General features: G+C 55.0%; 55 protein-coding genes and 1 pseudogene (1 of these 56 running past the window's edge). 22 read left to right on the top strand and 34 right to left on the bottom strand.

Annotation, left to right across the window (positions count from 1 at the left end):
• The first annotated feature begins 314 nt into the window (after positions 1 to 314).
• Entirely contained in the window at positions 315 to 1,091 is a 777-nt protein-coding gene (locus tag AAFM46_RS16890) for a hypothetical protein (RefSeq protein WP_283532111.1), read from the top strand.
• 323 nt (positions 1,092 to 1,414) lie between these two features.
• On the opposite strand, the gene AAFM46_RS16885 is transcribed toward AAFM46_RS16890, so the two are convergent.
• The 5 genes from AAFM46_RS16885 to AAFM46_RS16865 form a co-directional block, all read right to left on the bottom strand.
• Positions 1,415 to 3,241, bottom strand: coding sequence for a helix-turn-helix domain-containing protein (locus AAFM46_RS16885; RefSeq protein WP_343320570.1), 1,827 nt, complete (start codon positions 3,239 to 3,241; stop codon positions 1,415 to 1,417).
• 194 nt (positions 3,242 to 3,435) lie between these two features.
• Positions 3,436 to 3,606, bottom strand: a complete 171-nt coding sequence (locus tag AAFM46_RS16880) for a hypothetical protein (RefSeq protein ID WP_343320568.1) — start codon at positions 3,604 to 3,606, stop codon at positions 3,436 to 3,438.
• Positions 3,607 to 3,714: 108 nt separating this feature from the next.
• Complete coding sequence (locus tag AAFM46_RS16875) at positions 3,715 to 4,443, bottom strand: hypothetical protein (RefSeq protein ID WP_343320567.1); 729 nt, start codon at positions 4,441 to 4,443, stop codon at positions 3,715 to 3,717.
• On the bottom strand, positions 4,443 to 5,174 hold the full coding sequence (locus AAFM46_RS16870; protein WP_343320565.1) for a hypothetical protein: 732 nt from the start codon (positions 5,172 to 5,174) through the stop codon (positions 4,443 to 4,445). The genes AAFM46_RS16875 and AAFM46_RS16870 overlap by 1 nt, the downstream gene beginning before the upstream one ends.
• Before the next feature lie 167 nt (positions 5,175 to 5,341).
• The gene (locus AAFM46_RS16865; protein WP_343320564.1) at positions 5,342 to 5,665 is read right to left on the bottom strand and encodes a helix-turn-helix domain-containing protein; all 324 of its coding nucleotides are present in this window, start codon (positions 5,663 to 5,665) and stop codon (positions 5,342 to 5,344) included.
• Between the two features lie 199 nt (positions 5,666 to 5,864).
• Here AAFM46_RS16865 and AAFM46_RS16860 point away from each other — a divergent pair, with 199 nt between their 5' ends.
• The 12 genes from AAFM46_RS16860 to AAFM46_RS16805 all read left to right on the top strand — a co-directional run bounded on the left by AAFM46_RS16860 (position 5,865) and on the right by AAFM46_RS16805 (position 18,434).
• On the top strand, positions 5,865 to 6,929 hold the full coding sequence (locus AAFM46_RS16860) for a CHAP domain-containing protein (RefSeq protein ID WP_343320562.1): 1,065 nt from the start codon (positions 5,865 to 5,867) through the stop codon (positions 6,927 to 6,929).
• 19 nt (positions 6,930 to 6,948) lie between these two features.
• Positions 6,949 to 7,479: a hypothetical protein gene (locus AAFM46_RS16855; RefSeq protein WP_343320561.1), complete on the top strand. Its 531-nt coding sequence runs from the start codon at positions 6,949 to 6,951 to the stop codon at positions 7,477 to 7,479.
• Between the two features lie 28 nt (positions 7,480 to 7,507).
• Complete coding sequence (locus AAFM46_RS16850) at positions 7,508 to 8,842, top strand: AAA family ATPase (protein WP_343320559.1); 1,335 nt, start codon at positions 7,508 to 7,510, stop codon at positions 8,840 to 8,842.
• A 2-nt stretch (positions 8,843 to 8,844) separates the two neighbouring features.
• Positions 8,845 to 9,375, top strand: coding sequence for a hypothetical protein (locus AAFM46_RS16845; RefSeq protein ID WP_343320558.1), 531 nt, complete (start codon positions 8,845 to 8,847; stop codon positions 9,373 to 9,375).
• Positions 9,372 to 9,656, top strand: coding sequence for a TrbC/VirB2 family protein (locus tag AAFM46_RS16840; RefSeq protein ID WP_343320557.1), 285 nt, complete (start codon positions 9,372 to 9,374; stop codon positions 9,654 to 9,656). Before AAFM46_RS16845 ends, AAFM46_RS16840 begins: the two co-directional genes overlap by 4 nt.
• 30 nt (positions 9,657 to 9,686) lie before the next feature.
• On the top strand, positions 9,687 to 10,373 hold the full coding sequence (locus AAFM46_RS16835) for a hypothetical protein (protein WP_343320556.1): 687 nt from the start codon (positions 9,687 to 9,689) through the stop codon (positions 10,371 to 10,373).
• Entirely contained in the window at positions 10,366 to 11,688 is a 1,323-nt protein-coding gene (locus tag AAFM46_RS16830; protein ID WP_343320555.1) for a hypothetical protein, read from the top strand. The genes AAFM46_RS16835 and AAFM46_RS16830 overlap by 8 nt, the downstream gene beginning before the upstream one ends.
• Complete coding sequence (locus AAFM46_RS16825; RefSeq protein WP_343320554.1) at positions 11,685 to 13,190, top strand: SCO6880 family protein; 1,506 nt, start codon at positions 11,685 to 11,687, stop codon at positions 13,188 to 13,190. Before AAFM46_RS16830 ends, AAFM46_RS16825 begins: the two co-directional genes overlap by 4 nt.
• Positions 13,190 to 14,728: an ATP-binding protein gene (locus tag AAFM46_RS16820; protein WP_343320553.1), complete on the top strand. Its 1,539-nt coding sequence runs from the start codon at positions 13,190 to 13,192 to the stop codon at positions 14,726 to 14,728. Before AAFM46_RS16825 ends, AAFM46_RS16820 begins: the two co-directional genes overlap by 1 nt.
• On the top strand, positions 14,729 to 16,573 hold the full coding sequence (locus AAFM46_RS16815; RefSeq protein ID WP_343320552.1) for a TraM recognition domain-containing protein: 1,845 nt from the start codon (positions 14,729 to 14,731) through the stop codon (positions 16,571 to 16,573).
• Positions 16,570 to 17,115 (top strand): DUF4913 domain-containing protein, encoded by a 546-nt coding sequence (locus AAFM46_RS16810; RefSeq protein WP_343320550.1) that lies wholly within the window; start codon positions 16,570 to 16,572, stop codon positions 17,113 to 17,115. The genes AAFM46_RS16815 and AAFM46_RS16810 overlap by 4 nt, the downstream gene beginning before the upstream one ends.
• Positions 17,116 to 17,177: 62 nt before the next feature.
• Positions 17,178 to 18,434 (top strand): hypothetical protein, encoded by a 1,257-nt coding sequence (locus AAFM46_RS16805; protein ID WP_343320549.1) that lies wholly within the window; start codon positions 17,178 to 17,180, stop codon positions 18,432 to 18,434.
• Between the two features lie 42 nt (positions 18,435 to 18,476).
• On the opposite strand, the gene AAFM46_RS16800 is transcribed toward AAFM46_RS16805, so the two are convergent.
• Positions 18,477 to 18,668: a hypothetical protein gene (locus AAFM46_RS16800; RefSeq protein WP_343320547.1), complete on the bottom strand. Its 192-nt coding sequence runs from the start codon at positions 18,666 to 18,668 to the stop codon at positions 18,477 to 18,479.
• Positions 18,669 to 18,855: 187 nt separating this feature from the next.
• Here AAFM46_RS16800 and AAFM46_RS16795 point away from each other — a divergent pair, with 187 nt between their 5' ends.
• On the top strand, positions 18,856 to 19,002 hold the full coding sequence (locus tag AAFM46_RS16795) for a hypothetical protein (protein WP_343320546.1): 147 nt from the start codon (positions 18,856 to 18,858) through the stop codon (positions 19,000 to 19,002).
• 78 nt (positions 19,003 to 19,080) lie between these two features.
• On the opposite strand, the gene AAFM46_RS16790 is transcribed toward AAFM46_RS16795, so the two are convergent.
• The 8 genes from AAFM46_RS16790 to mobC form a co-directional block, all read right to left on the bottom strand.
• Positions 19,081 to 24,171 carry an SNF2-related protein gene (locus tag AAFM46_RS16790; RefSeq protein ID WP_343320545.1) on the bottom strand — a complete coding sequence of 1,697 codons (5,091 nt, stop codon included), beginning with the start codon at positions 24,169 to 24,171 and terminating at the stop codon, positions 19,081 to 19,083.
• Positions 24,172 to 24,260: 89 nt separating this feature from the next.
• Positions 24,261 to 24,572 carry a TnpV protein gene (locus tag AAFM46_RS16785; protein WP_343320543.1) on the bottom strand — a complete coding sequence of 104 codons (312 nt, stop codon included), beginning with the start codon at positions 24,570 to 24,572 and terminating at the stop codon, positions 24,261 to 24,263.
• Between the two features lie 143 nt (positions 24,573 to 24,715).
• On the bottom strand, positions 24,716 to 25,309 hold the full coding sequence (locus AAFM46_RS16780) for a recombinase family protein (protein WP_343320541.1): 594 nt from the start codon (positions 25,307 to 25,309) through the stop codon (positions 24,716 to 24,718).
• Between the two features lie 246 nt (positions 25,310 to 25,555).
• The gene (locus AAFM46_RS16775) at positions 25,556 to 25,846 is read right to left on the bottom strand and encodes a hypothetical protein (RefSeq protein ID WP_343320540.1); all 291 of its coding nucleotides are present in this window, start codon (positions 25,844 to 25,846) and stop codon (positions 25,556 to 25,558) included.
• Positions 25,847 to 26,010: 164 nt separating this feature from the next.
• Positions 26,011 to 26,442, bottom strand: a complete 432-nt coding sequence (locus tag AAFM46_RS16770) for a hypothetical protein (RefSeq protein ID WP_343320538.1) — start codon at positions 26,440 to 26,442, stop codon at positions 26,011 to 26,013.
• A 71-nt stretch (positions 26,443 to 26,513) separates the two neighbouring features.
• The gene (locus tag AAFM46_RS16765; protein ID WP_343320536.1) at positions 26,514 to 27,545 is read right to left on the bottom strand and encodes a hypothetical protein; all 1,032 of its coding nucleotides are present in this window, start codon (positions 27,543 to 27,545) and stop codon (positions 26,514 to 26,516) included.
• Between the two features lie 2 nt (positions 27,546 to 27,547).
• The gene (locus AAFM46_RS16760; protein WP_343320535.1) at positions 27,548 to 29,314 is read right to left on the bottom strand and encodes a hypothetical protein; all 1,767 of its coding nucleotides are present in this window, start codon (positions 29,312 to 29,314) and stop codon (positions 27,548 to 27,550) included.
• Entirely contained in the window at positions 29,311 to 29,688 is a 378-nt protein-coding gene (gene mobC, locus AAFM46_RS16755; RefSeq protein WP_343320631.1) for a plasmid mobilization relaxosome protein MobC, read from the bottom strand. Before mobC ends, AAFM46_RS16760 begins: the two co-directional genes overlap by 4 nt.
• Before the next feature lie 203 nt (positions 29,689 to 29,891).
• Here mobC and AAFM46_RS16750 point away from each other — a divergent pair, with 203 nt between their 5' ends.
• Entirely contained in the window at positions 29,892 to 30,170 is a 279-nt protein-coding gene (locus tag AAFM46_RS16750; protein ID WP_343320534.1) for a hypothetical protein, read from the top strand.
• A 1,075-nt stretch (positions 30,171 to 31,245) separates the two neighbouring features.
• Here AAFM46_RS16750 and AAFM46_RS16745 read toward each other — a convergent pair.
• Positions 31,246 to 31,419, bottom strand: coding sequence for a hypothetical protein (locus AAFM46_RS16745; RefSeq protein ID WP_343320533.1), 174 nt, complete (start codon positions 31,417 to 31,419; stop codon positions 31,246 to 31,248).
• A gap of 262 nt (positions 31,420 to 31,681) precedes the next feature.
• On the opposite strand from AAFM46_RS16745, the gene AAFM46_RS16740 reads away from it, so the two are divergent.
• A complete protein-coding gene (locus tag AAFM46_RS16740) occupies positions 31,682 to 32,731 on the top strand; it encodes a PDDEXK nuclease domain-containing protein (protein ID WP_343320531.1) in 1,050 nt (349 codons plus the stop codon).
• Between the two features lie 184 nt (positions 32,732 to 32,915).
• On the opposite strand, the gene AAFM46_RS16735 is transcribed toward AAFM46_RS16740, so the two are convergent.
• The 8 genes from AAFM46_RS16735 to umuD form a co-directional block, all read right to left on the bottom strand.
• Entirely contained in the window at positions 32,916 to 33,245 is a 330-nt protein-coding gene (locus AAFM46_RS16735; RefSeq protein WP_343320529.1) for a hypothetical protein, read from the bottom strand.
• Between the two features lie 12 nt (positions 33,246 to 33,257).
• Entirely contained in the window at positions 33,258 to 33,638 is a 381-nt protein-coding gene (locus AAFM46_RS16730; RefSeq protein ID WP_343320527.1) for a hypothetical protein, read from the bottom strand.
• Between the two features lie 55 nt (positions 33,639 to 33,693).
• The gene (locus tag AAFM46_RS16725; protein WP_343320526.1) at positions 33,694 to 33,894 is read right to left on the bottom strand and encodes a type II toxin-antitoxin system HicA family toxin; all 201 of its coding nucleotides are present in this window, start codon (positions 33,892 to 33,894) and stop codon (positions 33,694 to 33,696) included.
• 32 nt (positions 33,895 to 33,926) lie between these two features.
• Positions 33,927 to 34,184 carry a glutaredoxin-like protein NrdH gene (nrdH, locus tag AAFM46_RS16720; protein ID WP_343320524.1) on the bottom strand — a complete coding sequence of 86 codons (258 nt, stop codon included), beginning with the start codon at positions 34,182 to 34,184 and terminating at the stop codon, positions 33,927 to 33,929.
• 7 nt (positions 34,185 to 34,191) lie between these two features.
• The gene (locus tag AAFM46_RS16715; RefSeq protein ID WP_343320522.1) at positions 34,192 to 34,359 is read right to left on the bottom strand and encodes a hypothetical protein; all 168 of its coding nucleotides are present in this window, start codon (positions 34,357 to 34,359) and stop codon (positions 34,192 to 34,194) included.
• 49 nt (positions 34,360 to 34,408) lie between these two features.
• Positions 34,409 to 34,813, bottom strand: a complete 405-nt coding sequence (locus tag AAFM46_RS16710; protein WP_343320520.1) for a hypothetical protein — start codon at positions 34,811 to 34,813, stop codon at positions 34,409 to 34,411.
• Between the two features lie 1,193 nt (positions 34,814 to 36,006).
• Positions 36,007 to 37,278 carry a Y-family DNA polymerase gene (locus tag AAFM46_RS16705; RefSeq protein ID WP_343320629.1) on the bottom strand — a complete coding sequence of 424 codons (1,272 nt, stop codon included), beginning with the start codon at positions 37,276 to 37,278 and terminating at the stop codon, positions 36,007 to 36,009.
• An 18-nt stretch (positions 37,279 to 37,296) separates the two neighbouring features.
• Positions 37,297 to 37,731: a translesion error-prone DNA polymerase V autoproteolytic subunit gene (umuD, locus tag AAFM46_RS16700; RefSeq protein WP_283527015.1), complete on the bottom strand. Its 435-nt coding sequence runs from the start codon at positions 37,729 to 37,731 to the stop codon at positions 37,297 to 37,299.
• A 292-nt stretch (positions 37,732 to 38,023) separates the two neighbouring features.
• On the opposite strand from umuD, the gene AAFM46_RS16695 reads away from it, so the two are divergent.
• Both AAFM46_RS16695 and AAFM46_RS16690 read left to right on the top strand, forming a co-directional pair.
• Positions 38,024 to 38,635, top strand: a complete 612-nt coding sequence (locus AAFM46_RS16695; protein ID WP_343320519.1) for a helicase associated domain-containing protein — start codon at positions 38,024 to 38,026, stop codon at positions 38,633 to 38,635.
• 270 nt (positions 38,636 to 38,905) lie between these two features.
• A complete protein-coding gene (locus AAFM46_RS16690; RefSeq protein WP_343320517.1) occupies positions 38,906 to 40,204 on the top strand; it encodes an FAD/NAD(P)-binding oxidoreductase in 1,299 nt (432 codons plus the stop codon).
• 137 nt (positions 40,205 to 40,341) lie between these two features.
• Here the strand turns inward: AAFM46_RS16690 and AAFM46_RS16685 are convergent, their stop codons facing one another.
• The 3 genes from AAFM46_RS16685 to AAFM46_RS16675 all read right to left on the bottom strand — a co-directional run bounded on the left by AAFM46_RS16685 (position 40,342) and on the right by AAFM46_RS16675 (position 43,657).
• The gene (locus tag AAFM46_RS16685) at positions 40,342 to 40,557 is read right to left on the bottom strand and encodes a hypothetical protein (protein WP_343320515.1); all 216 of its coding nucleotides are present in this window, start codon (positions 40,555 to 40,557) and stop codon (positions 40,342 to 40,344) included.
• Between the two features lie 123 nt (positions 40,558 to 40,680).
• Positions 40,681 to 41,184, bottom strand: a complete 504-nt coding sequence (locus tag AAFM46_RS16680) for a DUF3253 domain-containing protein (protein ID WP_343320513.1) — start codon at positions 41,182 to 41,184, stop codon at positions 40,681 to 40,683.
• Between the two features lie 262 nt (positions 41,185 to 41,446).
• A complete protein-coding gene (locus tag AAFM46_RS16675; protein ID WP_343320512.1) occupies positions 41,447 to 43,657 on the bottom strand; it encodes a catalase in 2,211 nt (736 codons plus the stop codon).
• A 180-nt stretch (positions 43,658 to 43,837) separates the two neighbouring features.
• Between AAFM46_RS16675 and AAFM46_RS16670 the strand changes: the two genes are divergently transcribed.
• Positions 43,838 to 44,299 (top strand): hypothetical protein, encoded by a 462-nt coding sequence (locus AAFM46_RS16670; protein ID WP_343320510.1) that lies wholly within the window; start codon positions 43,838 to 43,840, stop codon positions 44,297 to 44,299.
• Positions 44,300 to 44,429: 130 nt separating this feature from the next.
• Positions 44,430 to 44,747 carry a hypothetical protein gene (locus AAFM46_RS16665; protein ID WP_343320509.1) on the top strand — a complete coding sequence of 106 codons (318 nt, stop codon included), beginning with the start codon at positions 44,430 to 44,432 and terminating at the stop codon, positions 44,745 to 44,747.
• Positions 44,748 to 45,198: 451 nt separating this feature from the next.
• On the opposite strand, the gene AAFM46_RS16660 is transcribed toward AAFM46_RS16665, so the two are convergent.
• The gene (locus AAFM46_RS16660; RefSeq protein ID WP_343320508.1) at positions 45,199 to 45,468 is read right to left on the bottom strand and encodes a GlsB/YeaQ/YmgE family stress response membrane protein; all 270 of its coding nucleotides are present in this window, start codon (positions 45,466 to 45,468) and stop codon (positions 45,199 to 45,201) included.
• 364 nt (positions 45,469 to 45,832) lie between these two features.
• Between AAFM46_RS16660 and AAFM46_RS16655 the strand changes: the two genes are divergently transcribed.
• Positions 45,833 to 46,066 (top strand): DUF2283 domain-containing protein, encoded by a 234-nt coding sequence (locus AAFM46_RS16655; RefSeq protein ID WP_343320506.1) that lies wholly within the window; start codon positions 45,833 to 45,835, stop codon positions 46,064 to 46,066.
• A gap of 16 nt (positions 46,067 to 46,082) precedes the next feature.
• Here the strand turns inward: AAFM46_RS16655 and AAFM46_RS16650 are convergent.
• Positions 46,083 to 46,605, bottom strand: a pseudogene (locus tag AAFM46_RS16650) (ATP-binding protein); the annotation flags it as partial.
• A 458-nt stretch (positions 46,606 to 47,063) separates the two neighbouring features.
• Between AAFM46_RS16650 and AAFM46_RS16645 the strand changes: the two are divergent.
• Entirely contained in the window at positions 47,064 to 47,246 is a 183-nt protein-coding gene (locus tag AAFM46_RS16645) for a hypothetical protein (RefSeq protein WP_343320504.1), read from the top strand.
• A 444-nt stretch (positions 47,247 to 47,690) separates the two neighbouring features.
• Here AAFM46_RS16645 and AAFM46_RS16640 read toward each other — a convergent pair whose 3' ends face one another.
• The 6 genes from AAFM46_RS16640 to AAFM46_RS16615 form a co-directional block, all read right to left on the bottom strand.
• Positions 47,691 to 49,028 carry an APC family permease gene (locus AAFM46_RS16640; protein ID WP_343320503.1) on the bottom strand — a complete coding sequence of 446 codons (1,338 nt, stop codon included), beginning with the start codon at positions 49,026 to 49,028 and terminating at the stop codon, positions 47,691 to 47,693.
• A gap of 33 nt (positions 49,029 to 49,061) precedes the next feature.
• Entirely contained in the window at positions 49,062 to 50,735 is a 1,674-nt protein-coding gene (locus AAFM46_RS16635) for an FAD-dependent oxidoreductase (protein ID WP_343320502.1), read from the bottom strand.
• 73 nt (positions 50,736 to 50,808) lie between these two features.
• Positions 50,809 to 51,093, bottom strand: a complete 285-nt coding sequence (locus AAFM46_RS16630) for a hypothetical protein (RefSeq protein ID WP_343320501.1) — start codon at positions 51,091 to 51,093, stop codon at positions 50,809 to 50,811.
• A gap of 874 nt (positions 51,094 to 51,967) precedes the next feature.
• Positions 51,968 to 52,222 carry a DUF6480 family protein gene (locus tag AAFM46_RS16625; RefSeq protein WP_343320500.1) on the bottom strand — a complete coding sequence of 85 codons (255 nt, stop codon included), beginning with the start codon at positions 52,220 to 52,222 and terminating at the stop codon, positions 51,968 to 51,970.
• A gap of 218 nt (positions 52,223 to 52,440) precedes the next feature.
• Positions 52,441 to 53,613: an alcohol dehydrogenase catalytic domain-containing protein gene (locus tag AAFM46_RS16620; RefSeq protein ID WP_343320499.1), complete on the bottom strand. Its 1,173-nt coding sequence runs from the start codon at positions 53,611 to 53,613 to the stop codon at positions 52,441 to 52,443.
• A 341-nt stretch (positions 53,614 to 53,954) separates the two neighbouring features.
• Positions 53,955 to 54,640: the 3' portion of a Ku protein gene (locus AAFM46_RS16615; RefSeq protein ID WP_343320627.1), read on the bottom strand. 274 nt of this gene lie beyond the right edge of the window; only the last 686 of its 960 coding nucleotides appear in the window; the start codon falls outside the window, past its right edge; it ends in the stop codon at positions 53,955 to 53,957.

The raw sequence follows: 54,640 nt of genomic DNA, 5'->3' as shown, positions 1-54,640 counted from the left end.
CCCGCCAGAATTGTGTAGCCGTTGACCGGCAATTTCTCCGGTTTGTAGCCCTGGGGATGTTCTTCGCGGGCCTTGTGTATCGCAAAGCCCGGAAGTCATTACATTGGCGCGTACACGGCAAGCGTTACACTGCGAACCTCTACAATCCAAGGCCGTGGCTGAGCCTCGTGAGTGTCTCGCGAACGATCGTTACCGAGCAGCGCGCCAGGCTTGGCGTCCAATATTTCGCTACCAGTACCCCAGCCCAAAAACTCCATGCTGCCAACATGCACACCAGAACGTGCGTTCTCGGGATGCCCACATAGGCTGTAACCATGAACAAGCTGCGGTCCATATCTGGGGAGACCGAGGAAATCACCCAAGCGCTTCAACTCAGTGTCTATGTTGAGGAACTGGGGCGGCAGGCAGAAATTGCCAGCCGCTTCCTAACACGGGCGTGGCTAAGGGCGATGCGACCGGAGACTGACACTCACGACACGATGGTCTGGGGCGACCTGCAAGCTTCCCTCTTCGCCTGTATTGTCATTCAGCGGATGGTCCAGCCAAATGACGCGTCACACCATCCGAAGTCGACCAGAACACAGAGGCAGCAAAGGCTCACCGAGCGTTCGCATCAGCTCAACGACATCCTCCAGCTAGACGAGGACTTCCCGGTGCTCAACGTCAGGAAGATTAGAAACGCCTTCGAGCACTTTGACGGGGAGCTGGACGCACTGGTCCTTGCAGGCAGGCCTTCTATCGTCGACTGGCACATCTCCAAAGACGGTCTAAGTCTACGGACACCCCCCGGTCAGGACGGTCCAGTCACACAGGCATTGCGTGTCTTCTACCCTTCCGGTGGAACTCTTCACTTCGGAGACCTATTTCTCGATCTTTTCAGCATGGACTGCGCATTACTGCAATTGAGGGATGAACGTGTACCAAAAGCACTCAAGGAACTAAAGGCTAAGTCCGCAACCGGACCGAAGCTCTTTGGGGCGCCACAGCTCATCCACCTGATTCCTCCGGAAAAGACCGAGCCGCGCCTTGCCGAGTGGCTAAAAGTCCGAGAGGAGATAGGACATGCCGTTCCCTACCAGGTGCCCAGATGATGACGCCCGCACTTTCATGTCGGAATCGCTGATGGTTCTCGCCCTGTCCGCACGGTGACAACAGGGTCAGCTCACGGCAGCCCTGAAAACACTCTGGATTCTGAAGAGCCACAAATCAGACTAACGTCGGATATTCCACTTTTTCACAAGCCACCCCTTTACCTCCTGGAGCGGCGCTTTCTCGCAGAGCCTCGTGGGGCTTGTTCATGTGAAGGCATCTAGATCCTGATTTTTTGTGTCGTTGGTGACGGCTGAAGCCCGGAGAGGGTGTGACGGCGGCGAGGAGGAAGTGAGAACTCTAACTCTTTATATACACCAACCGTCTAAACAGCTACGAGGTGTCGTTCAAGGGCACTGAGCTCTCCGTAGTCATTGGGTATCCAGGGGTCCCATTCTGATTGTTCTTGGTCGTAGAGATCTTCTTCGTAAATCACGGGGACAAGATGCCGTTCGAGATGGGCGTGCCAAACTCGGCGTTGTGCTTTGACGATGCTGCGATGTTCTTCGTAGTCTCCTTGGACACCCAACCATTCGGCAATTGTGGTGAGGTTGGTGCTGTGTATGAGCTGCCAGTAGCCATGGTGGCGCTCAATCATGGACAGTTCCGCCAAAGTAGTGAGTTCTCTGGCCACCGTAGGTCGGCTCATTCCTGTAGCCCTGACAATGTCAGCGGTGGTGGGGGAGTGCCGCCCTCGTTCAATGGCCTCGTATACCAGGGCTGATGGTGCGCCGAGAGCTCTAAATACAGGACGAATGCCGTAGATTTTACCTTTTCTCCACGCAGTAGCGTTAGCCAGGTCTTGCCAGTGTTCAGGGAGACCTAGCAGGTAGATATCAGCCTGCTTGCCATGAGCGTTCTCAATTTTAGAGAGAAGACCGCCGCTGTACTTCACTAGATGCGGTAGCAACCTGGCTATCGTCCCGTGATGGTGCCCCATAGCGAGAGCGAACGCCCTACAGCCCACATTGATCGCTAAAGATCCTTTCGCGCGCGCGAAACCTAGAACAGCCCGAAGAAGGAAGCGGAGAGTGATTCCTTCACGTCCAGTGCGAGCGAGGCGTTGGTCAATAACGGAATAAAGAACATTTTCGATGTCATTGATCTCGCTCATCGTCGAGAGCCGGGATCGAGGTTGAACGGCACCCCCGCTGTGGGTTAAGGGAGGCTCTGTGTCGTATTTATTGCTAGACCTTTTCCCCACTGGTTGATGGCGTTGTTTCTCGGTTACCCATGCGGATGCGTTCTCCCATTCCTTGACCAGTAACCTCTCCAGGCGTGTGTCGTTACCGTAGAGCGCCCGGAGACCAGCGAAATCGGTGCTGAGTCGTGCTTGTATCTCTGGCAGGCTGACCTGCCAGGCGCATAGGTGATTTAGTACAGCTATGCGGGCTTCTGAGTCGCTTTTGTACCGTGTGGGGTCATAGCGGCCGGTGCGAGCGATGTTGCGCAACACGGAGCCGCGCAGGATCAAGTCAGTGGAGGGACCGACCGAGGGGTTGGTGTCTTTGACAGCAAGGAAGCTTTTTTTGCTGGTTTTTTTGGCGCGTACTTGAAGAATAGATGCGGCCAGCGCCTGTCTTAGCGCTTGTACAGCAGCGGCCGGGTTACGGCGAATCAAAACGTCGTATGCCTCTGAAAGGGGCGTATCTAGGACTTGGTGTCCAGTGAGCGACTTGTGCAAAGAGCCAGGTGGGCGAATGCAACCATCAGTAATGTTCTGATGTGGGCCTGGGTCCAAACTAGGGAAGCGCGTAGCAAGAGCCTCTACGAGTTCTCGAGCGTCTTCAGCAGAGAGCCGATCAATAACAGGAACATAAATATGGCGTCCACCGCTGGGGGAGTGGTCAGCCACAAACCTCAATCCACAGGATGTAAGTAAGGCGCATATCGCCTCCGCATCATCGTCAACCACTGCCTGCAGGGCTTTAGAGGTGTCAAGGTCAAGGCACAAAGTTGCTACGGAGCCATCTGCACCATGGACCATCACTGCGACAGCACGAGCCGGAAGAGCTTTGGTGATGTGGGGCGGATTGGAGCGAGAGCGAGGATATTTCCCGCCGCGGGTAGCAAACCGCATGACAGGGGCGCCGGCAATTAAAGGCGCGAGAGCAGCCCATGCTTGAGCATGGACAGAGCCACTCGCCGACACGTTAGATGTGTCAACTGAGTAGGTTTTACCCAAAAAAGCGTGTGCGTGTATGATGGAACCATTCCTTAGCAAAAGCGGGCATGACAAAGCCGCTGTTGTTGAAGTAGCTACAAACCGAGAAACTTGCCGGTTAGAGGTTTCTAGCTACAGATTGAGTTTCAGGCAAGGCCCGCAGTTTGCGGGCCTTTTGCCGTTTAAGAAGCCTTTGCTATAGGCAAAGCCTCCTGTTTTACGTCGTTAAGTTTGTTGGGTAGACCCGCATCCCGATCAATAAGGGCTCCGACGTAGTCAGCAAGAGAAAGTCCTGCCCGTTGAGCCGCGTACCAGGCCCGTTCATGTTGGACAGGCTGAACCAGGTTATTCAAGGGAACTTTGTTCCCTTTGAGCTTGGGGGGTATGTAATCAGCCATATGACAAACATATGCCACTGCCAGTGCCAGCGCTAGCGCTGGTTGCGGCGTGTCGCTGGATAATCACTCAATTCTTAGATGAGATTGAACAATTTTTTCAGTCCCGTACTCCCTTAGTGCTTTCCACGCTGTCGCAAGCCCCGCGATTATGAGCAGTGCAGAGAAACCACTGATGATCTGACCAAGCTCGTAGATGCTAGGCATTGCAAAGCCTGCGAGTAAAATCACTGCCCTCACTACGGCAAGAATGAACCCTCCAGCTAGGAGAACAGATGCTGCCCGCCGAAGTGTTTGAGATCCTGTACGAGCGTCACGAACCAGTGGTCCCGTAATTACGGCACCCAAGTAACCGATGTAAATCACGATGACAGCGTTGTAAGCGAAAACTAACGGATCATCAATATAGGCGCCGAGTCCTGGTGAAGGGGTGGGAGTGTTCGTGAAAGCAAAGAGCCCCATCGCAAGTGAGAACGTGGCAACAAGAATGACTTTCCCGGATAGTCCAGCCGTCAGCCGCAGGGATCGTTGACTATGTAAGGTTTTAGCCAATTCGCTGACCAGAATATTAACAGCTAATAGTAAACCCAACTTCGCAAATAAGTCTGTGAAGTTGGTACGAAACAAGAGTTCGTCCACGGCAGCGTAGATGACTGGAATCATGAGACCAAAAGCTAACGAGGCGCATAGCCCACTGAGAAATATAGCCTGATTCCTACTCTGGCTAAGTCCGGGTAAGCGTGTGATCGTCAGCGATGCAGCGGTGATTAGAACGGCCCAAAAAACTAGATCCATCAGCCCAATGCCTCCAAATAATTCTTGTTCTCTTCGACCACATCTACCTTTTTCTTGGTAAGACGGCGAAGAGCCGTGAGCCTATCTGAGGCTAGGTCGATTAAATCGATATCGCTTATCTCGGAGAGTGCATTATCCCGCCCATACAGGGGCCAGCCTGCTTCTTCTGGGGTGACGACCCCCGATACGACTAGGCCGTTGGCACTCGATACTCCACTAAGTCTGGAGATAAGTATCGCAAGCTCTGGTGTCAACCGATTGTCTGTAAGTTGTGCCGAGAAGTTGCTTGGAGCTATCCCCGATCGTTCAGTCACTTTTCTCCGCAAATCGCCAGGGTCAATGGCATCTATCCAGGTTCTCACAGACTCTTCGTTGGGGATCTTGCTCAACTCCACATGTGCCATCATGTGGGAGAAGTCTGCGCGGACACGTGAGAGAAGATGAACAAGGACATCGGTATGAGTAAGTTGGCTCAGTAGTTCCGCTGAGGTAACAGGTAGTCGGTTATCAATGAGATCGGTGTAGCCAGGGAACTGGCCAAGTACGTCTAAGGGATTTAAACCTGCCGCTCTAGCTGCGCTGATGACGGTGTACACCGTCATACGGCCACGAATCTTTTGGTTCTGAAGTGTAGTTCGCTTCATACCTAAGAGTGCGGCTAACTCTGCCGTGCCGTGGGGCATGCCGGCTTCTTGCAGCCATGCTGAGAAGTCGCGAAACGGTATCGACATGTTTTCTTCCCCTCCGAAGATTATGAGTAGGAGTGCCTGATCCCCTGTCTATTTGGACTAACTTGTCACTTATTTATAAGTTATTGGTAAATGTTATCGTAGTGTCTATTGCGAGGAGGGGGTAGGCTGCGCATCGAGATGGCCCATGGTGCCTTCGTACATCAAAATTATCTACCCTTTAGGTATTGCAAAAGCTCTGTTACAGCAGAATCGAATCCGTCAGCGCTAACTTTGTATATGACGCGAACACCTTGCCGGTCAATGTCTGCGTCAGATTCAACTGCTCCAAGCTCTTCCAGCCTCACCAGATGCCTAGCAACCGTTCGATAGTTGACCTTGAGATATCTGCCAATATCCCCCGAGGTTGCCCCGTCCGGGCTCTGCCAAAGATGCCGGAGAATCGCCGCCCTGAGTGGGGTCATGCCGAAAATTTCGATTACTTCTGCGGCCTCTCTTGGAGGCGGTGGTGTCGAGTATACATATTTCGGCATCCTCTGATTCTGTCAAACAGTTAACGACACAGACTTCACTGTATCTATAAATGGTACAGTGTAAATATTGTACCCCCAACGGTCTTCGGTCGTTTTTGGTAAATGAAACGTCCAAGAAAGTGAAGAAAACACATGTGTGGAAGTAAACGCTTCGGAAGAGTCGTCGAGGCAGCAATGGTTGGTCTGTCATGGTGCTGCTGTGAATGAAGAGTCCGGGTCGGGCGCTGTGGCTTTGGTGGCTGGTGCGTTTCTGTTGCCGGTTCTACTTGTGGTGCTGATCGTGTTGGGCATGAGCACGAGTTCACCAGCAGCGGCCGTGTGCTTGCCTGGTGTGTCTGTTGACACCACTAAATTGCCGACAACGCCGGTTGCTGGGTTTGAGGGTGAACAGCTCAAGAATGCGGCATTGATTATCAATGCCGGTCAGAAACTGAACCTCTCTACTCAGGGTCAAACCGTGGGAGTCATGGTGGCTATTGGTGAGTCCGGGTTGCGTGTGCTGGATCATGGCGACGGGCCGGGGCCTGATTCACGCGGTCTTTTCCAGCAGCGCGATAATGGCGCGTGGGGTAGCTACACGGATCGTATGGACCCGACGATTAGCGCAACGAACTTCTTCAAAGCTCTGTTGAAAGTGTCCGGTTGGGAGTCCATGACTCCCACAGCGGCCGCGCACGTAGTGCAAGGCAACGCTGACCCGGACCACTACTCAAAATATGCCCAACCTGCCAGCGCGGTCATCGCCTCATTGGCTGGCATCACGGTCGAGGAAGCATCTTGTGAGGGTTCACCCGGTATTCCGGGGGAGTCAGGCAAGGATGACGATTACGGGTTCAAGGATGGCCTATACAACGCCAATAACCCGGTGACTGGGTTTTCGTATAAGAACTGCACGGACTTCGCGTGGTGGCGGATGATGCAGCAAATCAACATTACTGATCCGTCCCAAATGGACGCTCGGGCGCTGGGACCTGGTCACGCACTGACGTGGGGACCGACGTGGCAGCGCGAGGGCTGGACCGTGACGATGACACCTAAGGTTGGGGCCATTATTTGGTACGGCCCGGGCAATCCTGGTGGTGATCCTCTCTATGGCCATGTGGCTGTGGTAAAGGCCATTGCCGCTGACGGCACGGTCCTTGAAGAGGGCTACAACATGGGTCCGGATCATTTAGGCGGGTACTACACACGCACTATCGCCGCTAGCTCACCCTCTGGGTACTTACTCATTCCTAGCAGCGATCAGTTCGCTCAAGCTTCCTAACTAAGAAGGAAATTTCTTGATGAAAGCAAAGCTCTTCCAACTCGTGACCGCTGCGGGAATCGCTGTGACCGTACTTACTGGATGCTCTGGGCAACCAGTCGCACCGAGCGCAGAAACCGAAGAAGTCTCTGCCACCGTGACCGCTACTGCCACGGAATGCGGTTCTTGCGATGGGTCACCTCAAGCGGACCATACCGGGATCAGTGATCCGGGATGGGATGACCAGGCTAAGACCGATGCTCTGGATGTGGCCTCTCAGGCCATGGTTCTCTACAACCGCCGCACGGTGGATAGCAAAATGTGGATTTATGAGCTGGCCCAATACATGACTAACGAAGCCGGGGCTAAATATCAGGGCGTGGACCCAGCGAACATCCCGGTCTTCAAAACCATTGGCGCGCCGAAACTACTCATAGATGAGGGAAATGGCTTCGCAGCTCATGTTGAATTTCCCACGACCATCGGTGTTTTCGACTTCGATCTGAACCGTCAAGGCGCTAATCGTGAGTGGAAGATCAAGTACATCAATATGCCTGACGGCTTCCACTAACCCTCCCTATCGAAAGAAGAAGATCACTATGGCTATTGATAAATCTCTTGTTCAACCCCTTCCGGTCATTAGCGCCATCATCAACAGTGACGACACCGGAGTGCTCACGATCGACTCAACTGAGGAAGCCCACACCGGAGAAACCGCCGATGCTTTACGCCAGTCTCTGATGGCCCGGGTCTTTGCTGAGGCCGCCACACATGGCCGCCCGGTGCGGGTTAGCACGATGGATGAAACGGGTCTTTCTACCTTGATCTGCTCGCCCAGTGGTGAGGTTGAAATTGAAGATGACTCCCCAGCACCGGCCGCACCGGCACTGAAAATTCTTCCCCTTGATGTTCAGGACATACCGAAAGCGCCGGCTACCCCACCCTCTATGACGCGGGTTCCTGTGAGCACCCCAGACGTAGTACAGGGGAGTGCTCCGGAGGCTGGCAGTAGTCGGCGTGCTTTGCGTGAAGCCGGTTCTTTTCTGGCTACACCAGCCGCTCATGAACCAGCCTCACAAGGATTTCGGGGAGCGTTGAACAATCTAGGGCTCTCCCTGGCACCCTCAGCGGGGGAGTTGAGCGAACGCGAAGACATTGCTTTAGTCTCTAAGCACTTCGCCGGGACCCGCGTGGTGGCTGTCGTGAACCAAAAAGGCGGATCAAATAAGACACCTACCGTCGCTAACTTAGCTGCCGTGTTCGGCCGTAACGGGGCAAGTGTGGTGGGTTGGGATAACAACCCCACGACCGGGACCTTGGGGTGGCGTACGGAAAAGGGTGATCACAGCAGAAGTGCCCTCGATGTGATCGCTACCGCTGATGCTTTGCTCTCACCTACGGCACAATCTGCGGATATTAACGCTTACGTGCATCACCAAAGCACGGATAAATACGACGTACTGCGCTCGGACTCGGATGTGGCCGGTACTCACGAAGTCAACGCCGAAGAAGTAGACGTTCTCCATCGAGTCCTCACGAAGTATTACCGGCTCATTCTGATGGATTCAGGGAACAACCACCGAAGTGCTGAGTGGAACCGCATGATTGATCACGCCGATCAGTTAGTGGTCCCCACGACCAACGAAGAAGACCGTGTAGAGGCGGCCCTTCTGACGTTGCAGGGCTTGGACCTTCGGTGTGAGCGCTCCGCTGCGTTGGCTGCCAACGCCGTCGTTGTCGTCTCCGAACGTCAAAGCGGGGAAGGACGCCTGTCATCCGCGACCGCTGATAAGTTCCGTCCCTATGTCCGGGCGGTCAAGATCGTGCCTTTTGATCCGGCGTTGAAGTCTGGCCAGATCCGGTACGGTGCTTTGCAGTCCCGAACTCAAAGAGCGTGGCTTGCGGCTGCTGCTGCGGTAGCGAGCGGATTGTGAACGTGACCGATCAGAGCCTCAATCCTTGGGTTCAGGCCGCACAGAACATCACACCAGAACCTGCCCACCAGGTCCTGCCCCCGGCTGTGCCGCGTGAGTTACCGGTCTTCCTTGCCGCTCACGGTGGGGCCGGTGCAACGAGCTGGGCACATATCCTCGGGGCCGTCGATGGGGGACTACTGAGCACCCCGGCGAAAGCGGCATTGCTTCCCGGAGCAGAAATTGTGTTGGTAGCCCGAGCCAGTCTCGACGGTATAGATGCGGCGAAATCTGCGATAGCCATTCATGGCTATCAACAGTTCGCTTGCGTTCTGCTGGTGCCCTCGGGACCTGGGAAGATGCCGCGATTGATCACTGATGAGGTCAAGGTTCTTTCCGGTGCGATCACCATAGTGGCCGTTCTTTGGACACCGGCGCTACTTGCCCGTCGAGCAGCCCTGTTGGGCCAGAACGATATTTCCCTCAAAGAACTTAACAAGATTACTGCCGCCCTGACAGAGGCTGGCATCACCATTCAAGGAGAAACAAAATGAACATCATCACCAGCATCACCGTCTTTGCAGGGAACTTGAGTGCCGAAGCTAAGCCACTGCCTCAAGAAGTCACTAATGGTCTGGACACCATCAAAAGCTGGGTACAGATCATCGGTGGTTCCATCGCCGTTATCGGACTCATGATGCTTTTCGTGGGCTTGTTCTTCGCTCATAAGCACGGTCATGGTCAAGAGTTCATGGGTAAGGCCGGCTGGTGGCTCGTCGGGGCCATGGGCTTCGGTCTTGCCGCCGTGATCGCCCCTATCTTCCTCTCTATGTAAAGAAGCGGTGATTCTTCAATGAGCAAAGCAATGAAAACATCCAAAACACTCGGTAAAGGGTGGTGGATATCCCTAGGAATCGTGCTGGTTGTTGCGTTCCTAGCTGTCCTGATTTTCGTCAAACCTGCCACGAAGACACCTGAACCAATCGCTCAGCCCACCACCAGCAAAACAGAGAAACCAGCTGGCGGTTGCGACGTCCCACTGGGGGATACCTCATCAAAACCCGCCATGCCAAAGGACCTCCGCTGGGAAGCAGCTAAAGGTTGGACATGGCCTGTCTCCGACACCTACGGACCCACACAGGATAAGGACGGGTACGGAGTCTGCTTCGCCCGTTCCCCCTTGGGAGCCGCATTGGCTATGACAACGATATTTGCTTCCGGTAACACGATGGACGCCAAGGAGGCCATCGAAATTTACGTAGCCGATACCGTTGGCAAAAAAGCGGCCCTAGCCGAATCCGCTCCATCCAGCTCCGCTCCAATGACGCCAGCTGGGTTCTCGATTGAAGCCTACACACCTGATCTCGTAGAGCTCACAGTCGTCTACTCATTCCCTTCAAGTTCAACTGGATACGTAGGGTTCCCTTCCTCCATGACGTGGGAGGACGGCGACTGGAAAGCAAAGGTTTCGGACAACGGAAAAGTAAGTGGCGATCGGACCACTAAACCAGTCACAGGAGGGTTCCAAAGCTGGGGTGGACCAAATGTCTGATTGTGGTTTCTTCGACGGTGGTTGCAAGGCTAAAGACGCCATTACGGGTGCGATCGACTCTGGTGCCCAAGATATGGGCAAAATGATGATGACTGCGTGGGATTCGGTGATGAAGTCTTTTCTGACTTCATGGCTTGATGTTGGTTTGATGGTGCAGTTGGATGCGGGTTCGGTGCCGTGGTTGACTCAACAACTGCATACGTTCAGCGTCTTCTTCGCTGTCATCGGGGTCATGCTCGCCTGTATCTGGACGATGGTTCATGCACGCGGGGATAAGGCTATCCAAGTCAGTAAATCCCTATTCCGTGTCTTTCTGGTCACCACGCTAGGAACGGTTCTTATCCAGGTGGTTCTGGCCGCTGGGGATTCATTCTCCACGTGGGTTCTTGAGAGCGCTGGAATTTCCTCTGACGGTTACGAAGTTATTGGTTACGCCGCAGGGCTGGCTCCTGGCATAGCTATCATCGCCGGAATATTCGGTGTGATAGCAACACTGTTTCAGTGGGGCATCATGATGGTTCGTGCCGTTGTTCTGCCCTTATTGGTGGCTGTCTGGCCGCTCTCGGCGGCTGCCTCGATGGTTCAAGGTGGGGAAGAAACCTTTTCAAAAGTCACTAAATGGCTGATTGCTTTCTTGCTCTACAAACCGGTAGCGGCCATCGTTTATGCCTTCGCGTGGAAGATGAAATCCGGGGATGACGGTGTAGGCGGGGTCATCAGTGGAATGTTGCTTTTGGTGTTAGCCGTCGCGGCGCTTCCTGCCTTGATGAAACTTGTTTCCCCCGGTACAACGGCCCTTGGTGGGGCTGCTGGTGGCGGAATGGCGATGGCTGCTGGTGCCGCTGTCGTTAGTGCCGGTGTTGCTGTAGGTGCCGCTGTTGTCACTGGCGGGTCTAGTGCTGGCGCTACGGCCGGTAGCGCGGGGACTACGGCAGCTTCTACTAGCACTACGACGGCCTCGACAGCTCAAGGCACTGGCACGGCCATGACTGAGGGCAGTGCCGCAACCACTGGTAGCAGTCCTGCCTCCAATACAGGATCTTCGGCACTAGGTTCTGATTCTCCTAGCCCCTCGGGCCCACAGGGTGATAGCGGCGCTGACGGCAGCGACGGTTCTGGGACCGCTGGCGATTCTGGTCCTTCTGGTTCCCCAGCACCAGGCAGTGGAGACGGTGGCTCTAGTCCTAGCGGTGGAAGCTCCGCTGAGGGATCTTCTGGTAGTCGGTCTGGTTTACAGGCCGGGGCTCAATCACTGGGCGGCACTGTCGCTGATGGTGGAAAAGACTCTGATGGAACGGATGTGATTGGCGAATGAGCGAGAACGTAAGCCAAGAGAAATTTGGTAACTGGCTTGAACCCTCTTCTCCGGGGATGTTTGGCCTGAGTCTGGGCGCGTTGATTGTTGCTGGCGTTGGCCTTGTTTTCACGCTGCTGTGCCTGATGAAAAGTCTCTACCTTCCCGCGCTGATCATTGTGGCTATTACTGCTGCGGTGGTGTTGTTCGGGTTGGTGAAGTGGTTCGGTGCCACCCTGCTTTCCCGGCTCACCGACAAGGCATCCTTGGCGCTGCGCCGGGTCAACGGTGAAACGTTCTACGTCACCGGGGCTTTATCCACGTTGCCTCATGAGGATTTAGAGCGTTTACCTGGTGCGTTGGTCAACGTTGATACCGTCTCGGGTAGGGATGGTTTAGGCCGTCCGTATTCATTGCTGCATCATAAATCTGTTCACCAGATCGCCGCCGTGTTTGGTTGCTCTCCGGATGGTTCAGCCATGCAGGAACAAGGGGTGGTGAATGCTCAAGTTGGTCACTTCGGTGCGTGGGTTTCTTCCCTGAGTGTTGAGGATGGTCTGAGTGGGGCAACGATTGTTGTTGACTCCGCCTCGGAATCCTCCGCTGGGACGTGCGCGGCCGTCCGTGACGCGGTATCCCCGCATGCCCCGGCCTTTGCTAAAGAGGTTCTTGACGCCGCTGTCGGTACGTTGCCAGCGCGCACCTCGGTGTTGAATGTGTACTCCACTTTGGTGTGGGACGTTGAAGCCCTCGGGGGTAAGGGTGATGATATTTCCTCACCCGTTGCTGAAATCGCTTCGCGTTTACCCAGCCATACCCAGCTCCTTGACGCTGCCGGCGCCGGTGCCCCTAAACCGCTAGTGGAAGCTGAACTATCCCATATTGCCCAGTTGGCGTATCAGCCAGGGCGGGATCAAGAACTGGCTCTCGATGCGCTGCAGGGCCGCCAAGCGGAGAGGAAATGGGCCCATGCCGGTCCTAGTTTCTTCGATGACTCACGCGGCCGTGTGGTCTTCCATGATGGGGTCGCCTCGATGACGTTGATGATGACGATTCCTCCCGGCGCCCACATCACGGCGAAGTCCTTTGATCGCTTATTCGGACCGAACGCTAAGTTCCTACGTAAACGAGTCCTGATCACCTACCGTCCGGTGGATGGGGGAGTGGCCGCTAAAACGGTGGACCGTCTAGCGAAAACCGCTGACTGGCGGATTAGTACCCGTAAGGGCCGGCCAACGACCTTTGATGCAGCCCGGAAAGCTATAGCCGTTAAAACCGAATCAGACTTGCAAAAGGGTGCACGGTTGGCGATGTTCTCCATCATGGTCACGGTCACGTTCGCCCCAGATAAAAAGTCGTACGGGGAGGCGTTGAATCAGGTGAAGTCGTTGATGAATACGTTGATTATGCCGTACCGCTTCGTGGAACATGCCGGCTCGGCCGCGTTCCACACCACACTGCCCTTTGGTGTGTTGCCGTGGAAGTACAGTTCCAAGCCGTTGTGGATGGAAGGGGTTCTCTGATGGGAATTTTCAGCAACATCATCAAGCACCATAAGACCTCTCGCGGGTTGACTGGTCTAGGTGGAGGCCGGTGGGGGAAAATTCCTCAACCGCCCCAGTGGTATTCATCCTCTACGCAGCTGTGCGGGATTTACCCTTTCTCCGCTGGTACCTCCCGCCCGAACGTGGGAACACCCTTGGGCCGGGATATGAACGTCAATACTGCTGTGTGTGGGGATATGAAGACCTGGTACGACGCCGGTCTGATTTCTTCCCCGTCGATGATGCTCTTTGGCCTCAATGGCAACGGTAAATCCAGTATGGCTTTACGGTTCATGTATTCCATGGCTGCACGCGGGATTATCCCGGCAGCTTTTGACCCGATCAAGAATGAGTACGGGGAAGCCATTGAAGCAATCGGTGGGAACCGTTTCAGTTTCGGCCCCGGTAAACCCGATCATATTAACGGCCTTGACCTAGGTTCCCTCGGTGATGCTGCCGCCGAGATTGGCGGTGAAATTGGGGACCAACTTTACGCCTTAGCTATTGATAAAGCGGTAGATACGGTGATCTTGTTTACCCAGATCAACCGTGGCTCGAACAAACCACTCTCCGATATTGAAGAAACTGTTCTAGAGGAACTGGTCAAGGTCGTCATTCACACAGTCAAAGATCCGTGGATGCCGGATCTTCTACAAGCCTTTGACCACGTTCCCCCAGACGTGCTGGAAATTTCTGGTTGTGACACTGCTACTGCGTTCCATGCAGAATTCAAGGGACTCGGCCAGTCTCTGCAAGCCCTCATCAAGGGCCGCATGGGCGCGCTACTGCTCGGGCGTAAGAGCGTGCGGATACCTTTGGGCAATCCGGGCGGGTTCTGCTTCGATACCTCATCCATCCCCGAATCAAACTCTAAAATGCTTTCAGCGGCAATGCTGGGCACATGGAATATTGGCTTCTCTGCCATGGATGCCCACTGGGAACTAGCCGAATTTGAGCGACGTAAAGCGGCCGAAGCGGCCGCGTGCGGGGACTTCTACGAACCTAAAATGCGCTGGGGTTCCTACTTCGCCATTCAGGACGAATTTTGGTACCCCATGCGTGCCTGTGAAGGCATCATTGACCGCGCTGACCGGGTAGGACGCACGAACCGTGGCCAAGGGGTCAGCGAGCTAAAAATTACTCACAGCCCCAAAGATTTCCTGTCCCTACCCAACGCTAAAGATCGAGAGACAGCGAAAGGTTTCGCCCAGCGCTGCGGGATGCTGGGCCTGATGGCCCTCACCCTTGATGACCTGGACGCTCTGAGCGCTGTTCAACCCTTAAACGCTCGTGAAGTCGCCACCGTTGCCGGTTTCAACGTTCCCCCCTCATGGGCTCAAAAACCCGCCGCTGATGGAAGCCCGACACCTCCACCAGGGGCGGGAAAGATCCTGCTGAAAGTTCCGGGACGAGTCGGCATTGCTGTGCAGATGACCTTGACTCAGATTGAGGATGAAAAACACGTCACGGACGCTCGAAGCCGTATCTCTACTACCCCGGAAAGTTTGGTGGCCTAAATGGGTGCCCCAACACGCGCACGCTACCTTCGCCGTCGTGATCGTGCCACGACGATTCTCATTTCCATCGTCGTTGCTATCGCTCTTTCGATTACTGCCGGTTTCTCCCTCGGGCAGTGGTTCCGCACGAGTGTGTGGGCCTCTCCGGCCGCCGTCATTCTCACCCTGACCAAAAAAGAGGCGACGTGGACACCGCTGTATTTGATCGGCATGGGCGTGGCCGCGTTACTCGTTCTTCTTCTTGTTTTTGCAGGCATGTTCGTGTGGCGGAAAATGGGGGGCAGGTCTGCGTGGGTAGATTCCGCGGCACCTCATATGGCTTCAGTTTCGGAAGTGAAGTCGTTGACGCAGAAGTCGGCCCAAGCCACGGCAAAGCGTTTGGGTGGTGGTACAGAGGGTTTCGTGGGTCTTCCCCTCGGGGCGGTTTTACCGGCGGGGAAGATGCTTTACACCTCTTTAGAAGATGTGGGATTGTTGTTCGCTGGCCCTCGTACGGGTAAGTCTTCCTGCTTCGGCATCCCGCACATTCTTGATGCCACCGGCCCGGTGTTGGTCACTGAGAATAAGCGTGGGCTTCACGATCACACTCGGGGCGTCAGAGAGGCTGTTGGAAAGGTCTTCGTCTTTGATCCGCAGGCGATTGTGGGGGAATCAGCGGATTGGTGGTTCAACCCCTTGGCGCCGGTCACCGATGAATCCAAGGCTTATGACTTGGCCGAGTTGTTCGCCAAGGCCGAGATGGAGGCAGTGTCATCCTCGGCTAACGGAGGGTTCTTTGAAGAACGAGCCACGACGTTGCTACGCGGACTGTTCCTAGCCGCAGCGATCAGTCAAGGACAAGCCCTACCCAACGACGCTGGAACGACGGGAGCAAAGTACTGGTTACGCGATGTTCAGGAATGGATTGCCGCTCCCGAAGCAGAAGCGCCGGTGGCGGTGGAACTGCTCGATGGCACCATGTACAAGGAAGTCTTGAATGAGCTGATCGGTATTTACAACGCGGCCCCGCAGGAACGCTCCGGTGTTTTCTCCACCGCCCAGGTCATGACGAAAAGCCTATCCAACCGCCAAATTGCCAGTTGGGTGAATCCTGCCGCCGGTGAGGAGAACGGTGCGGGCCGGATGCTCTTTGACCCGGTGAAGTTCTTGGAAGGCTCCAATACGCTCTACAGCCTTTCCAAAGATGGTTCAGGTTCAGCCAAGGCGTTGGTCACCGCACTAACGGTGGCGGTCTGTGATGCTGGGGAGTTCAAAGCCTCCACCCTTCCTGGGGGCCGGCTAAAAGCGCCTTTGGTGGTGGTTCTGGATGAAGCGGCCAACGTGTGCCGGTGGCCCAAACTTCCCAAGTTGTACTCCCATTACGGATCGCGCGGGATTCTCATCGACACGATTCTCCAGTCCTACCCGCAAGGCGAAGGTGTGTGGGGCAAGGCAGGAATGGATGCCCTTTTGGAGGCTGCGAACTGGGTGGCTTACGCGGGAGGGAACAAGCCCGGACATCTTCTGTCCTTGTTCTCTGATGCTATCGGTGACTACTACTACTCGACCCCGGGTTCCCCGGGATCCCAGGGAATGCCGCGCGGGCCTCGCCAGGAACAAAAAGATAAGGTCTTTGATCCGGCAGAACTCTCTGCGCTTCCCAAGGGACGGGCAGTGTTGCTCTCCTCGGGGAACCGGGCTGCGCTGCTGCGGACTGTGCCGTGGATGGTGACTAAGCATCAAGAAGGAATCCGGGCATCGTTGAAGAAGTACGATCCGCAGGCAGAAAACACCATCAAGGAAGCCACTGAATCTATAGAAGCTATGCGTCGTGATCCTGACGCGGTGGCCGGGGTAGCGGCATGAGTGAAGCATACGATGAGGAAACCGGGGAAGTGATCGACGATGGGGACTCACAGGACGGTGAAGAAGCTCAAGCGGCAGAACCCAAACACCAAGACGTGTACGAGTTCTTTGAACGCACTTACAGCCCCTATTACGAACTGGCTGACGCCAGGATGAGCGCTTTGAAACGCGATAGTCCACTCATGTCGTGGTGCGATCAGTGGTGGCTCCACAAGTCCGTCGTGGGGCGCATGGTCGCGGCCTGGTATGCCTGGGAAGACGCCTTCGCTGCCGGGGGAGGGGCAATGTCCTCATGGATACTCGAACACGCGGACCGGCACTACGACCGGGTCATGTCCGAAGAAGGACCCTTCAGAAAATGCAAAAGCGGTCACACCGACGACCTCGACGAGTACCGGACCATTGCTGCACCCGACTCACTCAGGTTGCATGACGAAGCTAAAGCCGACCATGACATCGGGACGCAACAATGGGGACTTGGAACAGCAAGCAGCAGTGGCGTGCGATTACTGTCACCGCCAGCGGACAAGCTTTTATCATGAAGAAGATCTCGCGGCTGAACGCCCACACACACATTCTCTAGCAACGAGTAAAGGAGTCAGCCATGTCAGAAATGAAGAATCAGGAAGCTTCAGAGGCCCGCCTCGTTCTTCCAAGAATCGCCAATGTATTCCACGTACCAGGAGCGCCCGAAGGTGCCACTCGAGCAACTCTGATCGCTCTGGAAGCGGAGGCAATTCGGTTCCGTGTCATCGCCCTTAATGAACACGACGTCCCTGATCTAGGGTGGGATCAGTTTGCTGGGCTTGACCAGAACGTTCAATGGCCAGTCGTGGAGATCAGCTCGACCCTCGACTTTGACTATGTGCCTCTCGACGTGTGGTCCGGCCATCAGCCAGAGAAAATCATCGAGTGGGGCCAGAAGATGGTGACCATCGAAGAAGAAGAAATTGAGGATGCGGCCAAATTCATCCTCCACGCGATGGGTTCCAACCTCGAGGAATCTAACCAAGTAGCAAACGTTCGTCGAGCGGTTGAGGCCGAGAAGATGGTTGAGCGGTGCCTGGACCCCAACTCAACGCTACCCACAGCTGCAACCTCTCTGCTTCCGATCCACAGACTCGTTGTTTCACACCGCGGAAACCCGCAAGAAGTCATTGCCGATCCGCAGCTAGAACAGGCGCTAGACGCGATGCTGCAGAACCAGCAGTTTGGCTTATCCGACGGCGACGGTAATCCCCTCATCACGGCAAGGGAGGTGGTTTCTTTCATGCGAGGTACCCTCGCTGGCCAGGCTGAACTTCTTGCCCAGGACAGGGTAACCGCAGTGGCCAGCGGAGCTGCTAAGGCTGCGGAGCTGGGCAAGGAGATGCACTTTGGTGTGGAGGGACACAGCAAAGAGGACAACGCGCGCAGGCTGGAGGCTGCACAAGCCGTCCAGGCTGTCTTGATGCGCGACGGACTTGATGACCCCACTGAGCCGTTCGCCCTAACCTCTGTTATCGAGCATGGCGGGAACTTGTCAGAAGTAGTCAACGACCCGGGCTTATACGAAGACCTCCGCGAGAATTTGAACCTCCCCTTCGTTCAAGCAGCGACAGTCGAGGAGAAGTCCATCGACTACTTGGACCGTGGGACCAATCAGGACTACTTCGACTCGGTCGTTTCATCGTTGAAACTGAAAGAACAGTACGGAACCGACAAAGTTCTCCAAAAGGCCATGCAAGCCGCATCCTTCGCATCCTCCCAGCATCAATTTCCGGTGGCCCACGTCGCAGCAGGTAAAGGAAAGACTGCCACCACGACCCGCGGCAGCGCTCCGGAACAGCGCCAGCGCCAACAACCCGGCCTGGCGAGATAGCCTGCCTGCCGTTCACATTCGGATAGCCGTTTAGGGAACGTCTCATATGCGGCAATGATAGACACGGTACAAATGGTGTACAAAAACCAAGGAGTTCTTCATGGCATTACCTGCTGGCCCCGCCGTCACGGCGCACGCCTGAGCTACTACTAACGATGGGCACAGCAGGGCCGCTGCTGTCGTCACCGTCACTGTCACTGCCAGCTCGGCGGCCGTTGTTAACGCCTCAGTCACTGCCAACTATGAGACATCCCCTACACCCGAACAGAGGAAGAAAGTTCGGAAGAACACGATAATTCTTATCGCTGCTTTCGTTGTCCTTTTCATCCTCGCCTCAGCTCCCATCTGGCCTTTCGGAGTAACATTCGTGGGGGCAACGTGTGTTGCAATCGGAGGGTTTGTGTCCATCAGACACCGCCTGATGGAGGAAAGTAACGTGCCGTTGAAAGACGACTATAAGAACTTTCCACTCGCGTGGGTGGGTGTCGGTGGTGTGCTGGTCGCCGCCGACGCATTTGCACCTGCGTGGTCGATGATCACGGCATGGTTTGCCTCTTACTTCGGATAGAACATTTGCTGTGGCACGCAAAGAGCGGCCTTCGGCGATAGATTCGGAGCCGCTCTTTCTTTTCTACACTGTGCAGTGTCACCGTGCACCGCGTTCTGGTGCTGGACGCTGCGGCGCTTTGGCCGGGCCGGTGGTCCTGGTGGGGGTTGGTGGTGTGCGGTCCCTTTTCGCGGCTTTGTCGGGTTGGGGCCGTGGTGAGCTGTATTGGTTTTGCGCGAAGGCTTTCGCTTCCATTGCTTTGGCCAGCATCCTTTCCTCGGCTGTTTGGGGCTGCTGAGGTTCTGCAGGCGGGGTTTGAGCGGGTGCTTTCTCAGGTTCGAGGGATGCTTTGAGTTTGGCGTCGAGGTCTTTGCTGGTTTCGCGTGCTTGTACCAGCTCGTTCTCGTATTTGAAAGGCCGCGCTAGTTGTGCCTCCGCTTCCACGACGGCCAGTTGTTCGTTGGCTATCGTAGTTTGGAGCTTTTGGGCTATGTCGGGGATGGAGGAGACCCGGTTTTCCAGTCGTGTAATGAGGCCAGCCCCGCTCTCCATGATTTCCCTACGCGCCAGAACAAGGCCGGTGTCTGGTACGCCTTTCGCTTCGATGAGCAGGTCTTGGTACTCACCGAGGCGGGATTGGTGGAAGGCGTTAGAGACGACGAGTTCGTGGCCACCAAGGGTGGCCACGGTGCCGTAGTCCTTGGGAGTACGGCCATAGTTCCCGTAGTCGGTGGTGTTGTCCTTCGTCCATTGGTACAGCGCTGCCAGGGCGTCGGTGCGTTTGTCCACTGTGCCGCTGGCAAAGCGCATTGTGAAAGCGTCGCCGTTGGTGGGGGTCACTAGCGGGATGGCTGCCAGCACGGCGGGCAGTTTCCGCTCGGCCGTCTCAATACTGGTGAGGGATCGCGATTTGGCCCAGCGGACATTGGTGTGTGTTTGTTCGTGGCTTCGCTTGAGGCGTTCGAACCTGGTCCGTGTGGCGTCGGCTTCGATCTTTTCCATCAGCAGTGGGTTCCCGCTGGTGACTGCTTTGATCTGTGCCGCGTTCAGTGCTTGGTCGCCTACGTCTTCAATCTCTCGCACGTCCAGGCTGCCACGTAAGACTTGGTTGATCATGGTGGCTTTGCGTTGGATACCGTCCCACGCGGCACTATCTTGGCTGCCGACGGTGGCGTACTGGTAGATGTTGACTTCGGCGTTGCCGTTGCCTTGGCGGATGATCCGTCCGTCGCGTTGAGTCAAGTCTGCCGGTCGCCAGGGACAGGTGACGTGGTGGAGCGCTTTGGCGCGCAGCTGCACGTTAGTCCCGGTGCCCATTTTCTTCGTGGAACCAAGCAAAACGGCAACCTCGCCGGTGCGGCACTTTTCAAACAGGGCCGCTTTTTGTTCGGGCTTGGGGAAGTCGTGGACGAACTGGACTTGCTCGGGCTGGATGCCACCAGCGATGAGCTGGTTTTTGATTTGTTGGTAGGGAGTCCAGACGGGTCTGCCGTCCGGGTCCTTCTTATCTGATGGTGTTCCTTCGTCGCAGAACACCAGTTGCAGTGCTCCGCGCCGCTCGGAGGTTACTTCTGACTCGAACTTGGTTTCGTACTGGTTCTCTCGGTTGGCTTCCCAGACTTTAAGGATCTTGTCGGTGACCAGATCGAGCTTCGTGGTCGAGGTCGGTTCGATGCCGACCATGCGCATATCCAAGGCAGCTTTGCGGCCATCCCCGTAGATGGACAGTGCGTTGTCCTCGCCCTTTTGTGACCACCCGCTGAGGCTGTCCAGTCTTTTCCCTAACGCTTCCATGTACTGGCCAAGTTCAGCTGGGCGGGGCAGGAGAACTAGCTCGGGCTGGCGCGCCCCGTCACTCTCACGCGGGGCAATGTCGGGAATGGGTAGGTTGAGGTCTTCGGAGAGTTTCACGTCTGCGAAGACGTGGAAGGTGCGCAGCATTTCCGGGACGTTTTTGAACTTGGCGAATCGTGCCTTGTTCTTTAGCCGGCCTCCGGCGTCCATTTCGATGGCTGTCACAGTTTCACCGAACGTCGCGCCCCACACGTCGAAGTTCTCTACTCCTGCGTCGCGCAGCAGATCGGGGCGCAGGAACCTCTGAACGACATGGGCCTCGGTAAGAGAGTTGGCAATGGGTGTACCCGTGGCCATGGTGGCTACTCTTTCTCCATGAGTGGCACGGAGGTATTCCATCTTCAGATGCATATCGGTGGCCCGTTCAGAACCATCGATTGCTGCACCCTTGATGTTGGTGACGGTGCGCAAGTTCTTGAAGTCGTGGGCTTCGTCCACGAACAAATAGTCCACGCCCATGTCTTCAAAGCTCAAACCAGGGTCCGGGGCCTTGCCCATGAGCCTCTTCATGCGCTCTTCTTCGGCCTGCAGTTTGGTTTCAAGCTTCTTCACAGTCGTCCGGTCTTCACCGGATTTCAAGGCATTGCTGATCGTTTCCCGCACGTCGCTGATGAGAGTGTCTTGGTACGCCTCAATCGTTTCAGGGCGCACACCGATGCTCTGAAAAGCGGTCTGGGTCATGATGATGCCGTCCCAGTCATTGGCTGCGGCCCGGGCGACAAACTTCTGCCGTCGATTAGGATCGTTTTTCTTGGCGCTCAGGTCCTCAGTAGCTGCTGAGAGAAGGACAGCTTGGGGGTACCATTCCAGCCACTCGCGAGTGAATTGTTCGAGCATGTGGCCAGGGACCACGATGAGCGGCTTGTTCACCATGCCCAGACGTTTGAGTTCCATGGCCCCCATGACCATCTCTCCCGTTTTGCCGGCTCCTACTTCGTGGAAGAGTCCGACCGCTGGTTCCGAGATGATGCGTGCCACGGCAGTTCGTTGGTGGGGGTGGGGTGGTTTGGAAGATGTTAGCCCTGGCAGGGTGAGCCGTTGGCCTTCTTGGGTGTAATCACGCAGGGCAATGGAATTGAAGCGCTTGTTGTACTCACCAATGAGCTGGTTCGCGCGCTGGGGTTCCTCCCACACCCATTCGGCAAATCGCTCCTGAAGCTGGTTCGCTGCTTCATTGGCGGCTTCGGTTTCTTCCATGTTGGCAACAAGCTTGCCGTCGTCGTCCTTGTCCTCGACTTGGATCGTTTTCTGTTCCAGAATCGTTTGCAGCAGGTCAGGGGCCGGCCTCCGGCTGGTGCCCCACTCACTGGTCGCCTTCAGCGTTCCCCGGTTGGCTTTAACCCGCCAAATACCGCTGCCCATGCCTGTTACCGTCGCTGAGGGGTCATTGAGGATTTCCCGCACGAATGCTTCGTGGTACTCGGGGCTGACCCACACAGCCCCCAGACGCGCTTCAACGTCGTCCATGCCCACTGGTGTTGGTTGTACCTTTTCCAGTGCGGCGACGTTGGTATTCCACCGCGGATCTTTGCTCGCTGCCTCGCGTGCTTCCTCCAACTTGATACGCACGTTGCCAGATAGATACTCCGGTGCTGTCAGGAGTGTGTTGCTGCTGGGATCGTCGAAGACGAGCGTACCCAGTTGTAGGCGCGCTTCGTCCGGGGTGCTGCCGACAAGATCAGCAATGACCTCCACATCAGGGGCACCGTAGGTGTCCATGCAAATGGCCAGTGCCTCATCTACGGTGTCTGCACCCAGGACGGGCTTGCGCACCAACATCTGACGGTGCTGAAGAAGTCCACCCGGGCTTGCCTCTTGCGTCTCCTCCTTAAAATCCTCCAGGGCGGCAGGGAGGCTACCAAAGGGGTCGTTGAACTGAATCTTCTGCACCGCTGTGGGAATGACCTTGGAAAAGGTTGAATCCCCAGTGTCCTTATTGATTCTTTCTCTGAGTGTGTAGCGGTTGACTGGACCGTACTTATCGACGTAGGCGGTATAAGACTCTCCCAGCGCCTGTCGCTTTTCCGCGAGGAGGGGAGTGTCTTCCTGATCGCTGGCTTCCATCTCAATCAGGGCCCGCGCACCATCGCGCATCCCCAAAAGCTGGCGCAGCTCTGCGGCGTGGGCCTTGGGGAAGTCGAACGGCACATAGCTACTGGACTCTGCGATGGTGAAGGTGCCGTCGCGTTCCGAACGAATAGTTCCATCCCACACAGCGTTGCTCGTGCTGAGCAACGCTGCAGGCTGGACAGCTTGGGCTTGTTGGATGGGTGCAAATGCCCTGTCTTGTGCCAAAGCGTCTTGGGTGATGTTTTGCAGTCGTGTCCCCAAGAGTGTGGGGACTTCAGATAGTTCGCCTTCGGCTTTGACGGTCACGGTTCTTGGGCCATACATTCCTGTGCCGACAGTGATCGTGCCGAGCACGTTCTGGGGGTGGGTGTCGTAGTAGTTGTTTATCTTGATGTTTGTTCCATTAACGATCTTTGGCCCCACGGTTTCCCACTCCGTGTTGGCCGGCTCCCGTCCTGGTTCGCGCTTGCGGAACAGCAGGACGTCAGTGAGGGCGTCCGTGCCGGCTGCTCGGCGGTGCGCTGCTGTGGGCAGGCGGACCGCTCCCACGAGGTCGGCCATGGCGCTCATTTCGCGCCGTGCGGAGGGGTTTGCCGCGTCCAGGGTGAAGCTGGAGGAAAGCACGGCCACATACCCGCCAGGTTTGACCGCTTCAAGGGATTTGATGATGAAGTGGTTGTGCATCGAGTGGTCGCCGGCATTGAAGGACGGGTCAGTAAGGGGCGTTTTGCTGAAGGGGACGTTGCCCACGGCCAAGTCGAAGCTGTTGCGCTGGATGGGGGTGTTCGCGAAGGACTCGTTGCGAATCGTTGCGTGTGGATACAGTGCCTGGGAGATGGAGGCGGTCAGCGGGTCCAGTTCAATACCGGTCATGGTCGCACCGGCAGGGGCCATGCCGATGAATGTTCCTGATCCCGACCCAGGTTCCAGCACTTGCCCGCTGGTGAAGCCCAAGTCCTCTACTGCTGTCCACATCTGCTGGACAATGGCCGCGTCCGTGTAGTGGGCATTGATGGTGGTGCGTGAGGCTGCGCTGTATTCCTTCTCCGTCAGCACCTCTTGAAGCTTGGCACGCTCATCAGCCCATTCTGCCTTGTCGAAAAGCTGGGGCACCGCTCCCCAACTCGACCACTTCGCCAAGCTGCGCTGTTCTTCAGGCGTGGCAGTTCGTTGTTCTGCCTCAAGCAAGCGAACGATGCCAATGGCCTCATAGTTCGCCGCGAAGCGGGACTTCTGGCCCGAAGGTGCCAGATCATCCTGGCTCAACGGCCGGAACTGCTGGCTAAGTTCCTGTGGTGTCTGTGCGGGCTGTTCCTGTGCTGACTGCTGCTGAGCCGCCGGGGCTGGTTCTTGGGTTAGTCCTCGTCCTCGTCCGGCAGCGGGTTGTTCTCCATGATCTCCGGTTCCGGGGGAATCGAGCTGTAAATCATCTCCTGATACACCATCTCTCGTGCCCTGGAGCGAGCCACGTTGATCCCTCCCACCACTTCCATAGTGCTCTGGCCGGGACTCCGGGGAGGAAGCAACTGGGTCATTAGTTCTTCCATCTGTTCCTGCATCTGTTCCCCCAAGGTCGAAAAGTACTCCTCGGGATTCAGAATCTGGGAGAACGTCTCCGGGTCGTGGTTCTTCATAGTTTCCATGGCGTGTTGCCCGTGCGTGTTCATTTCGCTGCTCCTCCGGCTCTGACCACAACGAGTCCAAACTCATTTGGCCATCCATTAAGTACTTAGACTTCTTCGCCACGCCAGGTTCCCCTATTCGATGGATACTCTCGTACCACCGTAATAGAGTGCCGAGGCATTGTGTTTTATTCTTTCTTCTTTAGTCCTTCCTCGCGCAGCGGCTTGCGTTCTCTGGCAAGCTCACGCACTACGGTCGACTCACTAACCCCTATAAGGGCAGCGATGTCCTTGATGGTCCTTTTCTTAGCTCTCATCTGATGCGCCGTGGCCGCTTTGTCAGGGGTCATCTTCGTCGGCCTCCCACCAACACGACCCCGTGCTTTGGCAGCCTGCAGACCTTCCAGAGTCCTCTCCCGCAGCCGGTTTCGCTCGTACTCAGCCAAAGCCGAGAAAATCTGGAAGATCATCAACCCATGAGAAGTAGACGTATCCAAGTAGGGCTCGTTCAGGGAACGCAGCCCTATCTCTCTTTCCGCCAGCAAGGTCACAATCGAGGCGAGGTCGGCCGCACTGCGGCCAAGCCTGGTCAAGTCATTAACCAGCAATACATTGCCCGGCTGCAAATACGCCAAGCAGTCCACCCACCCGGGTCGTTCCATGGTCGCTCCCGAGGCGTGGTCGCTGTAGACCTTGATCGCACCGGCCTTCTCCAAAGCGTCGGTCTGCGCATCGAGAGATTGCGCCGTGGTGCTGACCCTCGCGTAACCCACCAAATTCATGCTTTTCCTCCCCAGTCATAAACGAGTGGTCCAAGACTTTTGAATGCTTCCCACCTACTTAGTCCAACAATAGATTACGGGGTTGAGTTATGACAAGTAAAAGTTATGGAAAAACTGGCCACACCCAGACTTTTGTGACTGGGCGGACCAGTTTAATCGCCAGCCTTGCTGGCCTGTTTTAAACGGTCGTTACTGACTGCCTAAAGCTTCACCATGGACCCTTCGCTACTCTCGTCCACGGCGTCGTTACCCCCCGGCTACGTGTTTCTCGAAAGTCCATATGGACGCTGCAAGAACGAGAACGACTAGGGCAGTCCCCCCATAAGCGCCTAAACCCATAACCCACTCGGGAGTATCCGTTCCGATCACCGCGAACGTGACAGCTCCCAAGAGTCCAAGGGACCATCCGAAAAGTCCAATGGCTTTCCCGCAGCCGTCAACCGTTTTTCGCCCGTCGGAGGAACCGTGCGCTGCGGTTCGCATCAGCTGTCCCACTCCACCTAAGAGAACCCCAATGACGAGGCTAGTGGTGAGCATAGACGTTAGCCACTCGGGTGTCGTCCCTCCGCTGAGAGCTGCCGAAGCAATAAAAAAAGGGATTGAGGCTCCAATCAAGAATAATAAAGCCGCGGTTATTCCCCATCCATTAATTTTGTCTCTTAGGACGACTTTCCTACCGAATTTTTTCATGCAGTTATTCCTTATCCACGGTGTGTGCTTAGTTTTCTTCCGCGAGGAAAACCCGGTCCTGTATCTTCGAGTCCTGGCAGTTCTGCTGCGTAGAGTGCTGCTAGTTTAGCGTTTGCGGCGGTGGCGTGGATGGCTATGCGGTTGTTGCGTGCGTGCTCGGTCAGGTGCGGGAGCAGTGCAGCTCGTAGTCTTTTCCCTTGTCCTGTGCCGGGTGCTGCGCTGGCGTGGTCGCTTACGTGCCACCCTTTGCGGGTGGTGCCTATGGCTATGACGGCGTCCCGTTCGGCGCTCATGTAGTACCTAGCCCCTGGACGGTAGACCAGTGTGATCTGCAGGACGGCAAGAAGCGGGTACATGGGCCACCACATGACGGTGGAAAAAAGGGAAAGGGCCCTGTCGAAGATGTTGCCCTTTCCTAGTCCGTGCCAGAACCCTCGTTCCATCCACCAGAGCATACGTACGCAGTCGATAAATCGCGGCGCTGGCAACTCTCGGATGAGCGGGGGTGGCATTGTCACCGGCTGTGCTGCTTAGCTTGCGTCTGGTTCTTATTGGGTGAGTTGGTTTTGACCTTGTTCACGGTTTTGCCCTTGCCTGCTGCGGCGTGGCTGATGGGGTGTTTCTGTTGTGATTCAGCGAATTGGCGTGCGGTGATTCCCTTCTCGGGTGCACCAGCTGCACGCATCCTGTCTGCGAGGGCTTCTTGGCGCTCTGCTGAGTCATAAGCGACTCCCGCTGTGACGAGGACCCGTTCGCCTTGTTGTTCGTGCTGCTCGGCTGTTTCCCTCAACTCGGATGACTGGGTTCGCTCTTCCTGGGCTTCCGGTGTTTCGGTCAGGAACAGATCCCGATACCAAGCTTCTTCAGCGGCGGAGGGACCGTCATGGTCAACGTTTGCGGCGTGGTCATTGTCGTCTCTGGACTGCGCGAACTCATCTGCCGCTTCCTGGTTCTGAACGTCTCCTTGGTCCCGATCCGTGGTGGCTGCTTCCTCTAACCTTTTTGCGGCGGCTTCGTTCGCGTCGTAGTCGTTGAGGAGGTTACGCATCCGTGTTGCTTCTGGGTAGAAGCTGGGCAAGATGTCTTTGCGGCCTGTTTCCTTGGCCCACTCTTGGGCTTTGGCGAGCTTGGCCAGCTCCGAGTCGAGGATGGGTGAGTCGTTGATCGCAGTCTCGTGGGCGAGTTTTTCGGCGTCGATGCCATAGCGTGTGCTGGCTTCGGTACGGATGTGCTTTTCGGCGTTGGCGGCTTCTGGTGCGTGGTCTTTCCATGCCGTGGCTACACGGTAGGCGTCCATGAGTTCTCGCGGGTTCGCTGCATCCCACCATTGTTGTTCCTGGGTGGGTGCCAGCAGTGCAACGGCGGCGTGCTTTTCGCTGTCGAACGCCATGTCCAGCCGTGCCGCTTCACGGCTGGACATTTGGGACTTTTGTTCCATGTTCAGCTGCCACACTCTCGATACTTCTCGACCCAGTTGAGCGGAGATGGCCATGCCGTGTTGGAGGACTTGCTCAAGGGGTGCGTCTATCTCGTCTGCTTCGTTCATGGCTAGATGCCTTTCTCGGGGCCACGGTCTTTAGGTCGTGGATTATCGCCGATATCACTCGGTCGTTGCGGGGATTTGTTCCGGTCAGGTTGGCCGGGTCGTGCCTTGTTTTGACCCTCAGCAAAGATGCGGGCAGCAATGGCTTTTTCGTCCACGCCGGCCGCTCTGAGTCGTGATTCCAAGGAGCCCAGCTGAACCCCACTTTTCACTCTCACTTGCCTAGCTCCTAGGCGCACGGTGGAGACTCCGGCACCTTGGGTACCGCTGCGCGAGGGCAGAGGATTAATAACCCGGTAGGCATCATGCACGGTATCCAGTCGCTCTCTCAAATCGGTAGCGAGAGCTTCGGAGCGTTGCCCCCATCCTTTCGCTGCGAAGGCCCCTCCAAGCTTGGTGCCCATGTTTGCCCAGGCACGGACGACGGCCGCTGCTCCTGCCCGTCGAGACATACCAATGGCTTGATGAGTGCATAGGTCTGCGTACACCGCTGATGGGGGAGTGACGGCACGGACTGGTTTCTCGGCAAGTTCGGCATGGCGTGCGAAAAGTGCGGCGGCTTCCCGTAACTCTTTGGCGCTTCTATCCCCTTCCTCTCCTGCGGCTACGGCCCATGCGGAGAACAGACCGGCTCCTTCACGAGCGATCTGTGCATACTGTGCGGGGTCGTTGACGTTGGTGCCCGCCAACGTCTTCACGTAGGTGTCGAGTTCGTTGAAATACGCCCGTAGTTCGACCCCTGAAACGGCATTCCTGTCGGGGGTGGCAAAGCCGCGATTCTTCGACGCTGCACTCCATTCCGGCATCGCTTCGACAGCACTGTCCACCGGCCAGCCAGCACGCAGTGCAGGCAAGCTTAAATCTTTGGCAAGCGTTCCTCCTCCGTACCAGATGGGCCTCTCACCTTGGGTGGGTCGCATGGCGACAGAGTAGCCTGCTACTTTACCCGTTCCACCCTTGGCGAAGTATGGACGGACCAGTAAGGAGTTGCCGCGTAGACGGCGAACGTACTCGGCTTCCGAACGCGATCCTGCTCCTGCTGCCCGTACCTTCAGAGCTATCTCAAAGCGGGGTTGTTCTACCAGCGCTTGCTCGGTAATCATGTGTTCGCGAGAAGTCCTATCCAGCAACGACCAGGGCACCATCCCGGCGCTCTGGTTAGCCTCGTGGGTGTGTTTGGCCATGGCACGACGACGGGCCACAGATTGCAGTTCACCTTCTGCGTAGCCTCGGGTCTTCACTCCCTGTCCAAGGATGCGCAGGCAGTGCTTCTTCTCGATGGTCCGCAACGTTGCAGAGCTTCTCATGAAGTCTTTATCCGCGTTCCACCACGTGCCGTCTTCACGGATCATGGAGACGGCAATGTGCACGTGGTCGTTGCCGTTGGAACTCACGCCGTGGCGGATGGCAGTCCAGCGCATCGGTGGCTTCCCGTCCGTTCCGTCCATCTCCATATCGTGCAAGTATTCGCGCACCATCGTGTCCCAGAAGTCATCATCTTTAACACCCTGTGTGGGGTCTAAGGAGAGGGAGACGTGGAAGACCTGGGCACGCTTGCTGTTTTCCGGGTGGTAGACCTTTTTGGGGTGGTTCATTTCATGACCCAAGGCCATGGTGCTCTGGGCGTCCAGTTCCATGCCGTCGCTGACGGTGGCAATCAATTCTGAGGAACACACGACATGTATGTCGGTGTGTTCGTTGGCTCGTCCTGGGCCAGCCAAATACTGAACAAGCCCGATCATGCGGTGGCCCTTTTTGATCTTCCCAATCATGGCCCGGACACTCCCCGCACCGTGTCGTCAATGCGCAGCATGAGCTGGCGCATCGCTGCCACACTCGCGGTAGCATCGGCAGGGAAATCCCCGGTCGCGTTCGCGTGCCGAGCGATCTGATTAATGTTCGATGAGACACGCGACAGCAGCGTCCTCACCTGTGCCAATTCCTGAATCAGAGCTTGACGGTCGGAGTGCGATTCACCCTCCCGCGACAGCGCCGACTCAACAACAAGGCGAGCGACGGAAATGCCATATTGCTGAGCCTTTACTTTCAGGGCCGCTTCCTCAGCCACCGAGACCCGGTAAGTGTGTTGTTTCTTGCGTCCACCCTGGACGTCATCACGGTTGGTCTTGCCCCACGACACATCCACCTCTGACAAAACCCCACCCCCTCCATGGCCCAGCGCAGCGACTCCACACCGTGGAGACCGCAGACACCAGTCTGCCACAAACACAGGCCACCGGCCAGAGTTTCAAGTAATTTGACTAGTCAAATTAGATAACTTGCTCTGCTGGATTTGGGTTTGTGCTTTTCGCCTTGCATCCCCGGTGGGCAGAAAGCTACGCTTCCCCCATGGACATCAACGCGCTTACCCAAGAAGCTGAACACCGCCTCAGCCGCGACCGAGAAAACAAGGTCGCCTCCGTCGTTGCCGCCGGGAAAACCGGCACCGCTCTCCTTCACGCCAGGGAAGAATTAGGCGTCGCCGAGCGTGAACACAACCTCACTCACGCAGCCGCGCAGCGCCAAGGGTGGAGTGCTAAAGACCTGAAAGAACTCGGTATCGAACCCGCTACAAAACAAGCAACCGGAAGACCAAGAAAAGTTTCACCTGCTCCGGTCGCTGAGTGAAAGAAGCTACGCATCCGATCAGGGTGGGGGAGTAGCCTCCTGACCACAAGGGGCACGGCAAAAGATTCATCCTCCGGTCTTTTCCCGCACACCTGTGGACAGCAGGAACCAAACGAACACCCGCACACAACCACCAGCTCACCCTGGGCAAGTACCTCACCAGATCTACCGGTGGATGTGCACGGCCTCTGATCCGCTTCTGCTCACCCACAAAACCCAAGAGATGGGCCCACCAGCCATGGACGGAAGACCGCCTCTTCCTCATCTCTTAAACTGAAGATCTACACCACACTTCACCACTGCCCCATGATCCACGAGGCTGTGCACCGGCGACGGCCCACCCAACATAACCACTGAGCGCATCACTGCCACTGTTGACGGTGTGCAGCCGATCCTCTGGGTCCCGGTATCCACCTGTGGGCAGGAAAAGACCGAAGGATTAATCTTTTGCTGTCCACCTGTGGAAACGGGGAAACACACCCCACCAGAAACCCACCAAAAAAGGCCGCCGAAGGCGGCCACACATCTCCCACTACTACCGATCCCCCCTAGCGCCATGCCGGCACCAGCAACAGTGTGGAACCGGGGCCGGTGACGGCACCAAAAAGCACTCGCACCCTGACCGCTGAACTATGCCGTCACCGGCCCCGGCGCATTAAAAAAACCCTCCACCCACACCAGGCCCGAGACCTACTCACCAACCAAATCAGACACACAAAAGGGTGATCCAAATAATTGCTACCCATGGTCTCAGCCGGCCCCTAGGCCGGCAGTCTGCAAGTCACCTTCTAAGAGAGCAACTCCTACGGTGGTTGAATCACACCACAATTCGCTAGCCCGTCATGTAGAGATACCCCTGAAACGACTAAGTGATCGGCAGCCCGGCGGTTAGTGACACATCTGGTCACTGGTCGACACCCGGTACTGACCCATTTTTTGCGGCCAAGAAGAACCCCCGTCAGCGGCCTAGCGTGCCGCCTTGAAAACAAAGAAACCCAGACCAATAACCCAGAATCCACCGCATCAGGAATTGCTCAGGCGATCGCTATCAAGAGGAAATTTATGGGATCCAGACTCACCCAGTGAAGCCCTTGAGCGGATCTGTGAAGACAAGATCAACCGGCCCAACTACACGTAACGGCGCCACCATGGCTTGCTCTGCAAGCATCGTTTCGGCCACGCTTGCTCGCGGGTCAACAGGCTCCAAAAAAATCGATCCGCTGATATACGAAAAATCCAGTGCTGGCATCAAACTGACTCCTTGAAAAGATCCACTTTCTCCCCACCCTAACGATGAGTTCAGACATTCCCTGACGCCTCCACCAGCGCAGCGCACACAGCGATCAACGGATAAGGATTACCAAGCTTCCACAAGAACATGAATCACCTACACATGAACACCTCAACTATCAATGAACCGGAACCCACCCATGCCATTTACTCCTGTTAAACCCGAAGGCCCCTGGCCCATCAAGTGTGGGGGAGTAGGTTCCGGGAACTAGGGTAGATCTATGACCGAGCTCGAACCGGACCGCACCGCAGAGTACGCCGCCGCACTGACGACCCTTAAAGACCTCGTACGCCAGGCTCAACAACGCGCACAACGCGTCGTCAATACAGCCATGATCGAGCTGTACTGGAACATCGGACGGACCATTCTCGCCAGGCAAGCCAACGAACCGTGGGGCAGTAGCGTTCTTAGCCAACTCGCACACGACCTGCGCACAGAATTCCCACACATGAAAGGGTTCTCACGAACCAACATGTACAACATGCGAGCCTTCGCCGCCGCATGGACTGATACCGAACCAATTGTCCAGACACCATCTGGACAATTGAGCTGGAGTCACAACATCGCGCTCCTCAACAAACTCAATAACCAAGAACAACGTCGTTGGTACGCCCTCAAAGCCCTCGAACATGGCTGGTCAGTAGCCGTACTCGAACACCAGATCTCCACCAACCTCCACAGCCGCACAGGAGCGGCCCCGAACAACCTTCAGGCACGACTACCCCAAGAAGGCACCGACCTAGTCAAGGAAATCGCCAAAGACCCCCTGATCTTTGACTTCCTCGGCCTAAGCGAAGAAGCCCAGGAACATGCCATGGAAGAAGCCATGACACTGCGCATGGCACAGACTCTGGCCGAGTTCGGATCCGGCTTCGCCTTCGTCGGACGCCAATATCCTTTAGACATCGATGGAGATGACTTCTTCATCGATCTACTGCTCTACCACGTGCCATCCGACCGTTACGTCGTCGTGGAACTCAAAGCCGGCAAATTCAAACCCGCACACCTAGGCCAACTGAACTTCTATGTCGCAGCCGTCAACGACATCCTCAAACTGCCCCGCCAAACCCCCACCGTCGGGATCCTCGTCTGCGGATCAAAAAACGAACGCACCGTACGCTACGCACTGGACGGGTCAACCCAGCCCCTCACCGTCACCTCATACACCTACGAGGCACTTCCTGCCGATGAACAGGCCACACTTCCATCCCCAGCAGCCATCCGCGCAGCCCTAGAGCACGAGGAACCAACGATCACCCCCGACGCTTAATAAAGAACACGGATGCTCTGGGTTTTCTGGAAAATGTCACTAATTTGCCAGTTATCGCATTAGCCCAAAATAGCCATTATTTAACGCCGATAATTTACCTTATGTAAAGCTGAGACTTTGCGGACAGCCTTACCTTCCAAATTTGGCCCACCCCACATACCCTTTGTGCTCACCTTGGGCCTACTTAGTCCATCGTCCCGTAGCGTGCCCGCGCTTCTGCTCTGGACATATCCAAGGCGTCGCCTATCGCGGTCCATGACACGCCTTGATGACGTGCCAGTGCCACGGCTGCGGTGAGTTCGCGCTTAGCGCGGCGTACATTATCTCCGTGGCCCTCGATGAGGATGAGCGGGTTCTCTAGGACCCATCCCCGCCCCATCATTTCCTCATCGCTACTGGTTTCAAAGCACTCCCCTAGCAACTGGTACTCGTACATGGCTTTAGCCATTTCATCCGGGCTGAGTTCGTTGAATTCGTTAGTACCGGACGGGCCTGCATAGGGCTTATCGCGCATCGTCTGGGTTCCTTATTTGAGGATCTGGGATATGCGTTGGAAGGTGTAACCGGTGAGCGCTCCAATGTCTTTGAGCGTGTAGCCCTTGGTCTTTAGTGTCCGGGCTAGATCAGCTAGGCGGGCGTCCACGTTCGTTCGCGCGGCTGCGAGCTGGGCCTGTGCTTGGTGCCAGGATTCGTTAGCTGCTGCCGCTTCTTCGTCCATCGTGTAGGTGATCGTGACGGCGATCTGTTCAACCGGTACATCTAAAAGAATAGCTGCCAGATCAGCGGCTTGTTCGGGGATTTTTTCGATGGTCTTGCACTGCGTTAATCCATCAATTTCGGGGATGCTGACCATCCACCATTTTCCCTCTTTGTAGGCGTTGGCCTCCAACGTCCTGACCGTAGTCATCTCCGTGTTCCTTTCATTCGCCGGAGGCCCCCTGAGGGGCCTCCTGTTTCGTTGTTTACTTCCAGTTACTCGGGAAGGTATCTAGTTTCTTTGCCAGCTTGGTAAGAACGCCTGCACTGATTTCGTTATGTCGAGGAATTGGCTCTCTTTGACCGTTTGGCCCCTCCCACATCTCGTGCCCTCCGGTCGAGCGCACAAGCTGCCAGCCGTTGGCTTTGAGTACTTTCAACACATCCCGCTTTTTCTGCGCTTTCATAATACTATTCTAACATGATTTGAATGTAAAGTTCAAACATTATTAGAACTATGTGAGAGTTTTTCTATCTTATCTGGGCGGAATCCTGACCAGTGGTTTTCATCGTCATCATTGACTATTACTACTGGCGCTTGTGAGTACCCAAGATCTTCCGTGATGTATTCCAGCGCGCCGGGGGCTTGTGCGAGGTCTACGATGACGTAGCTAATCCCTGCACTATCCAGGGCCCTGTAGGTGGCGTTGCACTGGACACAAGCGGGCTTGCTGTACACGGTGACCATGGCTTCCATGACTGCCCTACTTCCCGGCGGCGAGGGCCGCGCGTTCGGTGTCGCTGAGTTCGTAGGCGAAACTGCAGTGGCCAAAGTCGGCGGCTGCGGTGCCTGCTTTTTCTGCCGTGGCGTAGAGTCCCAGGATTCGCGTTACGTGAGAGTCAAGCACGGCATAGGCCCGGTGGTGCGTCATTGCTCCCCCCTGGGGTTGGTGGCCCCGCCTTGCGGCGGGGCCGGTGGGCTTAGTAGGTGCTGGGCACCTTGTAGTCGGCTTGCATGGTTTCGAAGGTGGGCGCTAGATCTTGGGGGCCGTCGGACTGTCCGGCGTTCCAGTACCAGAACGCTTGGCGGCTAATGGCCTCATTGCAGGCGTCCCAGCTGCGGTAGTAGTCGGTGGTCAGATCACCCTCGACATAGAGGCCGAAACCGTAGAGGCGGCGGGCACCGTCGCGCACAACGCGAACAAAGCCGATGACGTAGGGCCACGCCCCGAAGTCGTAACCCTCCTTGCCCCAGAGCGCCAAGGGGGTCCAGCCCTGCGCACTGGCGCGTTCCATGTAGTCATACCCGTCGCACCACTCGGCTGAGGGGAGGTTCTTTTCCGAGATAGTTTCCTCGGTGTCCGTGGTCTTGATGATGGTTCCCATGATCCGTTTCCTTCCGGTTGTTTTCTTGCTTCCTTATGTACTAATTCTAACACGATTAGAACTATATATTCAAGTTAGATTAGAACTATTTGGAAGACGTTTCCGGTATCTTTTCTGGCGTGCGCGGCGGCGGGTAGATGTGGGGCGGTGCGTTAAATACCTCGGCGCAAATCCCCTTGCGCCTGAAAGCTCTTCCCGCGCTCTAGGTGAGGTGCCCGGGCAGCTCCGCCCCGCTCCCCCGATGTGTCGTCATTGGCTGAAAAGAAGCCATCCACAACGGGCTGAAAGTCGGCGGCTAGAGTCTTGGACCATGGGAAACTTGTCCGATAACCGGCTATTGATGACGGGGCGTTAAATGGCGAAGTGGCCAACCTATTGGGGGACGGTTGGCCGCTTCGTTCTCGACACTACAAGGACACTCTGACAATCAGCTTGGGACCTCATTTGCCAGCAACAACCAGGTGACCCCGGCGCAAGGTTCCCTAACCGCCTGACAGCACCCAGCAACTCGGCCCCGCGCCCTGTCCACCAAATATATCCCCACAAAAACAACGCGAACTAGAGGAGCACACAAAAACGTGCACAAGATCCCGAGCAACTATTTAAGCGCTCCATGTCCAGCCCGAAGCGGTAGCGCGCCGACCAAACACAGTCCGTCCGAAGACGACTTGACTAGATTTCAAAGAGTGACTATATTTTTTCTCGTAAGAAAAAGAGAACGGAAGTTCCCCCGCTCCAACGTAGTTGTATTTGCTTGTCCAGGGGGGGGAAGAACCGTTGCAGTAAACCTGGCCGTCAAGCAGTAGGAGACGGACACAAGTAACACCAGCAGTACGTGGTTGTCGACAGCTTGAGACGACCACAGCAGGACCCGGAAGGCGTGGCCGTCGGAAAGCTTAAGACGCTCACAGCAGTACCGGACCGTCAAGCTATAGGAGACGGACATAGCAGCACCCGGAAGGCGTGATCGTCGGACAGCTTGAGACGACCACAGCAACACAAGTAAAAGCAGTACGAGCAGTACCCGTAGTACCTGGCCGTCACGCAGTAGGAGACGGACACCTCACCACCAGTTACAACAGCACTACCAGCATTACGTGGTCCTCGACAGCTTGAGACGACCACAGCAACGCACCTTATGGGGCGGGCAAGGAAAGTGCATTCATATGCACCCTTTGCCCGCCCCGCACCATCTAAGAGGCTTTGGCGATAGGTAGTTCCTCCCAATGCGTGGTGTAGCGGGGGCTGAGCATTTCGCGTTTCATGGACCAATCGGGACCACCTTTTACGCCTGCTGGCCCGAGTCCGATACTCCCCCTCCCGTACTTCTTGGACACATCTTCAAGCAGCTGCCCGATGTGGAGTTCTTCATGTGGATTCTCGAAGAGTTCCAGGGGTGACTGGTTTCCGGTGGGGCGCAGGTCGGTGACCATGATCCCGGCGCGCACGTACTTGACGCCTTCCACGATCCGGGGCGGGAGCGCGTAGGCTGCCCGCGCCAACAGCACCGGATCTGCCGTGGGCATCGGCAGTGGCACGCACACGGAGAGATAGGACGTGTCGCCGGGGTTGTAATAGGAAGTGGCAGCAAAAGCCGTCAGCAGTTTGGCTTGCAGGTTGTGTTTGCCCAGGCGGGCGCTGGCTTGCTGCGCATACAAGCTCATGACCTGACGCATGTCGGCATGGGTAGTAATCGGGGTGGAGAATGAACGGCTGAAAATCAGCTGATCCCGTCCTATGCGTTCTTCCTCCATGGGGATGCAGGGTTTGCCCTGTAGCTCTAGGACAGTGCGCATCATGACCACTGAAAAGCGGTCCCGAATTATGACAGGATTGGCACGACTCAAGTCCAGAATGGTCCTGATGCCCAGGGCCGCGAGTCGTTTTGTCAGTCTGGTGGCCACGCCCCATATTTCAATCACTGACAGCCCCGCCATGAGGTGTTCACGTTGCGCCAGGGGCACCGAATCCCAATGACAAACACCGTTGAAAGCGGGGTTGTTCTTGGCCCACTTATTACATAGCTTCGCCAGTGTTTTCGTGGACGCGATCCCCACACATACGGGCACACCGCAATTGCGGCGAACGGCATCTTTCATGGCACGCCCGAGCTGTAGCAGCTCGGGGCCGGTTCCCTTGACGGTGCAAAATGCTTCATCAATGCTGTAGATCTCGATTTCGTGGCTAAACCTGCCCAGCAGCTCCATGACGCGGGCACTGACGTCTCCGTAGAGTTCATAGTTACTTGATTTAGCGATCAAACCCCATTCTTTCGCCCGGGGAGCGAGTTTGAACCACGGCTCTCCCATGGCGATCCCTAACGCCTTGGCCTCAGCGCTACGAGTGACCGCGCACCCATCATTATTGGATAACACGATCACCGGTTTGCCCTCCAACGAAGGATCAAAAGCCCGTTCAGCACTGGCATAGAAGCTATTGACGTCTACATGAGCGATAGCCTGCATCCGTTCCACAACAAGCACCTACAACAAATGATGAAGAGCTACGGAAGCGACGCCCCAAATTTCTAAGGAACTCAGCTCAGCGACCACAATGTCCGGATAGTCAGGGTTCTCTGCTTGCAGGAGGACACCGGCTGCTGTGATGCGCAGGCGTTTAACGGTTAACTCTCCATCAAGGACCGCTACGACGATAGAACCGTCTTTAGGGCGCAGCGCCCGGTTGACGATGAGCTCGTCACCGTCGCTAATCCCGGCGCCTTCCATGGAATGACCAGAGACCCGAATGATGTAGGTGCTCGTGACGTCCTTGATTAGGTGGTCATTCAAATTGATGCGGCCATCAAAATAGTCCTGGGCCGGGGAAGGATAACCCGCCGCGACCAACACAGAAGAAACCAGTGGATGGACGATAGGTACCGCCAAATCCACAAGACAAACATTCGATACATAAGCCATAACACACCAACTACTAGGAATAACATTCTACACCCGAGTGTAGAACCCACCACTGACAACAACCCCGATCACCAGTGAAGGGGACCTGTAGCAACCCCAACAATGGTCCCAGCATCCAGACGCTCCCGAAGCGGCAACTACTATCAGAAAACCGGACAACTGCACCATTGTGTGCGTCATGCTCAGGGTAACGATGTAGGGCCACAACTCGTTGAAGTTATCCACAAGGAAACGAAAGTCTGGCTCTTAGCAGCGATGGTGGGCTAGTGTTTCGCTCATGGCAGGTTGGGAAGTGTCTAGACACCCTGAATGGGACATGATGTACGCGGCCGGGCTGACGGTGCGTGAAATATCCGACCGATGCCAGAAGAAACGCAACACCGTCCACCTCCACCTCCAGACCCGCGAGAAGCACCAGCCCGGATTGCGCGCCCAACATGAGACAGCGCTCGATCTGCGGGGTTCTGACCGGCCCACCACTGGGTGGCGCCGCAAACTCAAAGAAACCCAAGAGTTCCTCACCACTCACGGACGGCTCCCCCACTACGACGGAGACCAGACCGAGAAATCCCTCCACACCTGGGTCAGTGAACAACGACGCGCCCACCACCGCGGCGAACTATCAGCGCCCAAAATAGTGCTCCTGGGGAGCCTACCGAACTGGGACGTTCCCACCCGGCAAGCGGAGCTTGACCAGCACTGGCAATCCCGGTTCAACCAGCTTAAGGAGCACATCAGTGCCACTGGGCAGCTACCCAGATATCGGGCCTACGCAACAGAAGAAGAACACACACTGGGTGTCTGGCTCCATGTGCAGCACCAAAAAAGGACTGAGAACACACTAGAGAAATCTCGCCTCAACACCTTAGATACGGCCATTCCCCATTGGCGCAGCCACACATAAAGCCATAAAATTGACAATCGCAAAAATTTCGACTTTGAACGGGAGAAATAGCCTCATCAGTGAAAATAGTTCTCAGCGTTTAGCCCCCATACATTACTAGATCCGACCATGACTCGAATAACTGCGGGCATCTTCCACGACAAGAAATGAGGACCTAGTCAATCCCTCGTTACATGTCATCTAAAGGCGGACCTAGCCATGCTTTTGCTCCAGTGGATGCTCGCGTAGGCTCTACATAAATTCAGTATCTAACTGCAAAAGGAAATAGGAATGGTTTCGATTCTTTGGTCGAGCACACTTGATGTAGATCCCACGATTGCCCCCATAGGCGCCCGAAGTGATGCCTCAAGGGACCACTTTGATGTTCTCGTCATCGGAGGGGGAAATGCGGGCATCTCACTAGCATCGCGTCTGAAACGTTATGGCTTTCATAACCTCGCGATCGTGGAACCCAACAATAAACACCTTTACCAGCCGTTGTTCTCGCACATCGGAGGGGGCACAGCGCAGCCTGCGGAGGCCATGAAACCGCAAGCTGAGGTAATGCCTACCGGAGTACGGTGGATTCACGACGCAGCAGTCACCATCAACCCGGATAACCAAACGGTCCAACTGGTAACAGGGACGGTTGTTACTTACCGCCACCTGGTCATCTGCCCCGGTATGCGGTTGAACTGGGATGCTGTACCCGGGCTTAAAGATGCAATGAACACACCGTCTGTCTCCAGTAATTACGTGTATAAACTGGCCTCGAAAACGTGGGAACTCATCCGCGAGCTACGGAGTGGAACCGCAGTGTTCACCATGCCGTCTGGGGCGGTTAAATGCGATGGTGCGAGCCAGAAAATCATGTATCTCGCTTGTGACTACTGGCGAGAACAGGGAGTTCTCGACGACATTAGAGTCGTCATGGTGGTTCACTCACCTACCGTCTACGGAGTAGACGTCGTGGATCAAGAACTGAACCGTAAAATCAACGAATACGGGGTACAGCTCTACTGCAACAGCGAAGTTACCAGCGTAGAGGGTGACGCGCAAACGGTAACAATCTCCCCAGTAAAAAATCCATCTGATCCGGCTGAGGCCGGAACCACTCAGGACCAAGTACTTCATTACGATCTGCTGCACGCGGTACCGCCACAAGTCGCACCAGACTGGTTGCTCTCCAGCGGATTAACACGTCTTGGCGACCCGGGAGGGTTCATCGATGTGAATCCTGAAACCCTCCAGCACTCCCGGTACACCAACGTCTGGTCACTCGGGGATGTCGCCGGTACAAAAAACTACAAATCTGGGGCCTCACTACGGAAGCAATGTCTGGTGCTCGCCAAAAACCTCAAAGCGGTCAAAAAAGGCAAAGAACCACAACAAAAATACGACCACTACTCCGCCACACCTTTCACCGTTTCTCGATCTACAGTGGTTTTCGCTGAATTCGATGACCAGCGTGTTCCTCAACCAACCCTCCCGTGGCGCGGGAGTATGAAAGAACACCGCGCGACATGGATCCTAGAGCGCTATATTCTCCCGTGGGTTTACTGGCACCTAATCCTCAAAGGCCGCGCCTGAGCCAACAAGTGGAGAAGAGAAGGCCCTACGGGTGATGCCCCATCAGATCCCATGTATGTCGATAAGTTCACGCTTGCAAACGGGCTGCTAGCTAGGCGTTGCAGCCCGTTTGCAAACTCGTCAGTGCTGGTAGAAGACTATTTCTTCTCTTCCAACCGCAAAGCAATACCTAGAGCGAAAAACGTCGGGGCCCAGTGACCTATGAAAATCCCCCAACGATCAGATTGAGCTTTGGAGTCCCCTTTCTTGCCACGGCTAACAATCCAAGAGATGAGGGAGATGACGATGGATGCAAAGCCTCCAGCGTATGCGTATTCACTTTTGATACCTGCTTCGTGCAACTTTTCGACCATGGTAATTAACCTCCGAAGATGAGAACTAGCTAACGAAATATAGTCTCTCATGGCACCGTATCTTCTTCCAGAAATTTTATTATTGTTTCTACGAGGCAGGAGGGAGGAGGAACCCGTATCCAGTCACTGGATAGGTTTGGGGGGCAATAGCAGTCGAATGGGTCCTCGCGCTTTATTGGGTTCCACGATTGCACCTTTCTGGGTAGCAACAAGTTCACCTTGAGAAGCCATTTCTGCCGCAACCTGGCGGATATCATTCATATACTGACGCCATGATTCTCCTTCACCGCCGACAACCCGGGCGACCTCGCTGGGACAGATAGAAGAGCCGGCACGTTTCCGCAAAAGTGCTCTGATAGTTGCCATGATCCTCTGAGTGAACGCTTGTGGTTCATGCTCGTCCCACCATGGTTGGCCACGTTCTCCCAGCGCAACCTTGGCATCGTTCACTCGTGATCGAGCATCACTTTCCCGGTTTTTGACCGCTCTCCGAGCAGACATTAGTTCATCAACGAGTTCTTGGCGAAGCGTGTCAGGAATCGAAGGATCACTCGCTCTCCACTTCCTGCCGTCTATGACGAGGTAGTGCCCGTCTGCACTAGGTTCTACTGTTTTTTTGGTCGACACTATTGAACCTTCCTTGATGGGTGTCGCATAGGTAGAAAATACTGTCATGCGGTCGCGGACGTGAAGATGAAACCCCTATCCAACACCGACAATAGAATAAGTGTTTTCAAGACTTTGACCGCCCAAAGTTCTTGATCCTCGACGATCGGTCTTGCCAATGACCATCTTCTAGCGAGGTGCCAGCTCAACTCTTTGGAGCAGCGATACGACAACCGGATTGGCTATGGGAAGACAAGAAAGACACGGCCTATTCGCTGTTTACTCATGTTGCCGGGAAGCGTTCCCACGCCCGATGGGTCGCTAGCATGCTGGTGATTGCGATGATAACTGTTGAGGCGTTATCTCCCACAGTGATTCCCGCGGAGCTTTGAGAGATACCTGCTGTTTTGAGCCCCAGCACGCTAGGACCCCACGCACCAATTACTTTTGAGTGTCGGTAGGCTTCGGATAACAGAAGAGTGATCCGCGGATCCAAGACGGAGGCGTTTGGGCTGGCTTTCGCATCCTTCGAAGGCTCTTTCCCCGTTGCGGGCGTTCCTGCGTGTGCCAGGATGACAGCATCGAATTCTATGGACCGAGCGGTGAGATAGGTCCGTTGCACCGCAATCATTTGACCTTCATTATCGCTCAGGAAGCCGCCGTGAGGGGCAATAACCAGTGGCACCACTCCTACAGCTTTGAGGGCCGCTCGGGCAACGGAGATTTGAGACAGGTCGCTACTAGCATCGGTGATGATCCCGACAATGCGTCCGGCAATGGGCCAGCTACCTCCGAGCTGGGACACTGCTGGGCTTAGTTCTAAAGCATGTGTCTGAACGGTTGCGTCTGGGATGGCCATTCCAAGTCCGGTGGCGACCGCCGCGCAGAGACCTGCGTCGATGTTAGCTAGGGCTAGTAGCTGCCGTTCACGGATGGTTGCCTCGTAGCATTTGGCCAGTTCGAAGGTGTATGCCTCAATCGTGTGATCTTGCTCGATCGCTGTCAGGCTGCGGAAGAACAGACGTGCTTGGCTGAAGTGGTCACCAAATGAAGCCGGATTTCGTCGTTCTTTAATGCTGGCAGCGACTTCTTCAGGGACGTCGACAAAGGCTCCTACATCTTCGCCAGCTAAGAATGGACAGCCCCCATCCAAAGAATTTGGATGGTAGGGCGCTACGCCAGCGTGAACTGCTGTTTGATGCATCCCATCGCGCAGCATGTCATTTATCGGGGCGTGAGGGCGATTGATGGGCAGTTGGGCAAAGTTCGGTCCACCCAAACGAGATATTTGCGTGTCTAGGTAGGAGAAGAGACGGACTTGGAGTAGGGGGTCGTTGGTGAGGTCGATTCCTGGAACTAGATGACCTGGATGGAAGGCGACCTGCTCGGTTTCAGCGAAGTAATTAGTCGGATTCGCGTTCAGGGTCATGAGCCCAACCGGCTGCACCGCAGCAAGTTCTTCCGGCACAAATTTAGTAGGATCGAGTAGATCGATACCTTCAAATGTTTGCTCATCGTTGTCGGGGAAGGTTTGAATTCCGAGTTCCCATTGCGGGTACGCACCGGATTCAATGGCATCAGCTAGGTCTCGGCGGTGAAAATCGGGGTCCATTCCATTGATCAGTTGGGCTTCTTCCCATACCAGTGAATGCACACCTTGTTTGGGTTTCCAGTGAAACTTCACCAGCGTGGTTTTGCCGTTTTGATCAACGAGGCGGAACGTGTGCACACCGAAGCCTTCCATGGTTCGGTACGAACGGGGAATGCCCCGATCAGACATATTCCAGATGGTGTGGGCTTGTGCTTCCGTGTGGAGGGAAACGAAATCCCAGAACGTGTCATGCGCACTTTGTGCCTGAGGTATTTCACGGTCCGGATGTGGTTTGGCTGCATGGACGACGTCAGGAAATTTGATGCCGTCTTGAATGAAAAATACCGGGATGTTGTTGCCCACCAAGTCGTAGGTTCCCTCATCGGTGTAGAACTTGGTTGAGAAGCCCCGCGTGTCGCGAACTGTGTCCGCTGATCCTCGTGATCCCAGCACGGTAGAAAATCTCACAAAGACGGGTGTTTCCACATCAGGTGCCAGAAATCCGGCTTTGGTGATTTTTGATGCTGTTCCGTAAGAGCGGAACAGGCCGTGGGCGCCCGCACCCCTTGCATGAATGACACGCTCTGGAATTCGTTCGTGATCAAAGTGGGTGATTTTTTCCCGCAGGTGATGGTCCTGTAGGAGAACGGGTCCGCGCGGCCCAGCCTTTAGGGAATGATCTGTGTCCGTCAATCGAAGGCCCTGGGCTGTCGTCAAGTATTGTCCGGACTGCGCCCGCGCATTACTTGGAGCACCTGTGGGGCTGCCCGTAGGCGATACCGCTTCCGGTCCTTGTTGATCAGACTTAGCTGGTAACGGCTCGTGAGGGGATGTAGTTTCTTCAAGGCTGGGAGGCTCACAGGAAGGAACACCGGGGATAATGATGGCTTCTTCAGCTGACACGATGCGTTCTCCTCAGATTGAAGCGCCTGAGTCTGGGGATCGTCTCAGGCTAACGCCATTAGTTTAGGACGATGCCTTCCCGCTGACAACGCCTTAGGAATTTGAGGAGCACCATACGGATGAGATTTTTGAAAATGTTAGGGGCTGACCTCTGAAATAAGAAGACTTATGCTACTACTTATGACAACTTTCAAGAGTGACGACGGGCCCGATGCCGACCACCAACGAGGCGCGGGGGTTAGTGATGCAACCGTCAAAGCGCTGGGAAAACTCTCGGAAGCATTGGAGGTGGTGGAGCACGCCCGAGGATATCTCTATGGATTTCACCGCTTAACAGGTAAAGCAGATTTAGCGCTCGGTGAAGCTGTTGAACTTCTGCGAGAATCCGGTGCTGAGTCACTGGCCGAACAGCTTGAGCAAAAGCTAGTTGGTAGGAACGTCATCAATGGGCGGTGGACGTTCCAGATAGTAGAGGATTACGACGACGGGTATTACTCCGCGTTTAAAGCAGCAGAGTCGATGGCCAGGCATGAACTAGCCGAAGGGAAACGTCACCTCTTTGAGGCAGAAATGAAAGAGGACCGGCGTACACACGGCCTACCCCACCACGAGGCCCGCCCCACCGAACAAGACACTCAATAAAAACACCAACACTGACATCAGCGAGGAACACCAAATAAGAACTGTATTTGTGGTAGGACCCTTCGCTATTGGGTATATCCTCTGTAAATTGAACTGTTATACCCCCTGATACCCACCAAGGAGACCACCAGTGAACACCAGCGAACACCCTACCCAGCAACCAGAACCATCCGAAGGCGGCTACGGCACACCAACGCCGGAGCAAGAAATGCCACCAGGTGTTGACGCTGTCACCATGGAAACCCAAGAGCAAGCATCAACCAACGATGAAAAGCTCGAAGGAAAAGACGGCAAAGGCTCCACCAACGAAAAATCGGATAACGAAAGCGCTCAACGAGAAGACAAAAATAATGCGGATACCCTCCCTGATGGCTCTGGAACAAACCGAGAAGGTCAGGGTTCCGAGCATGGCCAAGAAGACGGCGACGAGTCCTTTAGCGCCGGCTAACCACACGCACCAACTCTGACGCTAGAATGCGCCTACCTATCATCGAGGTCGAAAAATCCGGACGTTCGTTGAAACTTGAATAGATAGTCAAGAGCAAAATGACCAGTGATTGGGGATAACATACATCGTCATCACGAGAACGATCCGGTACCTTTCTTAAGCACAGCTCCCTAGCTTGCTGGCCCTATTTTTTCAAGAATCCCAAGCTCCGAATCGCAAGGAAGCAAGAAGTTATCAATCTTCGGTGCCATTGAGGTGATCCGCTGTATCTCAATAATGGTCTTATCTCAACGACAATAGCCTGGGCGCTGCATGATGCAGAAGCCCAGGCCATTGTTTAATTGCTTCTTCTGCAAGCAACAGTTCAGGTGACACTGAGAGACCAACAGGTCGCAGCGGCGATGCCAAAACCGCGTCAGCACAGCACCCTTATACGTTCCTGTCAGGGGTGCTAAGCGTTGCTTTTGTTTCGGCCCGTAATGGCACCGTAAATTCCGGCCACGACTAGGCCGCCCACAATGGCCAGAAGCCATGAGCCCAAGCTCCAGAAGGTCATTTCTCCCTTGTTGAAGAGAAGGTCGCCGATCCATCCCCCGACGATGGCTCCGACTACTCCTAAAACAAGGCTTGTGACCCAGCCACCACCGACGCGACCAGGCATAACAGCCTTAACGATGGCACCTACGATCAAACCCAATACAATCCACCCGATGAAACCCATGGTAACTCCTTAAAAGAGCGCGAATAGGATGAAAATACTCAACATAGAAGGAAACTTATTCATCCCCCGTTGTTCAGCAGCAGAAATCATACCCCGGCTAAGCCCCCCCTGCCCAACGTTTCTCCCAAGGTAATGGCGAATAATTATAAAAAGTTCCCCCTGTAAAGTGTGCCCAAAAAAACCGACTTTCCTTACCCAGCTCGGTGATACCGAATTGACCATCTGTCAAGTTGATCTGAAAGGTGTCCAGTCTGCCGGTCAAAAGGGAACCTCAGTCTTTACCCCCGGGCAAATGCGCGTGCCGGACCCGCGTTATCGTGGATAACAAAATCAGGAACATCATCACCGTAGCCAAGGGATACCAATGCACATCACCTACGACTCTGAGTCAGACGCAGCGTATATCAGGATCGGTGGGCCCATAGCCGCAGGCCAGGCAACACAGCAACTCCACTCGATTCAAACTCCTGGTGGAAACGGGGAGATCATCCTCGACTTTGATGACGCCGGACATCTACTGGGCGTTGAAGTACTATTCGCATCCTCGGTACTCGCTCCAGAAGTTCTTACTAGCGTTACGAAACTGGGTGGGATCTAATCCGAAGCGCTTTAGGTCACTTCGCGTTGCACCGCTGCTCGTCAAGGTTTTGTGTTGTCGCATCCTCGGCCTTTTTACGGAACGTTATCGGATAATTATTGGTGAGTTGTTGGTTCTTGGTGTGGGCGAAGCGGTAGGAGTCTGTCCCGGTTTCGATGATGGTGACTTGAAGGTGAGGCCGTCAACGGTGGCGCCGCATAGGGCTGGATCGGTGAAAATCCTCGTCTAGCCAAAAAATGACTCGGGTCGCACTAGCCACTGCTGCTTCCTCCTCGCTTACTGTGAGGACTTGAAAGGAAAGTTTGGCCCCTCGTTTGTCGAGTTCAATGTGGCCGACATCGTCAATGCAGAGCAGGTCTACTCGGCCGTATTTGGTTATGGTCTTGGCCTGGATTTTCTCATCCTCGACCTTGACGAGCTCGTTCGCGAGTCGGGTTCCCACGATATATTTGACCCAGAATCCTCGCCGCCGCGCCGGCCCCGAGCCCGATGGGTAGGTGAGATGTGCCGGTTCCTGAATCCCAGGTGATCCACAAGGGGAACCTTTGTGGATTCATTCGCCAGGGGGAGGGTGTTGATTGTGTCCAGTTAATGTTCGGATTCGGCAACAGTGCCGCCCTCAACCCAAATAGGTAAGCGCGTCACTCCATCGTGACGCATTATGAGTTTCTTACTGCCTCATAGGATGGGTAGGCTCGAAACAAGTGCACGGTTGAGCTAGCGGTCTGAAAGCGAATCTATTTCCCCATTCCCTACTCGATAACAGCGTTCTTTTCGTGGAATTTTTAGCTTCTGTTCAAGCGACATCGACATCCATCTTCCCAATGGAGCCACCGAGTCAACCACCAGTGGGATCGTGCACAGATAGCGGTAGACCTTGTTCCTGCAAGAGTTGACACTCTTTGGGGATACTGAATCACAGAAGTTGCCGGTAGTTGGTCTTGTTCCATATAAACGGGGAGATTCAGTATGTACCGGTCTCTGTAGGTACTGAAATTTGGAATCCACACTGACAGTGCAAGATGGTGCTTTCTATGGATACGGCGGGGGCATGGATCCGATCATCGCCATGAACTCTCAAAGCGGATGGACTGATTTCTCCGCCCTTCATGGCTTCACCGCAGTGGATGTATTTACCACCGACGTTCAGGATGTCAGGGACCGCAGGCTGGGTGTGTAAGAACTTTGCGACGCTTTGTACTGAAGTGTCGTGTGCGTAAAACGACTCGCATTTTCCGCAGCTGTATTCAAGGGCGACCTGGCCACTCACTGGAGGAATGCTGGAGCCGAATGATTCAAGTATCAAGTGCTCTGCGGTGTGGCATTTGGTACATGTCAGGGCGGAATCATTGGGGTGTTGGTTTTCGCTATACAGGGGTGCAAAGCTGTCGATCGCCATCGGTAAGTTCCTGACTATCCGAAATCTCATGATCTAACTTTTAAGAACTACACCATTGACATCGAGAACGGTGCCGCTTGGCTGGGACTGGAAAGTGCCAGATTTTTTTAAGCTTTCGCATAATATTAGAAGTATTCTAGGTCACAATTGGCGTTAGAGCCAAGCGTTCGGACCGTTTTAGTCAGTTAGATAGTGCTGGGGCACCTGGGTGCGGAGTCATATGGCCTATGAATGCCTGAGTGGGCGTTTAGTAGATTTTTTCCGGCTTGTCCATTTAACGAGGACATACAAAACGAACCCGATGATCAGTAGAACAGCTGCTCTTAGCCAGATGTCGGGTCCCTGCTGAAAAAGTAGCAGCCCGCATGAGGCCAGAGCCAAATATGGCACCACCGTTGGTGAGCGGAAGTGCTCGTGTTTGACCGTATCCTTGCGAAGGACTAGCACGGCTGCATTAGTGCTGATAAAAACGAATAGCAATAACAGCACCACGGTTTCGGCCAGTGATTGAAGATCGCCGGTAAGAGTTAAGGCCATTGCAGCTATGGTCGTGAGTAGAATCGCAACCCACGGAGTGCGACGCTTGGGGAGCACCTGGCCCAGCACCCGGGGTAAAAGGGATTGCTCGGCCATGCCAAATGCCAATCGGCTGGCCATGATCATCGTCAAGAGGGCACCGTTGGCAACTGCCACCAGCGCCACCAACCCAAAGAGCCAATCTGGCACACCGAAGCCAGTGGCTTGTACGACTTGCAGCAATGGTCCAGTGGACTCATTGAGTTCCTGCGGTGAGAGAGCTATCGATGATGCCAACCCGATCAACACGTAGATCCCACCGGCTGTCAGCAGTGCACCAAAGAGAGCCTTCGGATAGACCCGATGGACGTTACGGACTTCTTCCGCGACATTAGCCGAGGTCTCAAACCCGACAAAAGAGTAGTACGCCAAGAGTGAAGCGGCTAGAATTCCAACCGCTGGAGAGACCTCAGGGTTGAATTCGATCACACGTGACACCGCTCCAGCCCCTCGACCAACCATGAGGCCTACCAGTACTATGACCAGAACCAGCCCCGAGACCTCAATAACGGTCATGACAACATTAGCTCTCACGGATTCTTTCACTCCGCGCGCGTTCAGCAAAGCGACGAGGAACAGGAATGCAAGCGCTGCTGGTACCGCAGGAACATCTAAGAAGGGTTTGAGGTAGTCTCCGGTGAAGGCCAGGCTTAAACCTGCAGCGCTGGTAACTCCGGCTGCCAACATGCAAAATCCGACCAGAAAAGATACTAGCGGTAATTTAAACGCTCGTTCAGCGAATACCGCAGCGCCGCCTGCTTTTGGGTATTTAGTAACAAGCTCTGCGTACGATGCGGCCGTGAGCATGGCCAACAATAAAGCAAAAAGTAGCGGAACCCAGATAGCACCACCGACTTCGCCGGCCACTTTGCCAACAAGCGCGTAAATACCTGCCCCCAGTACATCTCCGAGGATGAACAAGTACAGCAGAGGTCCGGTGATTGCTTGCTTCAGTTTCGATTCTTGCGCTTGGGTCGGAGGTTCCATGGGATGAGTGTAGAGGTAAAAATGTTTATATTGTTAGCTACTAGTTGCGGCAGAGCCGCCTGCCGTGGGGGCAGCATCACTGTTGAGTACTTCTAGATCTTTGGTGGCGGGTCCCTCAAGAATTTTTCCAGTGGCGGTAAAGCGTGAGCCGTGAAGTGGGCAGTCCCAGGATTTTTCGGCGTCGTTCCACGATAAAACACCGCCTAGGTGCGTGCAGATCCCTGAGACACGACAACTTAGGTCGTTGACTCTAGACTCTGCGATCGGGTGCAGACCCTCACGCAACATGCGTCCCTGGCCCTCGCCAAGAACATCATCACCCTCCGCTGAGTCCGAGGCTAGGTCTTGTTCCTGCCCTTGACCGCCGCTTTGTGTTTTCTTTCCCTCGGTGGCCATGGGGGCAATGTTGGGACCATCAGTATTCGAGGACGTTTCGTTGATCTCTGCGGATTCGGCTTCGTTGGTGAACATAGCACCGAGCCAGCCTTTCGCCAACTTTCCTGCGACCTTGGCATTGATTTCTATACCTTCACGGAGGTCCGCGGGTGTAGTAATGCGGTGAGAAAGCGTTTGTGCCCACGACAAGTCCCCGCCTAAGATATTCGCGCTGAGAGTCAATGCAGCTGCGACGGCGTTGGTCATTCCCCATTTGTTATAGCCGGTGGCCAGGTAGATGCTACCTCCGCCTCGGGGTAACTTACCCACGAAGGGCACCCTGTTGGCGGATTTGTAGTCCTGAGCAGACCAATGATGAGTGGGTTCAGCACCAAGGAATCGTTGCTGGGTCCATTCATCCAGGTCCTTAACTTTGGCCTTTTCAGAGATCGGCGCGCCCACGGGATGGTCATTACCACCGACGAGGAGCAACTCCTCATCGCCTATCAGGACCGTGCGTAGCGACCGTGAGGGCTGGTCTACCGATAGGTACATTCCACGTGGCAGCGTACCCACCTGTCCTGGAACCCGGTAAGCCCCCACATAGGACCGCGAGGGCTCAATCTTGGCGAAGTACATGCCTCGGTCTAGTATTGGGGCTCCTGTGGCCAAGATGACGTGCTGCGCCTGATTGCTGCCCTTGTCGGTGAGTACCGTAGCAGGAGTGGCCGATGAAATATTGCGCACTCGCGTACCTTCTACGATCTTGACTCCCCGTGATCGCAGGTCTCTTGCCAGCGTATCCAGCACCTCGATGGGGTGAAACTGGGCCTGATTCGGCAAATGAAGAGCGGCTTGGGTGGGATAAGGTAGCCCAATATCGCCCTCTAACAAGGTGATATCTAGTCCGGTACCGCGAGCCGCTTCGGCCTCGTTTTTTAGTTTCTGGTAGCCAGAGTCTGTGGTGGCGTAAGTGTACGCGTTACGGTGCTGAACCGGTATGTTCTGTTCCTGAAGATACCGCAGCATCCATGCCTGACCTTCAAGGTTGCCAGCCACATAAGCCTGGACAATTTTTTGCGAGAAGTGCCGCCGGATACCCGACAACACCGAGCCTTGCAACAAACTAAGTTTCGCCGTCGTATTACCTGTAGTCACCGCCCCAATGGAACGGGCCTCGAGCACGGTGACACTTAATCCCGCACGACTAAGCAGCAGCGCAGTAGTCAGCCCAGTGAGACCGGCGCCCACGACCACGACGTCGTAGCTGGCATCAGGTTCAAAAGTGTCAGTGTCGATACTGGGACGGTGATCAAACCAAATCGATTTCATCTCTCAATTCCTCCTGGACCGCAATACTGTCGTAGGTTATGTGTGGCAAAAAAGTACTGGTAGCGAGCCCCTGCTAATATCCGCTATTGAGCCTGTGCGAACTCTTTTGACCGCACAGGACCTGACCGTTGCCATAGGGCACCTCTTGAAGTCCAGCCTCCCTGTTCTTGGGCCCCTTAGCAAGCACCCAGGGAAATTGATCCTCAAGAAAAGCACGGTAAAAACGGCACACCAGGGCAATGTCAGTTACACGATACTTACCCACTAATTGACCGTGCTGGCAAATGATTCCTTCGAAGGCTTGCGCGGCAGGTTCGATGGCGTTTAGCATCTGGATGATAGCCGCAAGGAGAATCATTCAACCGATCTAGAGGCGTAGCCCCAACAGATCCATTCCGAAAGTGAGCGACGATGGCAGAGAAACCCAGACCCGAATCCGAGAGCCTACAAAAATCATCCAACGATAGGCGCGATCCCGCTCCACAAACTTCGCCATTAGAACCCGATCAAAATCCGGAAGATTCATCACCCCTAGTCTCGGTAAATCCGGGCGAGAGAGAAGGCCCTACGTATTCATCGGATGCCTCTGGGGAAGAGATTCAGATAGAGATTGGACAACAGAATCCATGGGGTTCCGAACCCGTAGCCAACGATCCACCGCGGACAGAGGATCCACAATGCGATGACCCCTCCGATAGTGATCATCCATAAGGACCGAACTGGCAGTCACGTGAGAACCCGTAAAACCAAGTGGGCGAATCCCTGAAGGATAGACCAATCGCCATTCTCGGCGCGGCATTCAAGCCTACTGGTGACGATGCCAGTGAACCCGTCGCTTTAGCATCCCCATCTAGTTATAGCTTCAGCACGCAATTTTTACGGTGATTGATTTCAGAGTCCCTGATTGTGCTCGGCGCCGCTTCCTCGAACTTCTCTACCATCACGACCTAGATCACGCCATGCAGAAAGCTGACGTACTGCTGCTGCTTACTGAGTCGTAAAGATACAGGGTCCTCACTCAAGCACAGGCATCTGCAGTTGTCAGCTACAGGAAAACGCTCGACGGACGCAACCTCATGGACCACAGATTTTGGAAAGCGTCAGGTTGGAACTTCAAGGGAATCAGTACGACATAGGCTGAGGTTGGACTTAGCGGTTTGGGCTATTAAAATCTGCCGATGTTCTTATACCGAGCAGACTCAGCCGGCTAACTCATTCAATATCTACTAGGTCTAGCTACTGCCCAGCAGAGCAAAAGCTCCAAAAATGCGTCCTACGAAGAACAACAGTGCCAGCAGCACACCCAGTCCTATGATTACAAGCCAAATCTTATTGATGACTTTTCCGGCTAAAGGCGCTATCTCCGGTTTTACGGGTTCTGCGACAGAGCCTTCCCCAGGTGGGGTTTCTCCAGGAGGAACTCCACCGCCTGGTTCAAGGCCAGTAATTCTTCCGTCTACAGGATCTGGATCTGGATTGCTGCCCATAGTCGCCTACCTAACCTTCTCTGTAATTTCTACTGTTAAGAATCACACACATTCCCGTCGCTGGCAGTTCTTCATGGAATCTACTCTTACACAAGGGAATGAAAGTGGGTAGTGTTCGCCCACTACCCGCACGGTCCTCACGAATTGAAGGATCGAGAAGTGTCTACGTCAACCAAACGCGGCCCATCCTACTGTCAGTGGGATGCCATATTGGCCTATCAGGGTTCGAGCACGACTTTGATACAGCCGTCTTGTTTCTTCTGGAACGTTTCGTACATCTCCGGGCCTCGTGAGAGAGGTACGGTATGGGTCACCAAGTCATCGAGGCCCAACGGATCATCAGCATCATTCGTGAAAGGAAGAAGTTTCTCAGTCCAACTCCTAACATTGCACTGACCCTCACGCAACTGTATTTGCTTGTCGAACATCTGCACCAAAGGCATAGGAGTCGCTTGGCCAGCATAAACGCCACTAAGCGAAATTGTCCCGCCACGGCGCACCGCCGAAATAGCTGCATGAAGAACCGATGTGGGATCCACCGAAACAGTTTCCATGGCTTTTTGCGCCACTTGGTCCGGTAACAATCCAGTAGTGGCCTGCATCAATTTTGCGCCTTTCGATCCATGCGCCTCCATACCGACAGCATCCAGAACAGAATCTGGTCCGCGCTTCGTCATCTCCTGTAACTCTGCAGCAACATCTTTGGAAAAATCGAGTACTTCCACACCGTGCCGAACTGCCATAGCGCGCCGTTCGGCCACCGGATCAATCGCGATCACTCGATGGCCCAAATAAACACCTATCCGGGCCGCGAGCTGCCCGACAGGTCCCAGGCCGAAGACAGCTAGTGTCCCGCCGTCAGGCACGTTTGCGTAATCAACTCCCTGCCACGCAGTGGGGAGGATGTCCGAGAGAAACAAATACCGGTGGTCGGGCAGTTCATTACCGACCACCATGGCCCCGTAATCACCGTGGGGCACACGTAAGAATTCTGCCTGCCCACCAGCAACGCTGCCATACAGCTCGGAGTACCCAAGGAATTCTGCACCTTTGCCTTCACTGCGAACCTGGGTAGTCTCACACTGGGACTGCAAACCTCGTTGGCACATCCAGCAATGGCCGCAAGAGACATTGAACGGAATAACAACGCGATCCCCCACTTTGACCCGAGAAACCGCGGAGCCAACTTCTGTGACAATGCCCATTGATTCATGCCCAACGATGTCCCCTGCATGCATATACGGGCCTAACAGCTCATAGAGGTGCAAGTCCGAACCGCAAATAGCCGCGGAAGTAACCTTGATGATGATATCCGTAGGTTCTTGAATCCGTGGATCCTGCACCTCGGTATACTGGATATTCCGTTTACCTTGCCAAGTCAGGGCCTTCATCTCATACCTTCCATAGGGTTCGTACCTAGCTTGATATTCCAATTAAACACCGGATATCGAAGATGGCAATCCCTTGGAGGAGTCTTTCCATCGGTGGCATCGCTTGTCGTGCGCTCGCCCGTTTATCTAACGTTTCATTGCGTCCATTACTGGAAAATATGCCAGCAGGAACCAACACGCTCTTTGGTTATATTGAACATACTCAGAATATCCGTATGCGAGAGTTTCAACTCTCCGTGACGACTGAAGAAACAGCGAAGAAACCTTGCCTCGTCTGTCAACAGGAAACTCGCAATACTGATGGATAATAACCACCAGGCTTCACTGTGTAAGCCATTAATTCAAGCACCTTTTTTTCGTTTGGTAGTCTTCTCACCATGGTAGGCAGATGTGTGGTTTTTCGACCGTTTTGGTTTTGAAGTCTCGATGTTCTTTGTTGATGACTTTTTATTTTTCGTTTTTTTGACAGAACTCTTTTTAGCTGCCGTTTTGATCTGTCCCGTGTGTTTATTATCGATACTTCGTTTCAAGGCCTCCATCAGGTCAATGACGTTGTCGGCGTCGCCATGCGAATCTATGTCTGTAGATTCTTGGTCGCCAAATGTTGCCGCAGTGTCCACTGTCTCACCGTGCTTGAGCTTCTCATCGATGAGGGTGCGCAATTCCAGTTGGTATTCGTCTTTGAATTCGCTGGGTTTGAAATCGTCGCTGAACTGTTCTACGAGTGCTGACGACATTTTCATCTCTTGTGCGCTAATTCTGGATTTTCCTGCCGCCATAGCGAAATCAGCTTCGCGTACTTCGTCGCTCCAAAGAATGCCTTGCAAAATCAAAACTTTTTCCCTCACCCTAAGCGCACCTAGTCGCGTCTTTTGGCGCAGCGCAAATTTTACTACTGCTGTCAGTTCGGTATTTTCCAACGTCTTAACTAGTAGCCAGTATGCTTTGGGAGATTTTGAATCAGGCTCAAGATAGTAGCTGCGTTCAAGCATAATGGGATCGATCTGTTCGTTGGGAACAAACTGGA

This window comes from Arthrobacter sp. TMP15 (assembly GCF_039529835.1).
In the GTDB taxonomy this organism is placed as follows: Bacteria; Actinomycetota; Actinomycetes; order Actinomycetales; family Micrococcaceae; genus Specibacter.
Note: the sequence above shows the minus strand (reverse complement) of the source record. Positions and strands in the feature narration are given on the sequence as shown.

What these genes read in the sequence shown, in the direction of transcription:
- AAFM46_RS16890 (WP_283532111.1), top strand. Translation starts at nt 315, where the DNA reads ATGAACAAGCTGCGGTCCATATCTGGGGAGACCGAGGAAATCACCCAA.
- AAFM46_RS16875 (WP_343320567.1), bottom strand. Translation starts at nt 4,443, where the DNA reads ATGGATCTAGTTTTTTGGGCCGTTCTAATCACCGCTGCATCGCTGACG.
- AAFM46_RS16870 (WP_343320565.1), bottom strand. Translation starts at nt 5,174, where the DNA reads ATGTCGATACCGTTTCGCGACTTCTCAGCATGGCTGCAAGAAGCCGGC.
- AAFM46_RS16865 (WP_343320564.1), bottom strand. Translation starts at nt 5,665, where the DNA reads ATGCCGAAATATGTATACTCGACACCACCGCCTCCAAGAGAGGCCGCA.
- AAFM46_RS16855 (WP_343320561.1), top strand. Translation starts at nt 6,949, where the DNA reads ATGAAAGCAAAGCTCTTCCAACTCGTGACCGCTGCGGGAATCGCTGTG.
- AAFM46_RS16850 (WP_343320559.1), top strand. Translation starts at nt 7,508, where the DNA reads ATGGCTATTGATAAATCTCTTGTTCAACCCCTTCCGGTCATTAGCGCC.
- AAFM46_RS16840 (WP_343320557.1), top strand. Translation starts at nt 9,372, where the DNA reads ATGAACATCATCACCAGCATCACCGTCTTTGCAGGGAACTTGAGTGCC.
- AAFM46_RS16835 (WP_343320556.1), top strand. Translation starts at nt 9,687, where the DNA reads ATGAAAACATCCAAAACACTCGGTAAAGGGTGGTGGATATCCCTAGGA.
- AAFM46_RS16830 (WP_343320555.1), top strand. Translation starts at nt 10,366, where the DNA reads ATGTCTGATTGTGGTTTCTTCGACGGTGGTTGCAAGGCTAAAGACGCC.
- AAFM46_RS16825 (WP_343320554.1), top strand. Translation starts at nt 11,685, where the DNA reads ATGAGCGAGAACGTAAGCCAAGAGAAATTTGGTAACTGGCTTGAACCC.
- AAFM46_RS16820 (WP_343320553.1), top strand. Translation starts at nt 13,190, where the DNA reads ATGGGAATTTTCAGCAACATCATCAAGCACCATAAGACCTCTCGCGGG.
- AAFM46_RS16815 (WP_343320552.1), top strand. Translation starts at nt 14,729, where the DNA reads ATGGGTGCCCCAACACGCGCACGCTACCTTCGCCGTCGTGATCGTGCC.
- AAFM46_RS16810 (WP_343320550.1), top strand. Translation starts at nt 16,570, where the DNA reads ATGAGTGAAGCATACGATGAGGAAACCGGGGAAGTGATCGACGATGGG.
- AAFM46_RS16805 (WP_343320549.1), top strand. Translation starts at nt 17,178, where the DNA reads ATGTCAGAAATGAAGAATCAGGAAGCTTCAGAGGCCCGCCTCGTTCTT.
- AAFM46_RS16795 (WP_343320546.1), top strand. Translation starts at nt 18,856, where the DNA reads ATGGAGGAAAGTAACGTGCCGTTGAAAGACGACTATAAGAACTTTCCA.
- AAFM46_RS16785 (WP_343320543.1), bottom strand. Translation starts at nt 24,572, where the DNA reads ATGAACACGCACGGGCAACACGCCATGGAAACTATGAAGAACCACGAC.
- AAFM46_RS16780 (WP_343320541.1), bottom strand. Translation starts at nt 25,309, where the DNA reads ATGAATTTGGTGGGTTACGCGAGGGTCAGCACCACGGCGCAATCTCTC.
- AAFM46_RS16775 (WP_343320540.1), bottom strand. Translation starts at nt 25,846, where the DNA reads ATGCTCACCACTAGCCTCGTCATTGGGGTTCTCTTAGGTGGAGTGGGA.
- AAFM46_RS16770 (WP_343320538.1), bottom strand. Translation starts at nt 26,442, where the DNA reads ATGGAACGAGGGTTCTGGCACGGACTAGGAAAGGGCAACATCTTCGAC.
- AAFM46_RS16765 (WP_343320536.1), bottom strand. Translation starts at nt 27,545, where the DNA reads ATGAACGAAGCAGACGAGATAGACGCACCCCTTGAGCAAGTCCTCCAA.
- AAFM46_RS16760 (WP_343320535.1), bottom strand. Translation starts at nt 29,314, where the DNA reads ATGATTGGGAAGATCAAAAAGGGCCACCGCATGATCGGGCTTGTTCAG.
- AAFM46_RS16750 (WP_343320534.1), top strand. Translation starts at nt 29,892, where the DNA reads ATGGACATCAACGCGCTTACCCAAGAAGCTGAACACCGCCTCAGCCGC.
- AAFM46_RS16745 (WP_343320533.1), bottom strand. Translation starts at nt 31,419, where the DNA reads ATGCCAGCACTGGATTTTTCGTATATCAGCGGATCGATTTTTTTGGAG.
- AAFM46_RS16740 (WP_343320531.1), top strand. Translation starts at nt 31,682, where the DNA reads ATGACCGAGCTCGAACCGGACCGCACCGCAGAGTACGCCGCCGCACTG.
- AAFM46_RS16735 (WP_343320529.1), bottom strand. Translation starts at nt 33,245, where the DNA reads ATGCGCGATAAGCCCTATGCAGGCCCGTCCGGTACTAACGAATTCAAC.
- AAFM46_RS16730 (WP_343320527.1), bottom strand. Translation starts at nt 33,638, where the DNA reads ATGACTACGGTCAGGACGTTGGAGGCCAACGCCTACAAAGAGGGAAAA.
- AAFM46_RS16725 (WP_343320526.1), bottom strand. Translation starts at nt 33,894, where the DNA reads ATGAAAGCGCAGAAAAAGCGGGATGTGTTGAAAGTACTCAAAGCCAAC.
- nrdH (WP_343320524.1), bottom strand. Translation starts at nt 34,184, where the DNA reads ATGGAAGCCATGGTCACCGTGTACAGCAAGCCCGCTTGTGTCCAGTGC.
- AAFM46_RS16715 (WP_343320522.1), bottom strand. Translation starts at nt 34,359, where the DNA reads ATGACGCACCACCGGGCCTATGCCGTGCTTGACTCTCACGTAACGCGA.
- AAFM46_RS16710 (WP_343320520.1), bottom strand. Translation starts at nt 34,813, where the DNA reads ATGGGAACCATCATCAAGACCACGGACACCGAGGAAACTATCTCGGAA.
- AAFM46_RS16705 (WP_343320629.1), bottom strand. Translation starts at nt 37,278, where the DNA reads ATGCAGGCTATCGCTCATGTAGACGTCAATAGCTTCTATGCCAGTGCT.
- umuD (WP_283527015.1), bottom strand. Translation starts at nt 37,731, where the DNA reads ATGGCTTATGTATCGAATGTTTGTCTTGTGGATTTGGCGGTACCTATC.
- AAFM46_RS16690 (WP_343320517.1), top strand. Translation starts at nt 38,906, where the DNA reads ATGGTTTCGATTCTTTGGTCGAGCACACTTGATGTAGATCCCACGATT.
- AAFM46_RS16685 (WP_343320515.1), bottom strand. Translation starts at nt 40,557, where the DNA reads ATGGTCGAAAAGTTGCACGAAGCAGGTATCAAAAGTGAATACGCATAC.
- AAFM46_RS16670 (WP_343320510.1), top strand. Translation starts at nt 43,838, where the DNA reads ATGACAACTTTCAAGAGTGACGACGGGCCCGATGCCGACCACCAACGA.
- AAFM46_RS16660 (WP_343320508.1), bottom strand. Translation starts at nt 45,468, where the DNA reads ATGGGTTTCATCGGGTGGATTGTATTGGGTTTGATCGTAGGTGCCATC.
- AAFM46_RS16655 (WP_343320506.1), top strand. Translation starts at nt 45,833, where the DNA reads ATGCACATCACCTACGACTCTGAGTCAGACGCAGCGTATATCAGGATC.
- AAFM46_RS16640 (WP_343320503.1), bottom strand. Translation starts at nt 49,028, where the DNA reads ATGGAACCTCCGACCCAAGCGCAAGAATCGAAACTGAAGCAAGCAATC.
- AAFM46_RS16635 (WP_343320502.1), bottom strand. Translation starts at nt 50,735, where the DNA reads ATGAAATCGATTTGGTTTGATCACCGTCCCAGTATCGACACTGACACT.
- AAFM46_RS16630 (WP_343320501.1), bottom strand. Translation starts at nt 51,093, where the DNA reads ATGATTCTCCTTGCGGCTATCATCCAGATGCTAAACGCCATCGAACCT.
- AAFM46_RS16625 (WP_343320500.1), bottom strand. Translation starts at nt 52,222, where the DNA reads ATGGGCAGCAATCCAGATCCAGATCCTGTAGACGGAAGAATTACTGGC.
- AAFM46_RS16620 (WP_343320499.1), bottom strand. Translation starts at nt 53,613, where the DNA reads ATGAAGGCCCTGACTTGGCAAGGTAAACGGAATATCCAGTATACCGAG.